Consider the following 54,404-nt stretch of genomic DNA (forward strand, 5'->3'; position numbering starts at 1 on the left):
AATCTGCCCATCAATCTAAGCTGACCCAGATCGAAGATAAATAGATTATGACTGCAGAAAACTCGAATCTAATTTTATCACGAAAATCGTTGCAGGCGCCAGAAACTAGCAAAAACTGGCGGAAATTGTCTAGGAAAGATTATGATAAATATCTTATAGAATAGTCCTGTGCCGCTTTTCGGCGCGTTACGGGAAAGAGAAAATGCATCCACACACGTGCGCACACATACACATCTCTGCATCCGTGTTTTTGTGTGTGCGTCACCTACTCCCTGCCGAGCGGCAGGCAATCGAGAATATATTATCTTGCGGTCCTGACACACAAAAAAGGCGCTCTGTTGCAAATACGTGTTCCATTGCAGAGTGAGAAAGTTGCCCCTAAACACATTCTGGAATCAGAGTTGTCTATTTATACTCAACATGCGCGATCTGCTATACATGGCCGAGGCAAAAGACAGGATCGAGTTCAAGATGCTGGAACACGAGAGCGTCGGCGACGACACGGTATCCTTCAAGCTCGAGGACGGCACTATCGTCAAGGTAAAGGTGTCGCTAGAACGCGTCGGGATTGCTACCAACTATAGAAACCCTGATGGCACGCCGCACTACGCGGTCAACTCGGCAGTCAAGGTCTACATTATACCCGCTGACAAGCGTTTCACGATGCCAAAAAATCAGGTGTCCGGCGCCGCAGCGCCGCAAGAGCGGCCCTCGCCAAGCCACATCACATAACCCGGCGGCAAATCAAAACTTTAAATCGGCTACGCAATACACGCTTTTTACCAAAAATGCAGAAACTTGCACTTGTCAAGCTGGGAGGCTCTGTCATCACCTTCAAGGACAAGGCACTTACAGCAAACACTGGCGCAATAGATGGCATATCCGGCGCACTTGTACAGCTTGACATGCCTGTCATTGTTGTCCACGGCGGGGGGTCTTTTGGCCACCACTGGTCTGTGCAGTACGACATGCACACCAAGCCTGCGCCCTACGACCCGCACGGAGTGGCCGTGGTGCACGAATCGATGATTGCGTTAAACCAGATAATCGTAAATTCCATGATAAAGGCAGGCGCAAACCCGTACGCCGTTGCACCCTGCATGTTCACGACGGGCCATAAAGCGATTGCAGCAAAGGTAAGGCAGCTGTACGAAATGGCCAAGGCAAACAACGTAATCCCTGTCACGTTTGGCGACGTGGTCCACATGGGCGGCCGGAAATACTCTATTCTTTCCGGCGACGCGCTGATGTCCATCATCGCAAAGGTGCTAAAGCCGTCAAGGGTCATATTTGCCACCAACGTCGACGGCATTTACCGGGACATGAAGACGAGGGAACTCGTACAGGAGCTAAAGTCGGCAAGGCGGAATGGTGATCCCGTGGAGTTCTCAAAGACGGCCGGCGCCGACGTGACGGGCGGCATGCAGCGCAAGGTAAGGGAAGCATTTAAGATTGCATCTATGGGTATGGATGTCGTGCTGGTAAATGGGCTTTATCCTGAGCGCATAGTCCAGGCGGCGCACGGCGAGGTTCAAACAGGCACCGTAGTAGTAAAGAAGGGGAGGAAATAACAACAGTTGCCCGACGCCGACGTGCCTTCTGACATTGAAATAATAAAGCAGCGCAAAAAAGACGGAATAGACATTCCTCTGCAAAAAGACGTGCAGGCCCGCGCGACATCGACGTATCTCGAATACGTAAAACTGGTGCACAACGCGCTCCCGGAGCTTGACTATGACGACATCGACCTTTCGACCACGTTTCTAGGCCACAGGTTTTCTGCGCCGTTGATAATCGACTCGATGACCGGCGGCACCGACGAGGCGACCGTTATAAACGGCAGGCTGGGCGAGCTGGCAGAAAAGTACGGCCTTGGCATGGGACTTGGAAGCCAGCGCGCAGGACTGAAAAGCGAGGAGCTGGCATCCACTTATTCGGTTGCAAGAAAGAACGCGCCAAACGCGTTTTTGATAGCAAACATTGGAGGCGCGCAGCTGGCCAAGGGACTGTCTGTCGATGACGCAAGAAAGATTGTCAGGATGATACGGGCAAACGCGCTCGTCGTCCACCTTAACCCGTTGCAAGAGCTGGTGCAGCCAGAGGGCGAGCCCCGCTATAGGGGCGTCTATGCAAAGATTGTAGAGCTTGTCAAGAGCATGGACGTGCCGGTGATTGTCAAGGAAGTGGGGGCAGGCATCTCGCGTGAAGTCGCAATAAAACTGGAAATGGCCGGCGTCTCTGCGATAAATGTCGCTGGATCTGGAGGGACAAGCTGGGCCGGTGTGGAAAAGCTGCGCGCAGACATGGTTAAGGATCGCAAAAAGGCGCGCCTTGGCGAGATGTTCTGGGACTGGGGCATACCAACTGCCGCAAGCCTAATTGAAGCGCGGAAAGCCGTCAAAGTTCCGCTTGTCGCGTCGGGCGGGCTCAGAAACGGCCTTGAAGTCGCAAAATGCGTCGCGCTTGGAGCGAGCATGTCTGCGATGGCGTATCCATTCCTAAAAGCCGCGGCGCAGTCGAGGGAGGCGCTTTTCGAGTTTGCAGACTCTGTTCTGGCAGAACTTCAAAGCGCGATGTTCCTTGTAGGAGCCGCAAACGTGCGCGCACTTGCCAGCTCAAGGTATATATTGACAGGAGCTTTAGCACAAGAGGTTAGCCGCGCATGAAGGCAAGCAGCATGAAAAACGAACTTGATTCGTGCGCTTTTGTCGTCAACGAGTTCCTGCTTTCACAGCTTGACGGCAAGCCAAAAGCGCTGTATCAGGCTTCGTCCCATTACATCAGGTCAGGAGGCAAGCGCCTGCGGCCGTTCATGGTAATCAAGAGTTGCGAGCTTTTAGGTGGCGTAGTAAAGCGCGCCCTTCCAGCGGCAGGCGCGGTGGAACTCGTGCACAACTTTACGCTCGTCCATGACGACATCATGGACAACGACGAGATGCGCCACGGAGTTGCGACCGTGCACCACCAGTACGGGCTCCCGCTTGCAATCCTTGGCGGAGACATACTCTTCTCAAAGGCGTTTGAGATCCTTTCCTACAGCGGAAGAAAGGTCGGAATCGGCGAAAAAGAGATAACAGAGATGGTCGGCCGCCTTGCAAACTCGTGTACCGTCATCTGCGAGGGCCAGACAATAGACATCGACTTTGCCTCAAACACAAAATTCCCAAGCGAGAGCCAGTACATTGACATGATAGGCAAAAAGACCGCCGCGCTCTTTGAGGTGTCGTGCGCAATGGGCGCCCTGTCGTCGCCAAATCCCAGCAGCAAGGACGTGGACAGCCTTGCCTCGTTTGGCAGGAACATCGGCGTGGCGTTTCAGCTGGTGGACGACCTTATCGGGGCGATAGGCGACCCCAAGGTGACGGGCAAGGCCGCCGGAAACGACATCCGCGAGGGCAAAAAGACGCTTCCGATACTGCTTGCGCTGCGCAAGGCCAAGGGCGACGAGCGTGACAAGCTGATGAAGGTGTTTGGATCAAAGGCCGCCTCCGCGCAGGAGATAAAAGATGCAGTCAAGGTCGTGTCGGACATGGGAATCGACGAAGACGTGAGAAACGCGGCGCGGCAGCACATGGCCAAGGCGCTTGGCTCCATTGAAGGCTATTCAAACGCCGACGCAAGGCGCTCGCTCCAGTTTGCCGCAGATTTTATTGTCGGCAGGAGTCTGTAGATCTGTGCCGCTTGACAGCGAGATAGAAAAACTTGCCAGGACGCTTGCGCTGAAAAACGCGCTAGAGCACGGAGGCAAGGCGGCGTTTGACGCCGTGATTTCAAAGTTCATTGGATCGCGCCCTGACAAGCGCGCCGAAATAAAATCGCTGATACCAGAGATAAAGGCAGTAGTGCAGGCGGTAAATGCCATGCCTGCCGCAGAGCAAAAGGCGCTTCTGGAGCAGCTTGCACCCGGCGAACTAGAAGCCAAAAAAACACACGCCGAGTCCGGCCCGCGCCTTCCGCCGCTTGAAGGCGCAGTAATGGGGAGCGTGGTGACGCGGTTTCCTCCAGAGCCAAACGGCTACCCGCACATAGGACACGCAAAAGCCGCGATAATCGACGAGGAGTATGCCCGCATGTACCAGGGAAAACTGGTACTGCGCTTTGACGACACCAACCCGCTCAAGGAAAAGCTGGAATACTATGGCGCAATAGCAGAAGGGCTAAAATGGCTTGGAGTAAAGCCCGACATTGTAAAGAACACTTCAGACGACATTTCAAAAATCCACGAGCTGGGAAAAAAGCTGGTGGAGGCAGGCGGCGCGTACGTGTGCACTTGCAGCCAGGACAAGATCCATGATTTGCGCGCAAAGGGCTTGCCGTGCGAATGCCGGCTGCTTGACCATTCAACCGCGCTTGACAGGATGGGCAGGATGTTTGACGGCTCGTACGAGCAGAACCAGGCCATAATCCGCTTCAAGGGCGACATGGCAGACCAAAACACCGCAATGCGCGACCCTACGCTATTTCGCATAATCGAAGGCGCGCATCCTCTGCTTGGAAACAGGGTCAGGGTGTGGCCCACGTACGACTTTGCCGCGCCCATAGAAGACAGCCTCGACGGCGTGACGCACGCCATGAGGACCAAGGAGTACGAGTTGCGCAACGCGCTGTACTATGCGATACTTGACAGGCTTGCCATGCGCACGCCGGTGATGATCGAGTTTTCCCGCCTGGAATTTGAAGGGATACCCGTGTCAAAGAGAAAGATCCGCCCGCTCATAGACAACGGCACGATATCAAGCTGGGACGACCCGCGCCTTCCGACGCTTTCTGCGTTTAGGCGCCGCGGCTTTGTGCCAGAAGCGATACGCAAGTTCGTTCTGTCGCTTGGAATCACGCTTGCAGAAACCAAGCCGCCGTTCGAGTCGCTTGAGGCATACAACCGCAAAGTAATCGACCCGACCTCCATGCGCCTTTTCTTTGTGCGCGACCCTGTTGAAGTGCAGATTGAAGGCGCAGCGCCGATGGAGGTGACGCTCAAGAACCACCCGACCGACGCGTCTTTGGGCTCCAGAAAGGTAAGGGTGTCTGACAGGGTATACATTGCAGGCGAAGATGCTGCAAACCTGAAGGCAGGCGACGAGGTGCGCCTCATCGAGCTTTACAACATCCGCATAAAGCAAATCATAAAACAAGAAGGCGGAAAGGTGGCGTCAATCGTAGCCGAGGTCGGCGGAGACGAAATCCGCCAGTCGATGCCCAAGATCCAGTGGATTGCAAAGAATGATATAGTTGAGTTTAAGGTTATGATTCCCAAGGAACTGTACATAGGTGAGGAGTACAATACGAAAAGCCTTGAAATAGCAAAAGGTGGGGCAGAGTCGTTTGCGGCCGCCCTTGCGCCCGATACCTGCGTCCAGTTCGTGAGGTTCGGGTTCTGCCGCATAGACGGCAACAACACCGCCATATTGACGCACAGGTAAGCATGCAATGAAGATAGCAAGAATAAACGATTCCAAGTTTCAGGAAACATATGCGCTGGTCTCTGACGACGGCAAGCATCTAGTCACGCGCCAAGAGATACAGGAGCAGACGGGAATACCCGTCCCGCCAAGCATCAAGGATTTCATGTTCAACGGCTGGCTCGACGAGGTCCGAAAGGCCAAGGACAGGCTGACGTACAAGCACAGGGTGGAAGAAGCGGAACTGCTCGTCCCGATACCAAACCCGCCAAAAATAGTGTGCCTTGCGTTCAACTATTACGACCACGCCCGGGACGCCGGCCTGACGCCTTCTGATGAGCCGGTGATTTTCCTAAAGCCAAGGACTGCGCTCAACAAGCCCTACGGCGAGGTCCATTGCCCGTCGTTTGTCACGAGGCTTGACTACGAGGCCGAGCTTGCAGTAGTAATTGGCAAGCAGGCAAAAAAGCTCTCCGAAGAAGATGCGCTTGACTGCGTATTTGGCTACATGATATTCCACGACGTGTCTGCACGCGACATACAGTTCAAGGACAAGCAGTTCACCCGGGGCAAGGGCATAGACACCTTTGCGCCCTGCGGCCCGTGGATAACCACCAAGGATGAGGTCCCTGACCCGCAAAACCTGATGATAACCACCAAGGTCAACAGCGAGACAAGGCAAAACTCTTCGTCAAGCAACATGGTCCTTTCGATAAGGCGCATAATCTCTGGTCTGACCCGTACGATGACGCTGGAGCCCGGCGACATCATTTCAACAGGCACGCCTGCCGGCGTCGCCATGTCGATGAAGGAGCCCCGCTACCTGAAAAACGGCGACGTCGTCGAGATAGCCATCGAAAGGCTCGGCGTAATAAGGCACAAGATAATATTCCAGTGACTCTGAGTGTCTGATATTTTTTCTCAGGCATCACATATGCTTTTTTGCCGTTTGGATAATTTCTTAAATAAACACGGTACAAACGGCTACTATGAATAAATTTACTAGAAAAAAGCTTGCGGCAACGGCCGCTGCCTTGTCGTTGGCGGCTGCAATCACTAGCATGTCCTTTTTTGTTGCAGGCAGTCCGCTGTTGCTCAAAAGCGAGCTCCAAAAGGCGTACAGCCAAGACTATGCAGCGCTGCCGTCAAGCGGAAAGCCTGCGACCATCAAGGTGACAGGCGAGGCGTCAACAACAATCAAGCCGGACCAGGCCACGATGATAATAAACACACAGACTTCGCCCGGCGACCTGTCTTCCATTCTGAGCAAGCACCAGGATAGGACGCAGCAAATAGCGCAGGCAGTAAGGGAGGCTACGGACGAAAAGACGGTGATAGCCTTCGGCCAGCAGTATCTCAATCCGTTCTATACCAACACGGGCGCGCAGGCGTCTAACAACGTGACGTTTAACGTGTACGCCTCAGTCGCCGTCCAGACCAATATCGACCATCTGCCCGGACTTGTCAACAGGCTTGCAGACGCCGGCTTTGGGTTTGACAGCGTGTACATCGATCCTGTCTACTCCGCCACGATACTTCAAAAGGCTGAAAGTGCGGCATCTGCGGGAAGCACCTTGGTCAAGGTCAATGACGGTGCGGCAAACAACCAGACGCAGACTGCAAAAGAACGCAATCCTATATCCATAGGCGTCTCCCTTGGCACAAAGCCTGATGTCCTGTCAAAAGCGATAGCCGAGTATGAGCAAAAGTACAGGAGTCTCCTTGGCGTACTGAAAGAAGCCGGGATATCGGAAGACCAAGTGAGACAGAACAACCTCAACATCTACCCGTTCTTCTACGGTCCAAACCAGAACGCCGGCTACAGCATGTCCACGCAGATAATCGTCAAGACCGATCCTGCAAACATCGGGAAAGTAACTGCCGCGCTTCAAAAGACGGGCGGCGCAAACGTCGAAAATGTCTTCCTGTCTGCATCTGATGCTGCCATAGATCAGGCCAGAAAAGAGCTTGGCAAGCAGGCGTTTGACAACGCAAGGAGCCGGGCCGAAGAGATGGCTCAGTCACTGGGGCTCCAGGTAAACGGAATCGTAAGCATAGACGCAGCCACGGACTCGCCAGCTCCGTACGGCGGCTTTATTCCGTACAGGGGTGTGCACGTAACGCAATCCTATATTCCAAACACGAACGGGGAAGTATCAAAATCAGTCACGGTCGAGTTTGAACTTGGCAAAGCCGGCGGCACGTAGCACAACAACATTCGCCCTGCTCTAACGAGCAGGCGCTGTTTTTCTTAGATGACGATATGGTTATATAACCTATAAGTTATAATATGTGCATGGATACAGAGAGAAACATGCAATCGGCAGTCAACATCCTCTGCGTGGCGGGCAGCATACGCGAAGGCTCGTACAGCACCAAGGCGCTGAAAATGGCGCTAGAGTTTGCCAAAAAGCGCGGCGCGGAGGTGCGCATACTTGATCTAAGTAAAACGGTGTTGCCGCTGCGCGACCCGGGCGCGCCGGCGTCAGAGCAAGTGGAAGAGGCGGCCAAGGCGGTAGCTTGGGCAGACGCGTTCATGCTTGCGTCGCCTGATTATCACGGCTCTATCTCTGGCGCGCTCAAGAACTTTCTTGACCACTTTTATGAAGAGTTTGCCGGCAAGGTGTTTGGCTACATCGTTGCGTCGCACGAGAAAGGGCTGACTGTAATGGACCAGATGCGCACCGCTGTGCGCCAGTGCTACGGATGGAGCCTGCCTTATGGCGTGTCCGTAAATGGCGAGCAGGATTTTGCAAACGGCCAGATCTCAAACGCAGAGCTGTCAAAGCGCCTAGAGATGATGTCACGAGACCTTGTGGTGTATGGTAGGCTGATAAAGAGGCAGTTTGCCTGTGATCTTGGCTCAAGTGATCCGGACACATTTGCGGCGCGCTACCGGTCATAGCCTAGTTTTGCCAACATAAAGACGATAGATAACCAAACAGTTATATAACTTAACAAGTATCTAATGAGTATGGATACGTTCTCGGCTGTGGCCGACCCGACCCGAAGGGCGATGCTGGACTTGCTTGTCGAACGCGAGCGGACCGCAGGCGATCTTGTCAACGCGTTTCCATCGATTAGCCAGCCTGCCGTGTCAAAGCACCTGAAAGTGCTCAGAGATGCAGGTCTTGTAAGCGTGCGAGTCCACGCCCAGCAGAGAATCTATACTCTTGAGCCAAAGGCTCTGGCCGAATTGGATGCTTGGATAGCCAAGTACAAGGTCTTCTGGCCTGAGCGCCTTGACGCGCTGGAGAAGTATCTGTCTAAAAAAGAAAAGAAGAGTGAAAAGAAATAATGAAGAATGCAAAATCAAACGATACAAGCAACAACCAAGTTGGAACAGTAACAATCGAAGGCGAGTATGCGACTCTCAGGTACGAACGACGACTTGCCTATCCTAGAGAAGTGGTTTGGAAGGCAATTACTGATCCAAAAGAACTGGCCATGTGGTTTAACACCAAAGCAATTATTGACGGGCGCAACGGCGGCACAATCGATTTTGTCAGCGCACCGGCAGGCTTCCACACAACCGGGCGCATCCTGGTCTGGGATCCACCGCGTGCTTTTGAGCATGAATGGCACATTGCTCCCCACCCCGACCTGCCAAACGGTGAGCCGGAGGCCGTCATCCGCTGGGATCTAGCACGTGATGGCGACTATGGCACCATCCTTACCGTGACGCACAGCCGCCTTACCAGATCTACGGGTCTTGGCTTCGCCCCTGGTATGCACGCCTTTTTGGACCGCCTTGCCGCCCACCTCAACCACGAGGCACTGCCGGACTGGATGGGGCGGTATGAAGCCGTCAAGGCGCTCTATCCCTCCTGGCAAGCATGATAACTTTGCCGTGACATCAAAGAAAAAAGTGATACGTGCACACACATATGCACCAGAGTTGAGGTGCATCGCCCCCTCTCTTTTTCCTTTATGATGCTCTAGCCTGTAGCTGCATTTTGCTATGCGACGCGAGAAATCTTGACGTGATTATAATTATTTATAACAAAACGTCGCAAAACATTACCGCTTGAACAAGCCAAGGATGGTTGCGGCAAAGACGTTCTTTGCCCGGATGAATGAAGGCCGGTCCCAGTGGCTTACGGAGGCGCAGATGCTAAAAGCGTGCGAGGAATTCTTTGGGCACAACGGCTACAACGACCTTGACCGCGACGTCATGTTTGCCGGCCACCAGAACTTTGTATCGCCTTTGATAGGCTCAAGCGAGCTTGAAACCATCGCCACGATATTCCGTCCAAGGCTTGACAAGTATGACATGGGCTTCTTTGGAATGCTTGAGGGCACACTCTATGACGTGATTGACAACCACGACAAGGCAACCCTGATGCTTGCGACCGACTCGCTTTCCTATGACCCAATTACGAAAATAGAGGAGATTGGGGTTGCAATCGAGAACCTGATGGATGAGGGCATGTACCTCCTCTTTGTGAACGGCAGGCTGGCGCACGCGCTATTTGACGATTTTAAGAAACTGACGATGCCGGTCCCGGTGCAGGACTGACCATTACTGTTGCTGCTTCTTTTCAACCTGCTTTGACAGGCGCACTACTTCGCCCTCCAAAAGGCGGGCATAGTGCTCCCACGAGTTGGACACCTTGGCGCGGATGTTTGCCAGCTGTATGGAGAGGTTCAGAGCATCAAGGCAGGTCTCTAGTGAACGATCGCTTGCAAAGTCGTTCATGGCCTTGCCGAATTTTGCTGCGATCTTGCGCTGCTCGTCGCTCTGTTCGTTTATCGCCTGGTTCAGCTCATCTATCTCGTCAGAGCTTCCGCCCTTTATCCATCCTCCTGCCATAAAATGGCAATGTACGATTCCAGATTAATTAATTGCGGATTACTATTCATACAGTTGGAAGCGTAACAATGTATTTATTATACAGCCAAGGAAGCTGTGAGGTATATGGTCGTTGACAACAAGGGCAAGATCACATATCTCCAAGTAATCAAGGAGGATCTTGCAGTATTTAGGATAACCCCCGAAAACGGTCAAATTCCCGACTTTAAGGCCGGGCAGTTCCTCACCATTGGCACCCACGTGCCAAGCGAGGGCAAGATAATCCGACGCGCCTACTCTATCGCGTCGCCTCCCGAGCAGAAAAAATGCTGGGAGCTTTACATCCGCTGGGTCAGAAAGCCGGTCCCCGGCAGGCTGACGACGCAGCTGTTCAACATGAAGGAAGGCGACGAGATCTCTTGGGTCAGGCCGACTGGCATTTTCACCATAAACGAAAAGATGCACGACGGAAGCCCTGACAACCGCAGGATGGTCCTCATCGGCGGCGGAACGGGCCTTGCGCCGTTTGTCTCATATTCTATGCACCTGCACGCCACGCAGAGCAAGCGCGAAATCGTGGTGCTCCACGGCGCAAGCTATGTCGACGAGCTGGGCTACCGCGAGCTGCTTACCGCGCTTGAAGACGAGAGCCTCGACAAGGGCAAGGACAAGTGGAACTTCCGCTACCGCGCTTCTGTCAGCAGGCCGCAGGAGTGGTTCAACAGGACGTGGAACGGCCAGAAGGGCAGGGTCGAGTCCTTCCTGAGGCCCAAGGCCGGCAAGGACCTGTCGCCACTTGAGGAGTTGGTCGGCGAAAAGGTGACTCCGGAGAACACGTCGTTCTACATCTGCGGATGGCAGGGAACCGTGGACGGCGCGCTGGACTACCTCATACCAAAGGGGTTCGTCACAGAGCGCAACAAGCGCAAGGACGGATCGTACGACATCAAGTTCGAGTCGTACGGCTAACTTTCTCTTTTCTCTTCTTCTTTTTCCGTTAAAGCCTTTTATTTCCGTCATAATGCACACCAAGCATGAAATTTGAGTATGAAGAATTCGGCACCATAGAGGACGTTTTTCTCTATCTCGTATCGGTAGCGCCCTATGGCAAGCAGGTCATGCCTATCAGCTCGTACAAGGGTTACGTATTCTCGCTAATCCCGCTCAGCCCGCTCACAGGCGAGCTTTTGATGATGGTCTACACAAAGGGCAACCTGGACGCGGGGCTGGTCGAGTTTGACGTATCGACCAAAAAGTTCCGCATGGTGCCGGCGGTAGAGCGCGCCGACAGGAACTACTTTATCGTGCTCACTCCAAAGACCGCCACGCTTGCCGACGAGGCAATAAACGGCCTGAAATAATAAACTCAGAGTTTCTTTGGCAGTGGCGCCGTGACGGACCTCTTGTTCGTGTAGCGGGCGACAATGTCCTCCGGCAGCTGGCCTGCAAACAGGTCCTTTGACAGTCCGCGCAGGTACTTCATTATTGCCCACGTTCCTGCCTTTATGAGGAGCGCCATGAATACCTTCATCATCGGGCCGTAGGACTTGTTCCTGATGATTATCGGGATGATGTCGTTTATCACCCGCAGGTTGTGCTGCCAGCACATCCAGAACAGCGTGAACTGCGCCTCGTTGAGGTTGCCAAAGTGCATCGAGTTCTTTTCGGAGAAGTCCTGGTAGAGCAACGGTGCAACGATGCCGCGCATGTTCGTCTGCTTGAAATCTTCGATGAGGTCGATGGTGTACTGCGTCTCGTCTGGCGTCTCATCCGGCCAGCCGATGATGAGGGTGAGAGCCGGGAACCAGTGGTTGTCGTTGAGTACCTTGCATCCTTCCCTCACGACTGCACCCCATTCTTCAGGCTGGAACGGCTTGGTCTTTACTCCAAGGTGCTTCTTGACCATCCTTGGAGCAACTGTTTCGATGCCGAGGTTGGTTGCAAGCCACCTTCCGCCTGCCACGTCCATCTCGTTTATCTGAGACAACTTCTTTATCAGGTCAGGCGACGAGGCAACCGCTGAAAGCGTCATGTGGGTTGTGCCGACAAAGCGGGCGCCCGTCGATTTCAGGCCGCTCCACAAGTGGGTGATCGCGTCTGCGTTTGGCACAAAGTCCTTGTTGTCGCAACCGTAAAGGAGCATCTCGTCTGACTGGAGCCATATCGAGTCAAAGCCATAGTCGAGGTTGAGTTTTGCTTCCTGCTGTAGGCGCTCGAGTGGAAAGTCCTTCTTGGTCCTCTTGTTCACGTCGCAAAAGTCGCATCCCCTGCCGCATCCGCGCATCGCCTCGATGAGCGAGTTGACGGTCGGGCCCTGCATCATGGGGACGTTTTCGATGTTGCGGACAAAGGTGTGAAGCAGTTCTGGCGCGTCGCCTGCTTCAAGATCGTGGAACAGGTCCAGCGCAAGTTCGTCGGCCTCGCCGATAACGACCGTGTCGATGCCGTGGATCTTCATCCTGTCCGGCTTGGCAAGTTCCCACGAGCCATTCCCGCCGACTACAACCTTGAAATTGTATTTCTTTTTTAGCTGGATAATAGAAGCGCACATTTTCTTGAACTTCATGGCGACGTACGACAGTTTCTCCGGCGACATTGTCGTGGTTACCGGCGCCATGCCAAGCGGGTCCATCACGTTTATGCCGACCACCTTGGTCTCAGGACCTATGCACTTTTCAAGCATCTCTGGGTGGGCAAGGAAAATGTCGTCGCGCCTGTACTCCTTCAGGAGGGCGCCTTCAATCCTGCGAAGGCCGCACTGCGCGACCTTGACGCCACCTGTGGCATTGTCTGTCTCGACTGACGGGCAGAATATCTTGTCAAAGACAAACTCGGGCACAAGCTCGTAGGGGCCGCAGGCGATAAAGCCGTAGAGAAAGTTGCCCCTGTAATTGGTCATAAGACTGCGGTCCGCAGTCAATACTATCCTTTTGCCACCTGATACTACCATCTTATGCGTCTACTCGTGCGTGCTCGGCTATAAATAAACCTATTACCCTTTTTTACACTCTGACAGTTAGTAAAGACCCTTCTGGTGTCCCCTGTCAAGTATCTGACGCAGCTTTGCATGGTCAAGGAGGGAGAACGCGTCCTTGAGAGTCGCCCACCGCGAGTCTGCGTGTTCCTCAGAGATTTTGATTTCCCTAGTAGGCGTGGTGGCAAAGTAGAAACTCACCTGTTTTTCAGAGCGCATGCCGTCGCCCTTGAAGTACGAGTAGGTTATCTTGCCGATATAGTTGTGGATTTCAAGCTGGCTGATTCCTGTCTCCTCTTTTACTTCGCGGACAAGCGTCTGGATGTCAGTTTCGCCCTTTTCCTTGTGGCCTTGCGGAAAACCCCAGAACCCGCGCCGGTTTCTGAGCAGCAAAAACTCTGCGACCGTATCATCGGGCAGGAATTTTATCACAGCGCCAACCGACTGCTCAAGTGCCACTTTGCGTACGACTGTGTTCAAGGCTGCTGCCAATAATAATAGTTTGTTTTTGTGTTTAAACGTATTAATATCGACTGACGAACTGAATGATAAGGTTGGGCCGGTCGTCTAGTCCGGTAGGATACGGCATTGGCATTGCTGAGGTCGTGGGTTCAAATCCCACCCGGTCCACCATTTTACATTTTTCTCAAATCAAAATGTCTTCCCTTATCTCAAACGCTGTTTTTCCCTTGTGCATTATCCTGTACACGCGATAGGGGTGATGTTTGCCGGGGCCAAGTCCAAACCGGACCAGCCTGCGGCAGGTCTCCAGCCCTGCGTTGTGTATGATGGTGCCAATCCCTCTCTTTTCTTGCATTAGTTTGTTCACGATTTCTGCCGGCAGGACCTTGCAGTAGACTTTGGACCGGGCGCGTACAAGCAACCTGCCGCTTGCGGCAGAACTGATGATGACCTCGCGCCGGATGACGCTATCGGCAAGGGTCTGTCTGACCACCTTTACTTTTACTGCCGAACCGGTAAGGATGCTGAGCACCTGCTCCACCGTGCCTGTCTCGGCAAGCAGGATCTTTTGCTCAATGCTCAAAGTTGCGCCCTTGCGCCGCTCAAGCGCCGCTATCATTTCCAGGACTGTCCTTCCAAAGTCGCCTGCTGCCTCTTCTTTTGTCATCGTCGTCACCATCATCCAATGACCGCCCTCGCAGCAACGAACAGCAGGGAAAACGCGATTGTGGCAAGGCTCAGCAGCTTTAGCCTGCGTTCAAGCCTCTTTGCGGCAACAGGATCGCCGCCCTCCCTCTTTAGCTGCTTGTAGGGCCGGGACATCCTTATCTCTGCCATGCTTGCAAGGCCCGCGCCTGCTGCAGCCGCAAGCGGCGCCAGTGCAACGACATTGCCTGTCTGGATGGTATAGCCTGCCGTGACAGGAAGGGCGCCCCATGACACTGCAAACCAAAAGTTAGTGTGAAACCTTCCTTTCCAGATCTCAAAATTGTACGCAAACAGCAAGAATCCTTCAAGGACTGCCGCTATTGCAAGTGCAGGCACGTAAAACACGATGTAATAGATGCCAATTGCGTAGGCGCCGGCAAGGGACAGGGCCAAGAGCGCCACCATCTGCCTGCGCGTAAAGTATGCTCCCCACGGCTTGGCCTTTTTCGATCCGATGGCGTCTGCCGCGTGCGCGCCGACCCCCAGTGCGAGCGCGTAGATGAAGACGATTGCGCCTACCCTGTCCCAGTGGATGTCATTAGGGGGGACGAGCATGGCGCCAATCAGCGTAAAGGCGATGCACATGCCTGTGTACGGCAGAAACAATAAACCCACAAAGGCGCGGAACCTTGGCGGGCCAAACCTGGGCACGAACCACTCGTTCATGCGGCTCTCTGTCATGGTTTTCTCGCCACCACCATTCCTGCCGTGCCAAGCGTGTAGCGCTTACATTCGATATCTGAAAACCCCCGCTCTTGCAGCGCCTCTACCAGTTTATCGGTCCAGCAAGAGTCGCATATGACCCTGTCAAGGTCGCAAAACACCTCTTTCCACGAGCGCGCAAACACGCCTGCAATCCTCAATATCGCAAAGTAGAGCTTCCACAGGCCGTACATGGCAAGATTTTCAGGGCAAGTAAAATCGTGAAAGACGGCAACGCCTCCCGGCGCAAGAACGCGCCAACATTCGCCTGCCAGCGCTCTTGCGTCGACGTACTTGGCAAGGTACGACGAAACTATCGCGTCAAATGCCCCATCTCTGTAGGGGATGGCCTCTGCAGTCGCCTGTACAGAGGCAAGCGACATTTTTTTGCGCGCCACCTGAAGGTATTCAAACGTAAGGTCGAGGCCGGTCACCCTTCTATTGACCTTCGTGTCAACCATCGCGGCAAGTATGCCCGTCCCGCAGGCAAGGTCAAGGACTTTTTTTCTGACTCCTATCTCTGCCAAGATACGGCGCTTCCAGGCCGCGTCACGGCCAAAAGTCGTCGTCCTGACTACAAGATCGTAGCTTGGCGCCGTGTAAGAGTTGAAGAATTTCCTTGCTGTTGCGTGGCCTTCTTTATGCTGGACCAGCACTCTATTCTATATCTCGCATTGCTTGCTATTTTGAATAGCGGCCACGACATCAAATAGTTAATCAATGTGCGCAGGTATGGTATCTGCGCGTTTTTAGTAGTTCTGAAAATCTCGATAGCTTTGGAAAAGAATTAGCCAAGCTATGGCAAATTTGACAGATGTGGAGAAAAGAAAAACCAATTAAATGGTTGTTGTTGTCGTCGTATTTTTTTTCTTGCTCATAACACCTACACACACGCAAGTCGCAATGATGGATTTATGTCGCCAAAGAAAGACTCCACACGTAGCAAGCAAAAAATCTGACGGAAATACATATTGGCAGATCGCATGAAATTATTAATGGTGAAAAATAGGTTTTGTCTTATTCAGAACCTGAAGTTCAATACCTAAAGTCGCAACGCCTGGCCAGGATTGCGACTGCATCGCCTGAAGGTCGTCCCGACGTTGCTCCGGTGGCGTTCGAGTTTGATGGCAAGTACTTTTACGCGGGAAGTCATAGTCAAGATATCTTTCACAAAACGCGCAAGTACAAGAACGTCAGGGACGGGAACAAGCGCGTGGCGCTTGCGATAGACGACTTGGAATCTGTGAATCCCTGGAAGCCTCGAGGCATTAAAGTATATGGGACCGCCGAGATCGTAGAGCATGACGGGATGTTTGGGCGTGGCAATTACCTGCGCATTGCTCCGAGCATCTCGTGGAGCTGGGGGATTAAAGAGGGAATCAAGACAGTCAAGACCGTTCACGGCAATAGTTCTGGTTTGTGACACACACACACACACACACACACACACACACACACACATCGTCTGGCCGTCTATGTTTTTTGTCGAATTTCAGAAATTGGCAGCGCTTTTTATAACATATAATTATGCAATCCGCGCAAACGTCATGCAAGCGTGTATTTCGTCAACTGGCAGCGCGACATTTCAGTGGAAGAGCGTGATGGCCGCAAGGTGGTGGTCAAGCGCAACAAGCCAACAAAGGGCTTCCACGAATACATCCTTCTCTGCACCTATACGTTCATCTCTATTTTTCTTGCGCACCCGTCGGCGCCTCCTGCTCCCGGCGACATTACGAGAAACGAGGGTCCGGAAACGCGAAAAACACTTGAAAGGGTTGGCATACCCACGCCACATCTTGTGTCAATGACTGGAAAAGAGCTCGTCGAAGAGTACGTGGATGGAGGCGACCTGTACAGGTCCCTTGCGGCAGGCACGCGACGATCTTCCCTTGCGCAGGAGGCAGGAAGGCTCACCGCCCTTGCACACACTGCGGGCCTCGTGTTTACCGACAACAAGGCGCAAAACTTTCTTGTGCAGGGCGAGTCTCTCTTGCGCACAGACCTTGCATTTCTGCAGAAAAGCCGTTCGACCTTTGCAAGAAGCATGGACGTCGGCTCGTTCCTTGCAAGCGTAGTCGACCTTCCAAACTACCGCGAGATAGAGCAGGCGTTTTATAGGGGCTACCGCCTGCAGTCCGGGGACAACTTTCCCTACCTGTCGCTTGTTATAAGGAACATCCTTGCCACCGGCTTTTCCGCCGACGGCAGAACCGCGCTTCGCAACATGATGCTCGACTCATCAGACGTGATAGGCTAGATGGGCGGAAGCTCTGTCTTTTTGTCAAAGCCGCCCGAGCCGAACTTGCAGTAAAAGCACTGGTCGGACTGCATGTAGGTCAGCTTTTGTATAGAGATTGCTCCTATCTTGAGTGCCACCTTGGTCATAAAGCGGTACTTGAAGGGCATGGCCGGTATGACCTCGTTAAAGTAGACGTCATAGTGGTCGGGGCAGAACTTGAGCGTGATCTTGCCCTGCTGGCGCTGCTCTGGCGGCAGGTCCTTGTTGCTTTCGCTCACCGTCTGGGCGACCCTCATCTGCTCCCTGATGTACTCGTGCTTTGGGCAGGGGCAGTCCTTGCCTCCTGGGTGCTTGTACGCCGGCGTGTTTTTCCAGTCAAAGCCGGGGTACTCTTTCTCAAAATCATCCATCGCTAAGGCTTTTTACGGCCCCATGCAATATAAAGATGTGGTGCGTACCCTCTGGCGTGCGAGAAAATGACAAAAAATATATTTTTGGAGCTAATACAACCCCCTTACGTGACGTGGGCAACCCCCTCATCGTGATGATAATGGTGCAATCTCTACATTGAGTACAGCAACAACAGCAAACAACAATCCTGAAGCGGATCCGAACATGAAGACTCTGCTTGAGTTCAAAAAGACAGTAGTCGACGAGCAAAAGCAAGGCGACAAGAAAATCGAGGAAATAAACACGCGGCTTGAAGCCGTCAAGAAGCAGATAGACGAGGAAAGAATGCAGCTTGACGAGCTGCGCGCCAAGCTCAAGGGCGTCAATGAGGAAAAGGATGCCGATTACCCCAAGTTTGTCGAATTGCGCAACAGCCTCATTGAGGCCAAGAACCAGATGAAGTCGCTAGACGACAAGGTCGGCCAGGCAAAGTCCCGCAAGGACAGAAACGAAATCCACGGCCTTACAAAGGCGCTTGAGCAGATAGAGCGCGACATACAGACCAAAAAGCTGTCCAAGGAGGAGGAGCGCAAGCTGGTCGCGCGTTCAAAGGAAATTGCGACAAAACTTCACACTCTAAAGATGATGCACAAAAAGGAGGACCAGTACCGCGAAATGTCCACCCAGTACGACGAGCTGAAAGGCCGCGTCAACAAGATCTTCCGCCAGAAAGAAGAGTTTGGCAACAAGATAGGCAAGCTCAAGGAAAGCATCGAAAGCTTGGTGAACACGCGCGAGGCACTCTACGAAGAGCGTAGGCAGGTCATCCACACCGTGCGCGAAGCGGCAGCAAAACTCGAAATGATAGAGACGCAGCTCAATGCCATTGCGTTCAAGAAGAACCGCATGGCCCAGAGCGAGACAAGGCAGAAAAAGACAAAGGAGATGGAAGAGCGCAGGGTTGCAAGGCAGGAGGCCATGCAAGAACGCGTAAGGCGCGACAAGGAGTACCAGGAGCGCTGGAACGCGCTAAAAGAAGCCGCGATGAAAAAGATGTCTTCCGGCGAGAAACTGACGTTTGACGAAATGAAGCTGATATTCGGCGATTCCGCACAGGAATAAAAGCAGACAAACATTTTTGTGCCAGCCTCATTAAACACAGTACGCTGATGTCGGAAGGAGAAGATAAACTGCAATACACGGGCAAGGTTTACCTGTACAGCTCGGGTATGCCCGAAGACCTGATCGCGATTTCAAAAGAAAAACTTGTCGAGCGGGGCGTGAGCGAGGGCGATATCGTGGTGCTCCTTGACCCCGTGGGAGTGCCGGAAGGAAGCATCATGGCAACCATCTGGCCGCACTATTTGTCAGTTGCCAAGGTAAAGCGCGTGCGAGAGGGCTCGATATACGCGCCGCAGCTGTTTAACATCCAGTTCTGATTTAAGCAAAAACATTAAATCGGCTTTTGAGCAACAGCAATTCTGGCTATATGCTAACGTTCTTTTGCAAGCGCGACAGGCACGTGGACTGCCCCGGCGAGTGGCCGGTCGGCGAGTCGTGCGGCCCTGACCACGACTGCTCATTTGACATGCGAATGATGAAATGCGCTTGCAAGTGCCATGTTGAGAAAAAGAATGTGGCGGCGCAACCCTCCACAACAACAGCAGCCGCAAAGCGCGCCACTGCTGCCTCCAAAAGAGCTGGCGCAGCAGGTAAGTAACCTTTAATTGCTCTTTGCCTCTCACCGTGCTTGTTACACAGATGCTTGACTTTTTTTCTGTCCTGTTCGGGCAACTTGGAGGGCTGACGGACCCTGGCGAATTTGACCCAGCAAACCCGCTGGTCTGGGTATACATCATCTCGCTTGCGATAATCCCGTTTTTCATGATGTACGGCCAAAAGATGCAGTCAAAGGTGATACTGGGGGAGGTGTCAAAGTCGCTGGTGAAACTGAAGGATATGAAGGATGGCGCCCGGCGCGATGCAATAGACTATGTCAAAAGCGTTATTCAGGACAAGGCTGCCGACCCGTCAGCCAAGATCGACAAATTCTTGGAATACTTCACTATAATGCCCGTCGACATGGACCCAAGCGGGGTCGTGCGCAAGGTCGAGCACGTCATTCGGACAAAGGACGAGCGTATGCGCGCGGAGGTCCGCAAGATATGCCCCGGAGTCGGCGATTACGAGCTGTCAAAGATAGAGAACATACTTGAAGCCGCGACTGCGCTCAACATGATCTACAAGGTGGTGAGGCACTATTTCCTGATGGGCAAGCGCACGACTAGCATGTTCGTGCTGGTGCAGCTGCAGATGGTGATGCCACTTTTGATTGAAGAGGCCACCGCGATGAAAAAGGCTATGGGCGCCTTTGAAAAGGGCCAGCCGATAGGCGACGGCATCGGGCCGATGGTGGTCGGCAGGATGATGCTTGGCAAGGAGAAAATGCCTGCAGCGAAGGAAACCGTCTACGCAGAAGGTGAGCACGCAGGCAGGAAATTGTACCTGCTAAAGGCGGAAGGGCCGTCAGGCACGGTCGGCAGGCCGGGCGAGGCAATTTCGCGCCTCGTGGGGGACCTTGGGATAAAAATCGACGCAATAGTTATGATAGACGCTGCGCTCAAGCTGGAAGGGGAAAAGACCGGCGACGTTGCCGAAGGAATCGGCGCGGCCATAGGGGGCATCGGCGTGGAAAAATACCAGATAGAAGAGGTCGCCACCCGGTTTGAAATACCGCTATACGCGGTCATTGTAAAACAGTCGGTGCAGGATGCCATCACTGTCATGCGAAAGGAAATTGCCGACTCGTTTGCCAAAGTCACAGACACTGTGCACGCGATAATCGAGGACAAGACAGAAGAAGGCCAGTCCGTGCTGGTAATAGGCGTCGGCAATACGATGGGAGTGGCGCAATAAAATGATACTGTTTGGCAAGAAAAAAGAAGTTCCCCCTACGATATACACGGAAGAAACCTGCAGCGTCTGCGGGGAAAAGATGCGCCGGCCTTTTGAAGAAGGCGACTATGTCTTTCGCAATGGCTCCACCTGCAAGAAATGCGGCTCGTCGTCAACGATGGTGAGTGCCGTCTATGGCGAGTACCCGCCTGACAAAGACTCTTCCTAGATTGTTATCACTGTCGAGCCGCTTTCGTTTGGTATGAGCGTGTGCTCTGCCTGCGCGACCATCCTGCCGTGGCCCTCGACCAGTATCGGGTACGCGTGGATGTTCTTTTTCTTTATCAGCACGTCTATGGTCCTGCGCAGCCTTGCTTCGTCGTCAAAAGCGTCCGTCAGCCACCTGAGCGCAAAGGGGAGCGTTTTGTAGCGGTTCCATATGATTTCCAAAAGGCTGTCTGCATCCTTGTCCTTGCTTGGCTTTCTTGAGGTTATCCCAAAGATGTTCTTGACCTTTCCTTCTCGCACAACTCCCATGCCGTCCTTTGTGGTCGCAAACGGCTCTATCGCGTATGCCTCTGTAGGCTGGAGCGCAAACGACGAGCCTATCGTCCAGACGTTTGGGATCGACTTGCCTGCGTGTATGGTGTATTGCTGCAGAGAATGCCCCGACAGGTTCTGTATGGGCTTGTACCCCATCCTGCCAATCATGGTCTCGATTGTCCGGCCGATGTCGCTTGCCTTGGTGTTGGCCCTTGCCATGCGCACCGCCTCTGCAAGCGCAGTCTCGGCCGCCTTGACAAGCGAGTCGAATTTCGGGTCGTAGCATACAGTCACGGCCGTGTCTGCGATGTAGCCGTCGACGTGGACGCCGATGTCTATCTTTAGCACGTCGCCTTCTTTTACCGTGGTCTGGTCGCCCGGCTCTGCGGTATAGTGCGCGGCAATCTCGTTGAGGCTGGCGTTTACGGGAAACGCCGGCTGTGCGCCCATCGCCCTTATCTGGGCTTCGACCTTTTCGCAGACCTCAAGGAGGGTCGAGCCGACGTGGTACTTGCGCCTTGCGTCTTCCCTTACCTGTGCCGCTATCTTGCCTGCTTTTAGATAGCTCTCAGCGTTCATTCTCTTTTTTCTCTCTCATTTCTTGAACCATCTTATCATAATATAGAGATTGTGCGCTCAAAGCCGTCTGTCCCGTACAGCCCCACCAGCGCAGATAGTTCCAATGTCGTTATTGGGAGCTGGTCGCTGTGCTCGAAATAGTCAAACACGGGCGACATCAAGTAGCCCTTTTCCGTTCCCATGTGGCCAAGGCCTAGCACATGGCCCATCTCGTGCACCGCAGAGTTGCGAAATGCATAGTTTGGCAGCTTTATCTCCGTCTTGCCGTCGCCGTGGAGCACCTGCGGCGAGAGGTAGACGTTTGCGCTTTCAGCGTCACCACCTGTGTACTGCACCGCGGTGTACGCGCCCGTCTGCCTGGGGTATTCTGGAAAGTCCTTGTAGGTGTTGTAGATGTGGACCCTGACGTTGCAGCCCCCCATCTGCAACTCGCTTGGAGAATAGCGCGCAGTCATGGTCCACCCTTGCTGGTCGCCCGTGTATTCGCGCAGAGCCTGCCTCCATTCCTGCACCGCAAGCTTTGCCCATGCGTAGTACGAGTTTGGGACGCCGGCCTGCTTGAATATGCACACGTGCAGGCTGTCGCTCCAGGTAAAGCCTGAAGTCGGGACCTTGGTCTCTGTAAAATCCGTCTGCTCTTTGTAGTATTGCACTGCAGACGCAGAAGGCAGGAAAAGGACAAGTGAAAGGAGCGTCGCAATGAAAAGAAAAGCAGGTACAAGGACGCGTAGCAATGTGTGTGCTGCTTTTCCTTGCCTGCTATCGCTTTTATCCTTTCTTTCTCTTCTTTTCCTTTTTTTCTTAAGAAATGCTCTTGTCGCCCTTGTCAAGAGTGGCGATGTTTATCGCCTGCTCGACTGTGGACACGAATATCACTCCGTCGCCGTGCTCGCCTGTACGCGAGGACTCAACTACCGCCTGTATCACCTGGTCCAGCTGCGCGTCTGGCACGAGTATCTCAAACTTGATCTTGGGCAGAAGGTCGTAGGCCACCGGCTGTCCCCTCCACTGCAGGTGGAGCTCGCGCTGCTTGCTCCATCCAGAAACGTTGTAGATGGTCATGCCGCCTATTCCAAGCTGCCTCAGCTTCTCCTTGACTACTGGCATCTTTTCTGAGCGTATGATTGCCTCGAGCTTTTTCATTCTAGAGGCCTATGCTTGAACATTCTTAAATTCTTTGTTATTATCTCTATGTACAATTTTTATGATAACAAGTCACTGTCGACAGTCTTTTTAAATCCCCAATCGGGAGAAAACCACGTGGCAAAATTTGTACTTGACACGAGCATAATAATCGACGGCGAGATAACAAAGATGCTGGAGGCCGGCGACATTGAGGACAAGAGCGAGATAATAATCCCGCTTGCAGTCCTTGACGAACTGCAGGCGCAGGCGTCCACAAACAAGGAGCACGGCTTTGTGGGCCTTGCCGAGATAAAGAAAATGCGCGAGCTTGCTTCTGCGCGCGACATAACCGTGAGGTTCTCCGGCGCAAGGCCGGACATAAACGACATCAGGCTTGCCAAGCACGGCAGGATAGACGCCATAATAAAGGACGTGGCGATGAACGAGTCAGCAACGCTCCTCACTGCAGATTATGTGCAGGCACTGGTCGCGGAGGCGCAGGGGATAAAGTCGCGCCACATACGGGCGCCTACAAAGACAGCCGACCTTGCGTTTGAAAAGTTCTTTGACGAATCGACCATGAGCGTGCACCTCAAGGAAAACGTCGTGCCAATGGCCAAGAGGGGCAAGCCGGGCAACTTTCAACTGGTGCAGGTAGGCTCTGCCAAGAGCACGTATGGGCAGCTTAACGAAATGGTAAAAGAGATATCCGAGGCAAGCAGGGTGAGCGGCACCGGAACCGTGGAGATAAGCAGAAGCGGCGCAACCGTAATCCAGTTTGGCCTGTACAGGATAGCGATAACCCGGCCGCCGTTTTCTGACGGCTTTGAAGTAACCATAGTGAGGCCAACTGTCAGGCTTGCCCTTGCAGATTACCACGCAAGCGAGAAGTTGATGGAGAGGCTGTCTGGCAAGGCCGAGGGCATCATTATAGCCGGCCCGCCCGGCTCTGGCAAGAGCACGCTTGCAAGCAGCCTGGCGGAATTTTACGCGCAAAAAGGCAAGATAGTCAAGACGTTTGAGTCGCCCCGAGACCTGCAGGTGCCAGAGGAGGTGACGCAATACGGACCCCTTGAGGGGAGTTTTGAAAAGGCAGTAGACATCTTGCTCCTTGTCCGGCCCGATTACACAATCTACGACGAGGTGCGCAGGGCGCAGGATTTTCAGGTGTTTGCAGACATGCGCCTTGCCGGCGTTGGGATGGTCGGAGTCGTGCACGCCTCAAGCCCGCTTGACGCCGTCCAGCGGTTCATGGGCAAGGTGGAACTGGGCATGATCCCACACATACTTGACACCATCATCTTTGTCAAGGAGGGCAGGATAGACAAGGTCTACGAACTGAGCCTGACGGTCAAGGTGCCAAGCGGCATGACAGAGGCCGACCTTGCAAGGCCCCTTGTTGAGGTGCGCGATTTCGAGTCAGGCGCCGTTGAATACGAAATCTACACCTACGGCGAGGAAAACGTCGTGGTTCCCGTGTCAAAGGCCAGAGGCGGCTCAGACGAGTCAGGGATAAAAAAGCTTGCGCAGTCAAAGATTATGGACGTCGTGCGCCGGTTCGACCCCCGGGCAGAAGTGAACATACTGTCTGAGAACAGGGTGCAGGTCAAAGTAAGCAAGGATGCCGCGCCCAAGATAATCGGCAGGGGCGGTTCCACGATAAACGAGCTTGAGGAAGAGCTTGGTGTCCACATCGACGTCGAGGTCAAGACGCCGACCCTTGGAAAAGAGGTCCCCTTCGAGGTGAGCGAGTCTGGCTCTGCGATAACCCTTCTTGTAGACGAGGAAGTGATAGGGCGCTCAGTCGACCTCTACATCGACGACGAATACATCATGAGCAGCCAGGTGGGCAAAAAGGCACGGGTCAAGATAGACAAACGGTCTGAAGCCGGCAAGCAGGTGTTCAACGCGGTTGTCTCGGGACAGGAAATGCGGATGTTTCTGAGCAAGCGCTAGATCTCTAGCGGAAAAGCCCCTGGTTCTTTGCCAGCTTGACAAACTCTTCCAGTTTCTTGAGGGTTTCTGGATGCAGGTGGTGCTCAATCCCTTCCGCGTCGCGGTTTGCAGTGTCCTCGTCGACTCCGATCATCATCAGAAATTCTGCAAGCACGCCGTGCCTGTCATGCATGTTCTTGGCCACTGCCACGCCGGCTTCAGTCAGAGTTATGCCGCGGTATTTCTCATAGTTGACGTGGCCGCTCTCGCTCAGGCGCTGCAGCATTTTTGTGACGCTTGGCGAGCTGACGTTAAGGTAGTTAGAGATGTCAACAGTGGTCGCATAGCCCTTGTGCTGGATAAGCTCGTATATGACTTCGAGGTAGTCCTCCATGCGGGTCGTCCTTGCCATCTTTTCGGCGTTGTGCGCGTCGCGGATGGACTCTAGGCGGTCGCCCTTTTGATCCGTCTTTTTCCTAGCCAACGTGGAGGCTCCACATAATGGAGGTCATGCCCACGGAAATAAATATTAACATTGTAAAAAAACTTTGCAGTGATGCTCGTCATATCACCAGAGGAACTGAACGCCCGCATTACCAGAAAAAAGGACAAGAGCCTGCTCATCATAGACGCAAGGCCGTTTTCCGATTATGCTGAAGGCCACGTGCCGGGCGCAGTGAACATCGACCTCATGCAGTTTCACTGGATAGACACATCAAAAGAAGGCATCCGGCAGTTTAACAAGCAGACAAGAATATTGCTGTCAAACATCGGCGTCTCAAAGGACAAGTTCGTGGTTTTCTACGACGACGTTTCGGGGCCGTCGGCGGCAAGGGGCGTGTGGCTCCTGCTCTATTTCTCGCACAGCAATGTGGCGATGCTTGACGGCGGGCTTGCGGCATGGAAGGCAAAAGGATTTCCTCTAGAAGAAAAGACAAACCCGTTTGTGCATTCCAAGTTTGAAGGCAGGCCGGACCCAAAGATCCTTGCCGGCTATGGCACGATAAAATCCGCGATAAAAAAGAAAAAGACCATAGTCCTTGATGCGCGTTCAAAGGAAGAGTTTGACGGGACAGCGGTCAGGGCCGCACGCGCAGGCCACATACCAAAGGCGATAAACATTGACTGGAACGACAACATCAAGGATTCTGCCTTCAAGGGCACAGACGATCTTGCCAAGATGTACTCGCAAATCCCAAAAGATGCAGAGGTGATAACCTACTGCCAGGGAGGCTACAGGGCGGCGAACAGCTTTGTCGTGCTAAAGATGCTTGGCTACAAAAACGTCAAGATGTACCTTGGCTCTTGGGGCGAATGGGGCAACAGGCCGGACCTGCCTGTAGTCAGTAAATGACATCTGAACTTGTCCTCAACAGTTTCTTGTTGCGTATAAAGTAGCACTCTTTTAGCTTTCTTTTCCTTGCAATTGCAAGTACAAGATGTTGGATGAAAAACATGGCGTAAAACAGCGATTCGACAGGCGCCGGCGTTGTTGTGCAGTCCACAAACAATCCTCTAATGCGTCTTGCAAGGGCTGCATCTTTGTCTTTGGTGCCAAGGACAAGGACCTGATCACTACGTTTGAGCCCAAAAAGCGGGGCGTGAAAGAATTCCTCAAGAGGGTATGCCTGCGCCCTTGAGCCAAACACTTCGTTGAACTTTAGCGCGCCATACATTGCTGCAGGATAGAGAAACGAGTCTGCAAGCATGATTGTAGAGCCTGCAATGGATATCTTGTCTGCAAGCCTGCTCGCCGCCCTTGACGCCTTGGCATAGATTTCTTTCAGGTTTGCAGGGCAGCCTATCCTGCCCTGCGTGGCAAGGTGCGTGCAGGCAAGCACGCTTGCGGCAAAGCCAATTGTACCTGACGTCCTGCCTGCCCCCTTGAAGTCAAGTTCAAAGACGCTGTCGCAGGCTCTTGCAAGCGGGCTTTTCTTGTCAGCCGTTAATGCAACAGTAGCAATGCCTGCTTTTCTTGCTGCGCTTGCAGCCTGGACGTTGGCGCGGGTCCTGCCGGATATTGAAACGAAATATGCACTGCGGCCCGCCAGCAGCAAGGGATTGAAAACAACGTCGGCAGGATGCCAGCACGTGGCCTGGCCTGATGAAAGGTGGCAGGCTGCAAGGGCTGCGGCGTACGAGTCGCCGGACCCTACAAAGGCAATATTATTCTCTACAGGAGCAGGCAGTACAAGCCGTGGAAGGTCGTCAAGCTGGCGCCTGACATCCTGCGCCATTGCCTCTATGGAGTTCAATAAAACAGAAAAGAAATCGGGAGATAATAAAAAGTTGGCCTGTTGTTGCTACTTTTTCTTCTCTCCTTGACCCTCTATCACTATCATGGTCAAAGTAGAGCGCACCTTGTCTATCTTGCGTACATGCCAGGTGATGGTCTCTCGCAGCTTTTCCATGCTGTCGGAACTGACCTTGGCGATGATGTCGTACACGCCATACACGCCGCTTACCTCTATCGTTCCTGGCATCTTTTTCAGTTCTCTTATTATCTCCTCCTCTGAACCCAGATCACAGTTGATGAGCACGTATGCAGTTGGCATATGACCGCCGTTAAAGTGACCGTGCTATTAAACAGATCGGGTCACTGTTGAGGCTTGCCGTACGTGAATGTCGAGTTTGTAACGACGTCCTTTAGTACTAGGGTATCGCCTTCTTTTGATATTGTCATGCCGTTATTCAGCCCATTTTTGAATGCATCTTCTACTTCCATCATTATCGGCCCTCTTGTTGGCGCGGTGCATAGTGCAGTGGTGAAGGCTATTTGCTGGCCCTTGATAGTTGATGAATTGACATATTGCACGCTTCCTCCAAATCCGTTGCATATTCTTCCGTCTATTTGCGTCCTGTTGACGGACAAGGCAATCTCATAATCCCTCACGTCAATAATGTCGTGTCCATCGAGGCTGAACGAACGCATCTGCCATGCATAGGCCGTCAATTCTTCATTTGTCGCATTACTATTACCCTTCATGCTAAATGCCAGCAAAGCAGCAAGTATGACAACTCCTGCAGCAGTAGTGACAATTATGTAGGATTTTTTCGTAATCCTGATCCAACTACCTTGCTATATTAGGTATTGTGAATTTTTGTCAGAACTTTTCCTTTGATCTTTTTTGTGCCTTCAAATAGTCCACAAAGTAGTAGAGGTACGCCCGCTCGTTCACCTTGAGCACCCATGGTATGTACGACTCGTTCTTGCTGCTCTTCTCAAAGATCTCAAAGCCCGAGTTTTCCACCAGTCTGCGGAAGGACTGCCCGTCGTACGATTTTTTCGGAGGCGGGTCGCGGTTATAGTCGTACGGGTCGGCAATGATTGTGCTTGCATGGGGCTTTAGCATCCTGTGTATGGATGCAAGGAGTTTTTCAGCGTCGACAAGCTCTAGCAGGTTTATCGCAAGCACGAGGTCGAACTTGTTTGGGTGAAACGGCGGGGCAAGCGAGTCTGCGACGCAAAACTCGACGTTTCCAAGCTTTTTCTCCTGCATTTTTTTGCGCGCCTCTCTTATGAACGAAAACGACAGGTCGATGCCTATTGCAAATGCGTATTTCTGTGCAAGAAGCAGCGTGCTGTAGCCCATAGAGCACGCCATGTCAAGGGCGACCCCGTCCATGTCGGGGTTTATGCCGTGCACGACGCGGTTGTACACTTCGTTTGGGCGCAGGCGCCACCTCATGTGCTGTATAAAGCGGTCTTCCTCCGTGTGCTCGTACTGGGTCCACCTGTACGGGACAAACCAGCTCCCGCCTTCCTCGTACCTGTCGTTTGCGGTGTCAGGCGACAGTTTTGACCCTTTTTCTTTCAGGAATTCCTTCATCTCCTTGGTGCCTGCGCCAAGGAGCCACCGGCCAAAAGTCTGCGACCTTGCCGCGGCGTAGGAAGCAAAATCCCTGACCGTTATTGCCACTCCCTGAATGACAGGATAGAGGGCGCCGCACTCGGGACACCTTAAAAAGCCCTCCGTACATTCGTTTTCATTCTTGCTGTCAGTGGCAAGGGGCTCTAGCACCAGCCTGATCTGCTTGTCGTTGTGCTGCAGGCAAACTAGATGGTGCGCAAACTGGACCTTCATGGATGATATGCATTCTTCCTGAAGACCCTATATAACCTAGAGCAGGGAATCATCGTGCAGCCTGTCAAGGAGGGGAGTGAGAAATTCCTTGACCTCTTTTTCGCCTAGCGTAATGTTGCCGGCGATGCCGATTGCCACAGACAGCATGTTGCGGTCTTCCCTTGCGGTGTAGACCCTTGCGCCGTAAATCGACAGCTCTTTTGCGTTTCTGGCAAGCCAGTCCTTCCAGAATCTTGTCCGGACAAGGTTTGCGTCAAGTGATGCAATTGCATGGTCGATGCCAATGCCCTCTTCGTGGTCAAGGAGGTCGAGCTTGGTCATCGGGACAAGTAGCGTGCCCTGTGACACCTGCTCGTGGTTCTTGTTCATCTTTTCTATTGCGTCATCGTTGTCAATCTCTTCATCCTCTGATTCCGTGCTTTTGTTATAATGCGGGAAAAAATAACCGGCAAGCGTCCCTTTGTTGTCGTAGACCTTGTAATACGTATAATCGTATTCTATCTTCCACTTGATTTTTTCTTTGCCCACGATACTTTTGCAGCTGTGTGTGTACACGCAAGCGCGTATTTGTACGCTATGATTATTTCTTGGACGCCATTCTCTTGTACACGATGATGGATACTACGCCGCCTGCGGCGACTACAATGTACATGACTGTCACCATTGCGTCTGACATGGGATCTGCAGGCTTTTCCGCAGTGACGACCACGACAAGGGCGTGCGAGTCGGCCTGCACGCTTGACTGACCTGAAGCAGCGGTAACGGTAAAGGGATACTCGGCGTCCTTTAGTATCTCTGGAGGCAGGGTAACTATCAGCGGCACCTCTGCCTTGAGCTTGCCAGTTGCAGGGTCAAGGGTCGCCTGCTCGGGCAGCGCGTTGCCAAGCCGGAAAAATTCTCTTCCCTTTTCAAAGGTGATATTCGTTATCTTCATGCTGTCTGCACCCGTGCCGTACACGACTATGTTCTTGACGGCGCTTTCGCCGGGCTTGACCTTGAGTATTGGCGCGTTTACTTCTATGCTCATCCCTGATTGAGCATATGCGGCCGTGTTTGCTGCCGCCGGGACTGCAAGGGCGGCAGCTCCAAGGACAAAAGCTGCGCACAAAAGCACAACTATGCTCTGCGTCGCCATCCTCCTCCTCATCATCATGTCCAGCGATGATATGCTTTGCATCGTGGGGTATTTTAACTGAAAACTTGTCCGGGGCCCATGATGCCATAGTCAAGATGGAAAGAGTTGCCCGAAAACTAGGCAGAAGGCACCGGCTACAGTTGTCTATGATGCCAAAACCCATTTTCCAGTCAAAAGTTAGGCAAATAAGTATATCTGGATGGTGTTATGTACCATAGTGGTTGAGGAAAAACACCAAAACTATCCTTACACGTGACCTGAATAACAAATCCCTGGTAAGAATAGACGAGCTAGACCTCAAGATAATCAGCCTGCTGGTATCCGGACGTGACAACAAGCAAATCTCAAAAGAGCTAAAGGTGCCGCTGAGCACGGTCCAGCGCAGGACGAGGATGATACTTGCAAAAGACATCGTTAAAAACAAGATAGAGCCCAACTACAAGAAACTTGGCTACAACAAGGGCATGATTCACGCAAGCGTCAAGAGTAGCGATGTGTCCCTGGCTGCGCAAAAGCTGGCAGAAATCGACGGGATAATCTCAGTTGCGGTCCACCTGGGCACCTCTGACATAGTGGCAGAGTTCGTCTATGGCGATAGCACTGACGTTCTTGAGACCATCTCGAAAATATGGAACATCGAGGGCATTGACCGCGTCACGTGGTCGCAAGAAGTATACGCGGTGCCTGTTCACAACAAGAACGTGATTTCCGCGCTGCCGTGAAGAACGTTGCATCTGTTGACCTGTTGTAGCTAGCCAGTTGACATATGGTATCAGATACAACAAAGATTTAATACTTATGCATTTTAAATGGTTTACTATCTGACATAAAATGTCAAACGTGGGGAAGAATCGCAATTTTGTATCTCAACAATCGGACCAAGTGGGAAAGCTTGTGCTAGATGACCTCGATATTGGCATAATCAAGGAGATGATAAAGGATGCCGAAGTCAAGAGCACATTTCTTGCAAGCAAATACGATAGCCCGCTTTCAACCATTCAGAGAAGACGTGCCAAGCTAGAACATACGATACTGAAAAAGAAATACTACATAAACATAAGCATGTTTCACTGGCGGAGGGCCGACCTGATGATCTCTGTAGACGGGGATTGCGGCGAAGCAGTATCGGAGCTTTTGCGCAACTTTGGCAAGAACATTATCAGCACGTCGTTGAGAATCGGCGACCCTCAGGCAAATATCGTGGCTACCGTGTTCTACAGGGACTCGCGGGAGCTGCTCAACCTGATGGACGGGATAAGATCCATTTCTTCCGCAAGGTGCGTGAAATGGTCTGAAGTCGTAAGAGACTTTGGACCAACCGATGCCGGCATCGAAACCATTCTTTCGTCCCAGACCTGAGTATGTGCGTATACTGCCCTACGTGGAAAAAATCGATCATGAGGAGCGGTCATAGCTTAAATTAGCCCTACGACCACTCCGCTCCATGTCTGAAGCACAACCAAGCACACCGCAGGATTCAAGCGCTCCACAGGGTTCGAGAGATGGACCACATGACACAATCTACATCGGCAAAAAACCGCTCATGGCATACGTCACCTCGACGCTCATCCAGCTGGCAAACCAGCCGAAGGTGACGATAAAAGCAAGGGGATTGAGCATCGGCAGGGCTGTAGACGTGTCGCAGATCACGATCAAGAGGATGGAAAGCGCAGGCTACAAGATAGGCGACGTAAGGATAGGCTCCGAGACTGTCAAGTCGGAGGACGGAAGGACGCGCAACGTTTCAACGATTGAAATCGAGATCAGAAAGGCCTGAGCCGGCCGTACGAGTTCTTTTTCCACTTTTTATATGGGCATTAATCTAACGTGAGCGGCAGAGCATGGGAAGAACCGCCGTCCTGTACCTTGCACACCTAAACCCTGTGACAAAGGCACACGAGTCGATAATATCCTCTCTGCTAGAGCGCGACTACTCTGTCTATGTCTTTCCCGTGCGCTTTATCAAAGACAACAGGGAAATAAACACCAAGAGCTTTCCGTTTTCGTTTGAGCAGCGCAAGGAAATGGTCGAGGCGTTGTTTGGCAACTCTGTCACGGTCCTGCCAGACTATACCTTCTACGCTCCTTTTGCGAAATACCTGCCTCCTCTTCTTTCCTCAAAATCGTGGGAACTACGCAACCAGATAGTGTCGCACGTAAAGGAGGGCAAGTTTGTGTCCTACACAGGCGACAAGGCCGAGCGCCTTATGCTCAAGATCTACAGGCTAAACCCGCTGAAGGCCGACAGGCTTGAAATATCGGCAACATCGGTCAAGGAGATGCTCTACAGGGAAGCACGTGAGGGCGACCGTGGAGAGTGGCGCCAAATGGTGCCCCCACAGGTGGTTGACGCGATAGAGCGCAACTGGTCCGTGGTGGAAAAGTTTGCAAGAGAACAAGACGATGCAACGATGCGCGTCATGGGCATGAAGTTTCCACGGGAAGGCTACAAGTAAGTAGGATTTTTATAAGCCACCAAGAAATCGCCAAGTAAGAAATGAAGGAAAAGGGCGGCGAGTTCATATGGTTTGACGGCAAGTTTGTCAAGTGGGAAGACGCCAAGGTCCCAGTCTTTACGCACGCGTTGCACTATGGCACGGCCGTCTTTGAGGGCATCCGCGGCTACAGCTCCAATGACAACGTGTTTGTCTTTCGCCTGCAGGAGCACATGGAGCGCCTCCACCGCTCGGCAAACGTCTACTCCCTTACCCTCAAGCACTCGGCAGAAGAGTTGAGCGATGCAACTGTCGAGCTGTTGAAAAAGAACAGGATGAGAGAATCTGTATACATACGGCCGCTTACGTTCGTGGGTCTGCACGGAATCGACCTCAACGTCACCAAAGACTCGCCCACCCATACCATCATAGTCGCATTCCCGTTTGCAAAATACTTCAAGGGCGATGGCCTCAAGGTCCGCGTCTCGTCGTGGAGGCGCATAAGCGACCAGACGACGCCCCCGCTTGCCAAGGCGGCAGGCAACTACCTGAACTCGGTGCTTGCCACGCAGGAATGCAGGCGTGATGGCTACGACGAGTCGATACTGCTTGACATCGCCGGCAACGTAAGCGAAGCTTCCGGCGAAAACATCTTTGTCGTACGAAAAGACAAGATCTATACGCCGTACTTTGCAGATTCTGCCCTTGAAGGCATCACGCGCGAGTCTGCCATCACCATCGCCAGGGGCATGGGATACTCTGTCATCGAGCGCCCCATACCGAGGGCAGAGCTTTACATGGCCGACGAGATCTTTCTCACCGGGACTGCAGCCGAAATTGTTCCCGTCACAAGCGTTGACGGCCACGCAATAGGCACGGGCAAGGAAGGGCCCGTGTCAAAGAGCATAAGACAAACATATGAGAAGGTTGTAACCGGTGGCGTTAAAGAGTACGCGGGCTGGTTAACACCTGTATGGTAGAGAACAATAGTAGCAATTCAAAAATCGCAGTAATAGGCGTTGGGGGGTGGGGCAAGAACCACGCCCGCGTCCTTGGGGAGCTTGGAGTCCTTGGCGCCGTGTGCGATTTTGACGCTGCCAGGGCTAAGGAGATAGCTTCCAAGCACAATGCGGCGCCGTATTCGTCGGTGGACGAGATGCTTGAGAAGGAGCGCCTTGACGCCTGCCTCGTCTGCACGCCGACCAGGACGCACTCGGCAGTCGCCAAGAAGGTCATCGACCAGGGCCTGCACGCGTTCGTGGAAAAGCCCCTCTCGTTTTCATCGCAAGAATGCGACGAGATGACGGAACTAGCCAGGAAAAAGCGCGTCACGCTTACGTGCGGCTATATCGAGCGCTTTAACCCTGCGGTGAGCGAGACAAAAAAGATGATAGCTGACAAAAAGTGCGGCGACCTTCTCATGCTAGAGTTCCACCGCGAAAACCGTATGCCTCCAAAGATAAAGGACGTGGGCATCATATTTGACACCGCGGTCCACGACATCGACACGGCGATGTTCCTCTTTGACGCAAGGCCAAACGTCGTCTTTGCGAGGGCTGGCAGGCACGTGCACGAGTTTGAAGACTTTGCCACCCTCATGCTGGGCTTTGCAAACCAGAGAGTCGCAATCATCTCTGTGAACTGGCTCACGCCAAAGAAGGTGCGCACGTTCAGCGCGGTCTGCACAGACGGGATAATCTCGGGCAACTTTATCTCTCAGGAGATCAAGATAGACAACGCCGGCGAGACGGTCGCGCCAAGGTTGCCGTTTCAAGAGCCGCTGACGCTTGAACTGAAGAGCTTTATCGCGGCAGTGCAGGGCAAAGAGAACTCGGCCGTCTCTGCAAGGGACGCCACAAACGTCACCAAGGTGGCAGAAGCAGCGCTTTTATCAAGCGAGACTGGCTCTCCAATATACCTGGATCTGAAATAAGAAAAATGAAGCGCTCGATGCTTGACATACTGCAGTGCCCGATAGACAGGCACTATCCTCTGGAGCTTTTCGAGATCGAGGTCGCCGGCGACGGCGAAATAAGGGAAGGCGTGCTTGCCTGCGCCAAGTGCGGGCGGTACTACCCCATAATGGAAGAGATACCCGTCATGCTGCCGGACGAGTTGCGCAACAAAGAGCGCGATGTGGGCTTTTTGCAGAGGTGGCAGGCCAAGATCCCCGAGAAAATTTTAAGGCAAGGAAACCCGTGGCATCTATAGAAATATGGCCAAGGCCAAGAAAAAAATCTACAGAAACGTCGCTGGCGTGAGAAACCAGGTTGACAAGAGTGCGAAAATAGGCAAGAACACCAGGATATGGCACTTTGCGTACGTTGGCGCCAAGACAGTCGTAGGCGACAACGTCAAGATAGGCTCCCTTGCCCACGTCGACTATGGAGTAAAGATTGGAAACAACGTCAAGATTGAAGGCATGGTATACATCCCACCGCTTACCGTGATTGGAAACGACGTCTTTATTGGCCCCGGCGCGACCTTTACAAACGACCCTTACCCCATGAGCCCCAAGATGATTGGCGTGATAGTGGAGGATGGCGCAATAATCGGCGCCCGCTCTGTCGTGAGGCCGGGCGTGCGAATAGGCAAGAACAGCGTGGTGGCGATGGGCTCTGTAGTGACAAGGGACGTGCCTGCCGAGACGGTGGTGATGGGCGTTCCTGCAAGAATAGCGTACACGCGGCAGGATTACGACCACAAAAAGAAAGAATGGGAAGAAGGGTCTCCTTCTCCTTCTTCCTAGCGCCGCTTGGCCGGCGGGTTCACCAAAAATTTTGGGTCCGGCTCTTTTCCTTCCGCAAGGACGTCAAGGATGCTCTTTGCGGCAACTTCGGCCATCTTGGACCTTGTCATGCGGTCGGCGCTTCCAATGTGCGGTAAAAGCACGACGTTTTTCATGGCAAGGAGCGGGCTTTTTCCTCCCAGCGGCTCTTTTTCAAACACGTCAAGGCCCGCGCCGGCTATGATGCCTTTTTTCAAGGCGGCGGCAAGGTCTCGCTCGTTTACCACTGCGCCCCTTGCTGTGTTTATAAAAAATGCGGTCCTCTTCATCTTTTGCAGGCGCTCGCTGTTGACAAGGTGTCTGCTTGCGTCGTTTAAAGTGGTGTGTATAGTGACAAAGTCGCTTTGCGCCAGCAAATAGTCAAGGTCGGCGTACCTGGCGCCAAGCTCTTGCTCGGCCGCTTCGTTGCGCCTGCGGCTATGGTACAGTATCTCCATGCCAAAGCCTCTTGCGCGCCGCGCTACTGCAGAGCCTATCTTGCCAAGGCCGACGATGCCGATGGTGGCACCGTGCACGTTCTGGCCGAGGAGCAGGTCAGGCATCCACCCTACCTTCCACTTTTTCTGCCTGACCATCCTGTCGCCTGCAACGACATTGCGCGCGCAGGCAAGAATGAGCGCAAAGGTGATGTCGGCAGTCGCTTCTGCAAGGATGTCTGATGTGTACGTGACATAGATGCCCCGCTTTGTAGCCTCTGCTACGTCGATGTGCTCAAAGCCGGTGCTGTACGAGCTGATTATCTTTAGCTGCGGACCCGCTGCGTCCATGACCTCTTTGTCTATCTTGTCTGAAAGCATACAGAGAATGGCATCCTTGCCGGCGACGTTTTTCAAGATCTCTTTTCTTGTGGGCGGTTCTTGTCTCTTGTGCAGCGTCACGTCAAATTCCTGAAGCATTTCCAGAGCGGGTCCGGGAAGCTTCCTTGTGATGTAAACCTTGTTGTTTCCCACGTGTGCCATTGCGGCCAATATGTTATGAATTTTAGGGTGAAAGCACACGCTAACTGTGTTAGTTATATTATCTATTGGCGCGGGACTGTATGCACGTCACTATCTGAAGGCGAATACTTGGCGCACATAAATCATTTATTTCTTGAATGTGACATTTAGTCTAAGAATTTATGCCAAAATCAAGCAAGGCAGACACCATCGCTGCTGTTCTTGAAGCGCATATGCACTCGATGCGCCTTATGCACGATGTCATTGTAGAAAACAACAAAATACTCAAGGACATATCCAAAAAACTGGACGCTGTAAACGACGACCTTCATGCGCTCGTACGTAATTTAGAGACAAAAGGGATATAGGATGTACGCCTAGTTTTTCTGCAAGTCTCTTTGCCTATCTTGCAGCGATTTTTTCTTGTACGCGTTGATTTCGGTCTTTACACAAAGGATGTGAAAAGTAGTAGCCCGGCCCAGATTCGAACTGGGGTCAAGGGCTCCAAAGGCCCCTATGCTTGGCCACTACATTCGGCGGGAGCGTGTATATGTTCCCTCCACCGGGCTTCCGGGCGTAGTTCCATTTTCTTTTGGGTCCTTATAATTTATGATGATCATTATTTTGCTTCAGCAGTATTGCCGCAAGCATCTTTTTGGTCGGGTTTTCCATCGAAGCAAGGGCGCGCTCTGCTCTTTTCTTTTGCGCCTTGCGGAATTTCTCGCCTGCAAGCATCCTGCTGGCAAGCTTTGCAAGCGCACCGGGGTTTCGGGTCCTTGCCACCAAGCCTGACCTTACAAGATAGTCCTCTACGTGGTACCTGACTGGCGCTATGGATATCGTCGGGACACCCAAGAGCGCGGCTTCGGCGCTCATGGTCCCGCCGGCTCCTATGAACAAGTCTGTAGACTTTATTAGCGAGACGCCGTCAACTACGCTTTCGATTATCCTTGCGCTGTTTCCGTACCTTGCCTTTGCCTCTTCTATCTGGTCGCTGTACCTGCACAGCATCACAATGTCTGCGCGTTGTGCCAGCTCGTCTACAACAGCATCCACAAGGGCCGTGCTTGCCAGCTTTTTATCGGCAATGTATGACGCCTTGCTCTCCTCAAGCCTGATGAGCACCACCGTCTTGTTCCCTTCTTTTTTGTCAGGCTCGACCATGTGCGCAGAACTGCTACTGTCATCATTATCATCTTTGAGCCAGGCCGCCGGGTCCAGAGCATGGTAGCGCGAAATGTCTTTCCTTGAAATGCCAAAGCCGGTCCACGACGAGTACGGTATCACCCACGGACACAAGAGCCTGCTCATGAGAGGCACGGTCAGCTTTGCCACCGCCTCCGCGTGCGGCGAATCGTTAAAGCCAATATGCCGGACGCCAAGGCCGAACGCGACCCTTGCGCCTTCGGGTGACGAAAACGTGACTGCGGCATCGGGCGCAAACCCGCTGATGACGTCTGCAAGTGCGCGCATGCGCTCCGCGCTTGCCGCCAGCTTGCCGTACCTTTCGGGCCCGCCGTGCCTTCCAACCAGTTTCAGGTCCAATCCCTTTATCCTTGCAAGCTCGACTGCCTCACGGTAGTCGCGTGACGTGCAAAGGACTTCGTGCCCTTTTTCTTGCAGGGACTTTACTGCGTCTTTGAAGAACATCACCTGCTTTGGAGTCAGGACATCAAACCAGATCCTCAAGCGCTGCAAGTTGCAGCCTGTGCCGGTGAAAAACCTTTTCTTTAACTGATGGCAACGCGTATATGGCGCGTTGCTCGGGGGAGCTCAGTCTATAGCTTGAGTGCGGGATCGGTGTTGCCGACGGTGGCCGTGTACGGCCTTAGTACAGAGGGGTACAGGATAGCCTCTGCCATGGCGATAAAAGGCGCCAAGGTCTCGCTGATTGATGAGTCGCTTCGCAACGCCATATCGCTCAAGGCAGACATTGCCCGCACGTACCCAAACGTCAGCTCGCTTGTCGAAGACGAGCCGCTCCTTGGGCTTGAGCCGATGGACGTGGCGATAGGAAACGCGTCGTACCTGTTCTTTGCGCCCCGGGTACGCAAGATAGGCACAGACGTCAAGGCCGACGTGGCGACAAAATTCAAAGACGCAGTCAAGGCGCTCAAGAAAGGCTCGTCAGTGGTCTACATGCTGCCGTCCGGGATCGGGGGCAACAACGAAAACATTGCGCTCATAGAGCACGTGACGGGGATGGCCGCCGACCAGGACGTTTCGTACTATTACATGCCTTCAAGCCCCATTGCATCCGGCGCTGAGGTGCTGGTTGGCTCTGCCAAGTCAAAGCAGGACAACAACCTCGCCAAGATGCTGTACGACACGGACGGCAAAAAGAAGGTAAGTTTTGTCGACATTTACTCTGCAGAACTCTCTCACATCATACGCGCGCTTTCACACTATTCCGGCATGGCAAGCATCCTTGAAGTGTGCAAAAAGGCCACGGACGGCAGCCTGCCCGCCAACGAATTGATGCACGGCACGTTTTCAGACCTGTACATCGACGACGTGACTTCCGGCCTGTACGACCTGCGCATCATCGGCTCATCGCTTGACGGCGCCGGCCCGCTCATGTACCTTGTCAATGGCAGCATCCGCGGGATAGAAGGCTACACAAAGCACCTGATAGACCAGGTGCGTGGCACCCTGAAAAAGCGCGACTTGAAGGCAAGCAGGACCAAGGTCGCAATAGCCTGGACTCTTGACCCGCACGAGATGAGGGGCGACAAAATAGACCTGCTGTCGTCACTTGAAACCAAGGTGCGCGACTACATCGGAGACGTGGAGCGCCACCAGGGGCCCACGTTTGACCTCTACCACACAGACAAGACCACGGTCGTCATCACGTGCTCCAAGGCCGACTTTGACAAGGTCGTTTCAAAGAACCGTCAGAGCGACGACTTTATCGTGATAAAGGCAAACCCGCTCTGCGAGACCCTGACGCAGGAATAAATACTTCGGCTTGTATCGCGAAAAATGGGGAAAAGAGGGAAAGAGAAATGAGCAAGGCCAAGGCAGTAATCGTCATTTCGACGTTTTCAACAGAAGAGTCGGCCGCCGAGATCGGAAAAAAGCTGGTCGAAAAGGGCCTGTGCGCCTGCGTCAACTTTGCCAAGATCCGCTCCATCTACTCCTGGAAGGGCAAGTTGGAAGACCAGCCCGAGTACATCGCCTTTTTCAAGGTCGCCAAGGGTTCCGCAAAGGCGCTCAAGCAAGAGCTTGCCCGGGTGCACCCGTACGACGTGCCAGAGATAGTGGAGATAAAGATGAGCGACGTGTCCAAGCCGTACCTCTCATGGCTTGCCGATGCAGGGTCAGCGCATCGCGTAGCGAAGAAGCGCAACCATTCCGCCAAGCAATGAGACGCGCAGGCCAATGTCCGTTGACGAGTCGACCGCGTACGTCCTTGCGCCATAGCTTTCAACAGAGTTGAGCAGTTTTACCACCGCATCCTCCTCCGCAGTCTTGAAGACCGAGTCTGAAAATATGATGGCCTCTATCGCCTTGATGTTTGCGGCTTCTGTGATGTCCTTGAGGCCGACTGCATACTTGTTTTCGCCCCTGTTGACCATGAGCATCACTTGGTCAAGCATTGCCGACACGGTGGCAAGCTTGCTTGCGCTCATGGCGTCCTTCATGGCCGGCGACCGCAAAAACACGAAAACGCCGTCCTCGCCGGCAACGTCGACGCCGTCTACCACCTGCGCGCGCTCTTTTGGCAGGCCGTTTCTGTCAAGGGCGTTGTAAAAGCGCCTGCGGGTCTCGCCGGGCCCAAAGACGATTATCCTGTCGCCTTCTGAAAGAACGGAACCGACAGTCTTGGCGGTATCTGCAAAAAACGAGTCGAGGCTTGGATTTTTTGTCGGGTAGCGCTTGCCCTGCTGGCCAGAATAGATGTTTGGTATTATCTTCACATGCGTTCCCGTGACCTTTGCGACTGCCGCCTCCTGCGTGTCGATTGCCACCAGTATAAACGACGAGCCGTCGCCCGACCTCTTTAGCAGTTTCAGCTCCACGTCCTGCCACTTGCGGCCCTTGTCTATGGTCAAAATGTCGCCGGCCTGCACCGAAAGCGCGTGGTGCACCCCCTTTGATACGAGCTCGTTGCTGGTGTGAGTTATCGTGCCAGAGATGCGCAGCCGGTCCACCGACGCGTCCAGCTCTATTCTGTCGACCCGTATCGTTAGCCGAACCTTGATGCGCTCGCCCCTGTCTGGCCTGCCATAGTCGCTTTCCTGCTTGACGACCCGCGTCGTGTCTGCAATTGCATAGTCGCCGGGCGCAATCACGCGCCTGAGCGTAAAGAGGTCGTCAGCGTCCTCCGGGATGACTAGGAGCGCGTTTGCAGAATGGTCGCTCTGCTTTACAATCATGCTGGCGGCGCAGTAGTATTTTCCTGTCCTTCTTCTTCTGTTGTTGTCGCTGCTGTTGCGGCAGCGGTAGTTGTTTTATCGCCACTTGGAGCCTGCGCGTGGATGTACTGGTCAACCCATTCCTGCGTAAGGACGCCTGCTTCAACCAGGTTGACTAGCGCGTTTGGCGATGCGTTGCCCTGCACCTTGCCCGTGCGCCTGCGCGTCTGCCTCCACTTTAGCTGTGTGTTGCCTGACTTTGACGAATATATGATGCCGAGGATCTCTTTTGCGTTGACAAAGGTCATCTCGCGGATCTTTTTCAGCGTGACCTTGTCGGCCGCCTCGATGTATATTGCGCCGGGTCCCTCCTCGCGTTCTGGGAATACTTCAAAGTCGCGCATATAGCTTTCTGGTATGAACGATCGGCAGGTACTTATTATGATGAATTTCCGGAAACTCTCTAGAGAACACGTAGTTTCTATCTGGACCAATGCAATTATGAAATCTATCTAGTCATTTATCAAGCTTGTGAGAAATTTTAAGGTGGATGGGCAGCAGGCTCCTTACTCAAGATCCTCCTCACTTTTTATAGTAAAATCAGTAGGGCTAGTCCTGTCACTGCCTGCGTCTGTCCATCCGCACAATTGTTGTAACAGAGGGCATAAAAACGATCTAGGAAGAAGAACAGCAGCGGCCCCTTGGTATGTTGTGGCCGTGGGGGCACTTTCTGGGGTGCTTCAAAAGCGTGCACAGGGCGTCGGTAAAGATGTTCTTCATGTGATGTTCTATCCCGCAGACCATCTCTTCGTCTATCTCTATTTTCAGTGCGTCCTTCATGAGGACTTCAAGCAGGCGCGTGTTGCGTATCATCTGCTTGCCGATCCTGTCGCCTTCGCTTGTCAATTCGACGCTGCCCTTGGTGTAGTGCACGAGGTCTAGGTCATTGAGCTTGCGCAGCATCTGGACCACAGAAGGCTGGGTGACGTTGAGCAGTTTTGCAATAGAACTTACCTTGACTTCCTCGCCCTTTTCCCTGATGTACCATATTGCTTTCAGGTACATCTCGACGTGCTCTGACTCGGCAGTGCCGATAAAGAGCTCTTCGTCGTCGGATTTGCGCGACTTTAGGGACTCCACGGGTGCGGCTAGCTTGGCTCAAGATGACTATTAACTTATCTGTTACTGTTAGCTTTTTTCTGCTGCGCCTTGGCGTCGGCCCACAGGTAGTGGAAGTAGTCCTTGGCAAAGCCCGCAAGCGCCGCGTGGTCAGCCCATATCGCTATCGGGTCTATCATGCCGTTTTCTATCATGCCTTCGCCAAGCAGTATCATGACGTGCTTGCCGTCGCCGATAACCCCTCCGCCAAACATGCCGTTCTTTAGCTTTACCTCTGCCACCCTTGACAGCGCCCTTACAATGTCGGCGCTCGTGTCTTCAGACGCAAGCACGTTTATCTTTACGCCCCGCTCGTAAAGCGTGCGGAGCACCGGCTGCATGGGCTTGGCGACGTCCTGCGCGACGCTTGGCAGCGCCACGAGCAACTCCTGCTGGCAGTTTTCCACTATCTCGCTTACCTTGGCAGCGATGTTGTATACGCCCCTTACGACCCAGATCTCGGGCTTCTCCTTGATGCCGCTTTTCGTGTAGATGGGCATCAGTTCGTTTACAATAGCTGCCTGACTCTCGCGAAAACTGTTCTCGCTCCTCATCCTCATGGCCTCAAGGGCTGTGGATGGCGACTTGGGGAAGAACTTTTGCGGACGCGAGCTGTCTGATTCGAGCCAGCCCTTGTCTTCAAGGCTGTTCAATACCTCGTAGATCTTGGAATATGGGACTCCTGACTTTTTGCTGATGTCGGCCGCAGTCATGGCGCCGGCTTCAAGCAGCGAAGTGTAGACGCGTATTTCGTAGCCGGTCATGCCAAGGTCCTCCATCGCTTTCCGCGACCTGTCGGAAATGCTCAAATCCAGATCGCTTTATTACGCCGTTATATATTTACGTTCCAGCAGCGGCAACAATCGTTGAGATTGGCAGGCAAAAACGGCGATTTTGGCTATACACCATTCACCTTAGTAATCAGCACGTTATCTTTATATATTAAATCTGGAGCTTTTCCGCTAAGAAAGTAGTATGGAGCTAATTCACATTAGCAATATGTCCAGCAAGAATGTTGCTGCGAGAAAAACGATCAGGTTTACACAGAGCATCTGCCCGGACTGCAATATGATTCTGGACGCAGAAGTCTTTGAAAGGGAAGGCAAGGTTTTCATGAGCAAGACCTGCCCAACGCACGGCGAAACGGAGGAACTGTACTTTGGCTCTTATGAAATGTACAAGAAGTTCAGCACCTACTGGATGGACGGCAAGGGTGCACACGCTCCTAACGTCATGATTGACAAATGCGCTTGCCCGAACAACTGCGGCCTTTGCACAAACCACCTTTCACACTCTGGCCTTTCCAACATGATAATCACCAACAGGTGCGACCTGACATGCTGGTACTGCTTCTTTTACGTCAAAAAGGGCCTCGAAGGAGCCTACCTCTATGAGCCAAACCACGAGCAGGTGAGGGCCATGATGAAGACGCTCAAGGCTGAAAAGCCAATCGCAGGCAACTCTATCCAGATCACAGGCGGAGAGCCGATGCTCCGTGACGATATCACTGAACTTATCAAGATAATGAAGGAAGAGGGCGTCGACCACGTGCAACTCAACACCAACGGCATCAAGCTGGCCATGTCTCCAGAGACGATGCGCCAGGTGAGAAACTCGGGTGTGAGCAACCTATACCTCTCGTTCGACGGCGTGACGCCGAGGACCAACCCCAAGAACCACTGGGAGATCCCCTACACTCTGGAATCCGCACGCAAGTGCGGCATGACAGTCGTATTCGTTCCTACAGTGATAAAGTCGATCAACGACCACGAGCTGGGCGGAATCATCCGCTACGCGCAAAAGCACATGGATGTCGTGCACGCAGTGAACTTCCAGCCGGTGTCGCTGACAGGCAGGATGGGCAAGAAAGAGCGCGAGAAATACCGCATCACGATTCCTGACTGCATTGAAAGGATCGAGGAGCAGACAAACGGCGAGATAAGCAAGGACGCATGGTTCCCTGTCCCGTCGTGCATGCCAATGACAAACATCATCGAGGCGTTCAGCAAGAAGCCCAAGTACGAACTGTCGATACACTTTGCATGCGGAGCAGGCACCTATGTCTTTGAAGACACACAGACAAGGAAGCTTACGCCACTGACCGCGTTTGTCGACATCAAGGGCGTCCTCGAATACTTTGAAGAAAAGGCCGACGAGATCAGGTCCGGCGCAAACCGCTACTGGACAATGCTCGAAGTCGTCCGCAAGCTCAAGACGTTCGTCGACAAGGACAAGCAGCCGCACGGCCTCGACCTGGCCAAGATGTTCTCCAGCATACTGCTAAAGCGCAACTTTGACTCGGTCGGCAACTGGCACGTAAGGTCGCTCTTCCTTGGCATGATGCACTTCCAGGACAAGTACAACGAGGACCTTGAAAGGCTCCAGAGGTGCGACATACACTACCTGACACCCGACCTGAGAATCATCCCATTCTGCGCCTTTAACGTCATCCCAGAATGGTACAGGGACAGAATACAGAAGAAATACTCCATCCCTGTGGAAGAATGGGAGCAGGCGCACGGCCAGACGCTCGAAGCAGGCCTTTACCGCGGACTGATGAGGCGCGGCAAGCCAGAGGCACAGATGGGCTGCGCCCTCTCTGAGATGCACAGGGAAGCTGCGATGGCAAACGACGACCACAAGGGCGTCGAGCTGCGCAACAACATGGCCGGCGCGTAAGCGCACCTTTCTCTTCTTTTCTCTCTTTTTACTTTCTTTCTATCTATCTAATCTTTAAAACAACTATTGCTGCAGTCTACAAGCGCCAGCGCACGCGAGCCTTTTTCCGTGATTGCATACATCGTGCAAGTGCCTGCAGTCGCGACAGCCTGTACAAGTCCAAATTCAAGCATTCTTTCGACATGCCTGTCTACCGCCTTCCAGTCAATTCCTGACTCGTTTGCAAGCTGGAGCTTGTTCTTTGGCACTGCCGCAAGGAGCGCAAGCAACCTGGCCCTGGTCGGCCCGCCCTTCATCCTGACAAGCAACTCGTACACGCCGCAGCACAGTCCGCATTCGGTCCACTTTTGGCGCACCTGCCCGCGCCACGAATCCCGTCCAAACGAGAGCGACGACATTTCCACGCCAAACTTGCGGTTCTGCAGGTATGGCATCTGCCCAAGTGACTTGTCGCCACCGCCTGCGGAGGTGCGATAGTCAACAAACGCAGCATGGGTGAGAGTGAGGGCGGTAAAAAGAACTATGGTGACGCTTGCGGCCTTTGCGATGTTTGTAGACATCTCTCTGCTAGCGCCTGATGATCTATGTATGTCGTTCTGAGAATAAAAGGATTGGCGGGTGGCAAAACCGTGCGAACCGTGTTTTGCGAGAATGTTACTCGCACCTCCGACTCTTTCTAGTCTTGAGCGACGCTAACATGGGTAATATTCCTATATCTTTGTTATATGCTTATGTCCGAACGGCTGAAAGAAAAGTATTTTCAAGCGTAAAAATAGCTATTGTTTCTACTAGTATTTTCGTATAGGCAGTATATATATATATACGGCCAGGTTCGGCATAGACAGGAAAAGGCAAGCAGGGGCACGAGCAAATTCGCTAGTTTAAATTTTGAACATAAATAGACAGAATTATGAAATTACTCAAAGATCGATAGCTGTTATAAGATAAAAAATACAATTAGAGAGCCAACTTCCAGAGAATTAAAATAAATCTGCGCATCAACAAAAACTCGTCATGCATGACCACAGGACACGTGACCGTCTCTATGCGTATCTCTGGTCGTTTGGCGTCAATGTATCTGCAATCCGACATTCTGACCCTTCGGATGAGGATCTTTCTGATTTTGTAGACCGGTTAGCACTTCTTATGAAAAAGTATCGAGTACAGGTAGTTCCAAGTTTGGTACTCTTGTCCTCCTCGCCTCTGATGAATGAATGTGCAGTTATCTGATCCCGCTAGCTCTTTTGCAGAAATAAAAAAATAATCTGACGTATTGTGGACGCATATATTCATCCGCTGACTGCTGTCTCTTCCATTCCAAGCCTAGACAGTGCCAACCTGCTTGATTTTGGCGAGAGCAGCCGTCCTATCTCTTTGTAACCTAACAAGAAGCTTCTGCCTCTCGGTGTGGTGTAGTATTTGTTTTCGTCTGGGGCGTATTCTAATGCGCCATTTGCTTGCAAAAGTCCAAGGTATTCCTTTACCTGCGGAAAAGACAGGAACGCTTCGTACATTATTCTAGTTTTTATTGCGCCGTCTTGGGCAATGTCTAAAATTGTTGCAGCTATGTCCAATCTGCTTCTATTTTTCATAAAAGTTATAGGGAATAATATTTTAAAAGGGTCGCGAAATTATGCGATAACGTGCAGGGCTTGGCCTTAATTCGCTACCTTGGTACAGTCAATGGCAGACTCTATATTATTATTTTTAACTTGTGTGCGCGTGTGTAGCATTTGCCTAGCTTGGGCTGCTGTGTGTTGTTATTATCATCTTAATGTCTCGGAATTAAGCAGCCTCTCTACTATCCTGGCACCCCCGTGACCCCTGCTGCTTGCATTTGCCCTCGCTCGTTCAGCCTTGTCTTTGGAATCAAATACTCCAAAGATTTCAGTCGCTTTGCCATACGGCGTTGTCAAGTATATCACCCAGAGTTTCATGGTTTTTTCCATTGTGTGTCTTCTGCCCGCCTCTCGTTAAAGCTTGCTTTGATTGATAAATTGGCAAGATTATTAGTCTGAACGTTTTTTGGATGAAAAATCTTGTACGCGGATCTCACCCTGCGACTGCCCTTTTCACCATTTCTGCAACCCTTTCCTTGTCATCCACTTGCACGATTATCTCATCGTATTTTGCGCCTTCCAGCCTGAGTGTGACGCACTTGTCCCTGTCTGAAAGCGCGTAAAAGATCCTGCCCGTCTTGAAATCGTAAAAGCGGCCTGCAAAGTGCGGCGGTAGCGCGGTGCCGCCCGTCTTCAAGCCCTTTATCTCTGCTCTTTCGATGCTTACCTCTTTTATGCAGGCAAGTGGGACCTCTACATTTCTTGCAAGCGACGCAAATTTCGACAGCCTGCCCGCTGGCTCTATCACCAGCATGTCTTCTTCCACCCTGACGGTTACAGAAACCAAGTAAACGCGCGTCTATCATCGGCTGGACCAAGTTATAACATTTTTAAAATCAAAAGCCTGACTGTTAGCAGCATGAACCTTGAGCAATGGTGCCAGCTTGACGAGCGGATCTATGTCGCCGAGTCCGACGAGCGCTACAGGCAGTACGCCGGCCTAAAGCACAGCATAAAGGCAATAGAGCGGCTCGCAGAGATGAAGTCGCTTGCCGCAAGGCTGTTCCTTGAGAATTTCGAAGAGCCCCGGGAACTTTACCTGTCGTCGATTGAAAGCATGGCCGACTCGTCCACCAAAAAGCTCGAGCTGAAACTCTACGACCTGCGCAACACCCGGGTTGTTTCAAGGCAGGCCAGGTTCAACGGGAGACCCGTGAACTGGAGCTCGTGGCGCCAGTACAACAGCGCCGAAAAAGACTCAAAAAAGCGCAAGGCAGTCTTTGACGAGTTTGTAAAAAAGACGCGGTTTGTCGCGCCGGTGGTAAAGGCGCGCTTTGACGCAATAGCCGACGTGTACGCCAAGCAATCGTCAAGCAAAAAGAAGCTTGACCCGCTTGCAGGCTACCTTGAAAACGAGAAATTCACGTACTCGCAGCTGATGGACTTTGTCAAGTCGATGGGCCGGCAGGCCAAAAAGCCGTTCCGGGAGGCCCTCTTGGGCGTTTCAAATAAAGTGCTTGGCCGGCCTGCCGAATACTATGACGATTTCTACTTTTTTAGAAACCGCGTCTACTCCGACCTTGAAAAGCACTTTTCCGGAATTGACCCTACCGCGCAAGTCAAAAGGACGCTTGAAGGCCTCGGCTTTGACCTGTCGCGCATAAAGATTGACGCGGAGAACCGCAAGGACAAGTACCCCTCGCCCATCTGCTTTTTTGTTCAGGTGCCAAACGACATTCGGGTCCTGTACAAGAGCGAAAGCCCGTACTTTGACTTGCAGGGGTGCTACCACGAGATGGGCCATGCGGCACACGCAACGTCTATCGACCCTGCCTTGGACTACTGGGACCGCTATGGGTTTTCGATGGGGATTGCGGAGATATTCTCGATATTTCTGGAGCGCCTGACAAAGAACCGGCGCTACTTGAAATCACTTGGCGTGACTGATGAGCGAGTGCTTGACGAGCTTGCACAGAGAAACAACTTCATGGAGCTCTTTTTCGTCACGTTTTACACTGCAAACTCGATAATGAAGGCCGAGTTCTGGCGCAAAAAGCTCTCTACAAGGCAGGCAAGCGACCTGTATGGGAAATTGCTGAGCGAGTATGTCGGGCTTGACGTTCCCGGCGAATACTGGATGCTCCACCACATACTGCCTGACGCCATAATGTACGTGCCAAGCTACATAATCGCGGCAGTCCGCGCGGCAGAGCTTGAAAAGCACTTGCAAGACAGGTTTGGCGAGGAGTGGTGGACGGTGAAGGAAGCCGGCGAGGAGATACGCCGGTTCATGAGGCCCGGCGCAAAAATCGAGCTGCCTGCGTTTTCAAAGATGGATGCAAGCCTGTTCGTGAACGAAATAATAACGTCGTCATCATCATCAGGCAAGGGCTGATAAGAAAAGAAGCAGTGGAGAGCCGTCTAAAAGACGACGCCCACTGCGGCCTTTTGTTCCTTTGACAGCTCTCGGTAGCCGTCCTTGTCGATGATGGCCACGTTGATGTTGTCGCCGGTTCCGGCGTTCCTGCGGATTGCCGCAGCGATCGCCTGCATCGCCACCTTGTAGGCATCGTTTACGCTCATGCCTTCCTTGTACTCGGGTTCAAGGTAGCCGTACGCAACAGGCGAGCCAGAGCCGGTGGAAATGAACTTTTCCGTGGTGAGCGAGCCAAACAGGTCGATGTTGTATATCCTGCCGCCCTCCTCGTTGGTGTATCCTGCCATGATTATCTGGACATAGTAGGGGAAGTAGCGGTTGTTGAACAGTATGTTTGAGCAGAGCCTTGCGGCGGATTTGACAGGTATGTTCTCCTTGTTTTCAAGCCTGAATATGTTGGCGTTGTAGCGCATCGTGTCTACCAAGTTCTGCGCGTCGGCTACTCCGCCGGCAATCGTCATTGCAAGGTGGTTGTCGACCTTTTGTATCTTCATGACGTGCCTGTCGGCGATAAAGAAGCCGGCGCTTGCCCTGGTGTCTGCCGCCAGTACCACGCCGTCCTTGCATGTCAGGGCGCACGTGGTCGTACCCTTCTTTATTTGCTCAGCGATATACTCCGGGTAACGGTTATCCTTAGGATGCATATAGTATGGCTGCAAGTGTAGCCTAACCTGATTTAAAACTATCTCTGCTCACTTGTTGTTTTATATTTCCCTGCCGCCAATTCCTCTCTCGCTTGGCCCGCCAACCAAGGACCATATTTGAAAAGATCTGGGACAGCCACGTAGTGCACCAAGAGAAGGAAGGGGGACCGTCCTTGCTCTACATTGACCGCCACCTCGTACACGAAGTTACGTCGCCTCAGGCCTTTGACGGCCTCCGGATGAACCACCGCAAGGTGCGCCGGCCAGACCTCACGTACGCGACTATGGACCACAACGTACCCACAACTGCGCGCTCTTTGCCCATAGTCGACCAGGTATCTGCAACGCAGATACGCACGCTTGCAGACAACTGCAGGGAATTTGGGATTACATTATTTGACATGCACAGCCCCGACCAGGGCATCGTACACGTGATAGGGCCAGAGCTTGGGCTTACGATCCCCGGAACTACAATCGTGTGCGGCGACAGCCACACGTCTACGCACGGCGCATTTGGCGCGTTTGCGCTTGGCATCGGGACAAGCGAGGTCGAGCACGTGCTTGCCACGCAGACGATGTGGATGGACAAGCCCAAGACCTTTGCAGTCAATTTTGAAGGCAGGCGAAAGAACAAGCACGCCGTGACTGCAAAAGACATGGTGCTCTACCTCATACGGACAATCGGCACCGCTGGCGGCACCGGCTCCGTTCTTGAATACCGGGGCGACGCAATATCGGAACTTTCCATGGAAAACAGGATGACGATATGCAACATGTCAATCGAAGGCGGCGCGCGGGCTGGCCTTGTCGCGCCCGACGAAACGACTTTTGACTACGTAAGGGACAGGCGCTATGCGCCAAAGGGCGAGCAGTACGAGCGCGCAGTGGAATACTGGAAGGAGTTGCGAACAGACGAGAACGCAAAATTCGATAGATCTATTACAATAGACACTGCCTCGCTTGCGCCGCAGGTCAGCTGGGGCACAAACCCCGGGATGGTGTTGAGCGTGAACGAAAGCGTGCCCTCTCCAGACGAGTTTGCCAAGGGAAACGAAAACGAGCGCAAGGCGGCCGTCCGCGCGCTGGAGTACATGGCACTTGTTCCCGGAACGCCGGTGACCGACATCAAGCTTGACCGCGTCTTTGTCGGCTCGTGCACCAACTCGCGCCTTGAGGACCTCGTCGAAGCGTCCGTCGTGGTCAAGGGCCGCAAGGTATCGCCAAGCGTGAGGGCGATGGTGGTGCCCGGCTCGCAGCAGGTAAAGGCATCGGCAGAGAAGCTCGGCCTTGACAGAATATTCAAGGATGCCGGCTTTGAGTGGCGCGAGTCAGGATGCAGCATGTGCCTTGGGATGAACCCCGACATCCTTGCACCCGGCGAGCGCTGCGCAAGCACCTCAAACCGCAACTTTGAGGGCAGGCAGGGGGCAGGAGGACGGACGCACCTTGTAAGCCCAGTGATGGCCGCAGCGGCTGCAATTGCAGGTCATTTCGTAGATGTCAGGGAGTGGCTATAGCAGCATGGAACCATTTACCGTATTGAAGAGCAAGGCGACGCCCCTTGACAGGGTAAACGTCGACACCGACCAGATAGTGCCAAAGCAGTTCTTGAAGCTTGTAAGCCGCTCGGGGTTTGGCCAGTACCTCTTTTACGACTGGCGATTCGACGCAGAAGGCAGGCCCCGGCCGGATTTCGTGCTAAACGACCCCAAGTACAAGGGAAGGCAGATACTGCTTGCCCGTGACAATTTTGGCAGCGGCAGTTCACGCGAGCACGCTGCATGGGCTATACTTGACTATGGCTTTAGGGCAGTGGTAGCGCCGTCTTTTGCAGACATTTTCTACAACAACTGCTTCAAAAACGGCGTCCTGCCGGTCAGGCTTGCAGCGCAAGAGGTCGACTACCTCTTTCAGGACGACGGCTTGGAAATAGAAATAGACCTTGCCAAGCAGACGGTGAGGGCAGGCCAAAAGGAGATGCACTTTGAAATAGATGACTTCCGAAAGAAACTCTTGCTTGAAGGCCTTGACAGCATCGGCCTTACGCTCAAGCTTGACAGCGAGATATCAAAGTACGAGCGGCAAAGGCAGACTTTTGCGCCTTCTCTCTGACAAGATTTTTATCTAAACTCCTCCAGAACTGCAGCGTACAAATGGCCGGCATAGTCGCCATCTACAACCACGGCACGGAGCCAAGGCAGGCCGTGGTCTATTACCTTGCGCACGCCATGCGCATGCTGCAGCACCGCGGCAAGGCGTACTGGCGTATGATGGTCGGAAGCGGGTCTGCCGGCGCAGAAGGCTCGCTTCCTGCAGACGACGCGATACTAAAGGTGGCGCACAGGGAAAAGCTGGCCGGCGTATGCGGCATCGGCTATTTGCTAAAGAGGTCGCCTCCCTTTGCAAGCATGCAGTCTGCCCAGGTGGCGTTTGACGGGTTTTTCGTGGACACTGAAAAACTGCATCTGCATCCATACATCGGGCCGGCAAAGCACTCTGACTCGCTCTTCAAGATCTACCATATCTTTGTGACGCTCTTGAAAAAAGACCCTGACAGGGCAGTCGAGTTCCTCGACAGGCACCTGCGCGGAAACCTGCTGGTAAAACTTGAAGATGAGGTGTACGCGTACCGGGACAGCACCGGCTTTAAGCCCCTTGTCACGGCGTCGCGAAAGGACAGGACGCTAAACATTGTCGCCTCTGAGAACTCGCTCCGGGCGTCGCTTATCGACATGGAGTTTTCCGAGATAAAGCCCGGCCAGCTGCTAAAGCTGAGCAAGCGCGCAGGCCTTGAGGTTATTGCCACAAGCCACGACTCGAAACTCATGATGGACCCGTTTGAGTTTATACGCGAGTCAAACGTGGTGGCAACCCTTGGCGGCAAGAGCATCTACGAGATACGAAAGAGCATCGGAAAAGAGCAGGCCAACATGCTCTCGCTTGACCTGAAGGTGGCAGACCTTGACTCCGCTTATGCGGAGCCTGACTATACCCGCCCGATGGCGCTTGGCTTTGGCCTTGCGTACAGGAAGCACTTTCCGCCCTTTGACATTGCAGAGGGCGTCATAAAAGACAGGTACGACGACTCGGACAACATGATTGACTTTTCAGAGCAGGACAGCAAGAACAAGCTGCTCACGACGGGCAGGTCGCTCAAGTTCGTGATGCAGCCGCTGGTCAAGGGCAAGAACATTGCGACCGTGCAGGGCACGATACAGACAAGCGCCACTGCCCGGGAAACCATCTACTATTTGAAAAATGCCGGCGCAAGGAGGATAGACGTTGTCGTTAGTTACGTGCCGACCGTGGACGGCAGGCAGGTTGGCCTGTACACGCACAACCGCGACCTTGTGGCCAACAAGTACGTAGGCGAAGTGTCATCGATAAACGAGTTGAACCAGAACATCGCAAAGGAGCTTGGCGCAGACTCTGTCTATTACAATTCGCCATCAGTCCTTGCAAAGGGCATCGGCGTGCCGGAGCACAACCTATGGTTCCCAGAGTGGGTCAGGTTCCTCGACTACAAATGACGATAACAAAAAGCGACGTCGAGCCGGGCCGGATAAGGGGCCCGCCTGCAAAATCAAAGGTCCTGATGTCAGACATGGCGATGCAGAATCAGGGCTTTGTAATTACAAAGGTAGAGATGTGCCAGTACGTCGAGCGCACAGACGAAAAGCTGGGCGACTACTCTCTCTTGATCGCAATCGTCCATACTGACAGGGGCACGGTGGAGATGAAGTACGACGAGGGCTTTCGCGGGCCGGACGCGTTTGACTCTGCCGTCACGATGCTCCTGCAGTACGTCGGCCTGTCCGCCCTTATCAACCGCGCCCTGATTGCGCTTTCAGAGTAGCTTTTCTTCTGCCTCCGACAGGCTGCTGACGCGGATGGGCCAGTCAAAGTCGCGGTTCCACGGCTGGTTGAACAGTATCGCCGATTTTGGCTTGACGACATCGATTATGTTCTTTGGCGCGTCGTCGATGAGCACGTCAAACGGGTAGTTTGCCTTCGGGACTGCGTCGTAGATGAACAACAGGTCGTCGGCAAATACCTTGTGCATGTCCAGCCACTTTGCCACGTACGCCACCGTCGGCCTCTCCCTTTTCGTGATTATCGATATCCTGTAGCCTTTGCGGTGGATGCGCTTGGTGACGGCGCCGATGCCCGGCTCTGTCGGCGGGATCTCGCGCCAGCGACTCTTCCAGACGTGGCTGAAATATTTGTAGACGTCTTCAGGGGTTATCGGCAGGACCGTTGGTATGTCCCATCTTATGATGTCCTGCTTGGTTATCTTGGCGTTTCTGCGCATGTTGTACTCGTCTGCCCAGACGAGCATCACGTCTGCAAGCACCGAGTCGACGTCAATTGCGACCGTCTTGACTGCGCGTGAAAAAGTGTTATTGTCGCCGGACATGATGGAAACGCAGCCGAGTTATCCCATTGCTTATTTATAGAAATGCCAGCTGCATGCGCACATACATATGCTGCTTTTTATAACTCTCTGTATCATTTCTATATATGAATCCGCAGGCGGTGCTGTTGAAATGCGCGTGGGAGGCACTTTCAACGCTTGGCGAGCCGACAATGCAGTCGATCGTGTGGCACCTAAGCAACGCCGGCGTGGAGATGGTTCCTGAGACATTTGACATACGCAAGTTCTATCCAGCCCTTGCAGACATGATAGGTGACAGCGGGGCAGACATCATCATGGAGATTGCCGCCCGCTCGATGGTCCTTGAGCTCCAGCTGGACGTACCCACTGACCCGCGCGATCCTGCCCTTGAAAAGGTGTTAAAGGTGCTTGAAGTCGCGCAAAAGGTGGCGCACTAGTTGCACGGGCGGGGCGCTTTTGACCCTGCGTCTGTGCGCAGGCGGCTTGCGGGGACCATCGCGCTGGCGACTGTCGTCGCGACCTTGCTCATAGTGTTTTCAGGCGACGACTTGCGGCCATTTTTCACAAACTGGACCATAAACATCGCCGCAGGCGCGGCCCTTGGCATGGCGCTTGTCGCATCATTCCGGCAGGGCGCAGGCGGCCTGTACGGCAAGACCACTGCCGCATTTGCCTTCGGGCTGGCGCTTTGGTTTGCCGCAGAGCTTTTGTGGACGTACTATCAGCTTGGCGCAGGGATAGAAGTGCCCTACCCGTCGCCTGCCGACGCGCTGTGGATGGCTGGCTACGGGCCGATGGCCTACCACCTGCTCAAGACGTACCGGTTCTTTTCTGCAGGCAAGAAAACGCTTGCCTTGGTGGTGGCCGTCACGTCTGCGTTTGTGGCGTACACCTGCATGGCAGTAGTCGGTGCGTCCGTGCAAGTAGGAGGAGGGGGCGAGGAGCCGCTTGCACTTGCGTTAAGTCTTGCGTACGTGGTGCTTGACGGGCTGCTGCTTGCCCCTGCCGTCATGCTCCTTGCAAACTTTCGCCGCGGCAAGCTCACTTCT

General features: G+C 53.1%; 71 protein-coding genes and 2 tRNA genes (2 of these 73 cut by a window edge). 42 read left to right on the top strand and 31 right to left on the bottom strand.

The features are described 5' to 3' along the window. Window positions 1–11 carry the 5' end (the start) of a tetratricopeptide repeat protein gene (locus NTE_RS10110; RefSeq protein WP_226987272.1) on the bottom strand. The gene continues 1,120 nt to the left of window position 1, outside the view, so the window shows 11 of its 1,131 coding nt (coding positions 1–11); the start codon lies at window positions 9–11; its stop codon lies off the left edge, out of view. A 427-nt stretch (window positions 12–438) separates the two neighbouring features. Here NTE_RS10110 and NTE_RS10115 point away from each other — a divergent pair, with 427 nt between their 5' ends. From NTE_RS10115 to NTE_RS10165, 11 genes are all read left to right on the top strand, one after another. Next, window positions 439–732: a hypothetical protein gene (locus tag NTE_RS10115; protein ID WP_148700913.1), complete on the top strand. Its 294-nt coding sequence runs from the start codon at window positions 439–441 to the stop codon at window positions 730–732. A 56-nt stretch (window positions 733–788) separates the two neighbouring features. Further along, window positions 789–1,571 (top strand): isopentenyl phosphate kinase, encoded by a 783-nt coding sequence (locus NTE_RS10120; RefSeq protein WP_148700914.1) that lies wholly within the window; start codon window positions 789–791, stop codon window positions 1,569–1,571. 6 nt (window positions 1,572–1,577) lie between these two features. Further along, window positions 1,578–2,666, top strand: a complete 1,089-nt coding sequence (fni, locus tag NTE_RS10125) for a type 2 isopentenyl-diphosphate Delta-isomerase (RefSeq protein WP_226986951.1) — start codon at window positions 1,578–1,580, stop codon at window positions 2,664–2,666. Continuing rightward, window positions 2,663–3,670 (top strand): polyprenyl synthetase family protein, encoded by a 1,008-nt coding sequence (locus tag NTE_RS10130; protein ID WP_226986952.1) that lies wholly within the window; start codon window positions 2,663–2,665, stop codon window positions 3,668–3,670. Before fni ends, NTE_RS10130 begins: the two co-directional genes overlap by 4 nt. Window positions 3,671–3,674: 4 nt before the next feature. Then, complete coding sequence (locus NTE_RS10135; protein WP_148700915.1) at window positions 3,675–5,420, top strand: glutamate--tRNA ligase; 1,746 nt, start codon at window positions 3,675–3,677, stop codon at window positions 5,418–5,420. A gap of 7 nt (window positions 5,421–5,427) precedes the next feature. After that, a complete protein-coding gene (locus tag NTE_RS10140) occupies window positions 5,428–6,297 on the top strand; it encodes a fumarylacetoacetate hydrolase family protein (RefSeq protein WP_148700916.1) in 870 nt (289 codons plus the stop codon). Window positions 6,298–6,388: 91 nt separating this feature from the next. Beyond that, complete coding sequence (locus tag NTE_RS10145; protein ID WP_148700917.1) at window positions 6,389–7,606, top strand: SIMPL domain-containing protein; 1,218 nt, start codon at window positions 6,389–6,391, stop codon at window positions 7,604–7,606. Window positions 7,607–7,695: 89 nt separating this feature from the next. Beyond that, on the top strand, window positions 7,696–8,304 hold the full coding sequence (locus NTE_RS10150) for an NADPH-dependent FMN reductase (protein WP_158385416.1): 609 nt from the start codon (window positions 7,696–7,698) through the stop codon (window positions 8,302–8,304). A 69-nt stretch (window positions 8,305–8,373) separates the two neighbouring features. Further along, entirely contained in the window at window positions 8,374–8,697 is a 324-nt protein-coding gene (locus NTE_RS10155) for an ArsR/SmtB family transcription factor (RefSeq protein WP_148700919.1), read from the top strand. After that, window positions 8,697–9,239 (top strand): SRPBCC family protein, encoded by a 543-nt coding sequence (locus NTE_RS10160; protein ID WP_148700920.1) that lies wholly within the window; start codon window positions 8,697–8,699, stop codon window positions 9,237–9,239. The genes NTE_RS10155 and NTE_RS10160 overlap by 1 nt, the downstream gene beginning before the upstream one ends. Before the next feature lie 187 nt (window positions 9,240–9,426). Next, the gene (locus NTE_RS10165; RefSeq protein ID WP_148700921.1) at window positions 9,427–9,918 is read left to right on the top strand and encodes a hypothetical protein; all 492 of its coding nucleotides are present in this window, start codon (window positions 9,427–9,429) and stop codon (window positions 9,916–9,918) included. A 3-nt stretch (window positions 9,919–9,921) separates the two neighbouring features. On the opposite strand, the gene NTE_RS10170 is transcribed toward NTE_RS10165, so the two are convergent. Further along, window positions 9,922–10,212 carry a hypothetical protein gene (locus NTE_RS10170; RefSeq protein ID WP_148700922.1) on the bottom strand — a complete coding sequence of 97 codons (291 nt, stop codon included), beginning with the start codon at window positions 10,210–10,212 and terminating at the stop codon, window positions 9,922–9,924. Window positions 10,213–10,317: 105 nt separating this feature from the next. Between NTE_RS10170 and NTE_RS10175 the strand changes: the two genes are divergently transcribed. Next, entirely contained in the window at window positions 10,318–11,160 is an 843-nt protein-coding gene (locus NTE_RS10175; protein WP_148700923.1) for a ferredoxin--NADP reductase, read from the top strand. Between the two features lie 65 nt (window positions 11,161–11,225). After that, the gene (locus NTE_RS10180; RefSeq protein ID WP_148700924.1) at window positions 11,226–11,552 is read left to right on the top strand and encodes a hypothetical protein; all 327 of its coding nucleotides are present in this window, start codon (window positions 11,226–11,228) and stop codon (window positions 11,550–11,552) included. A gap of 5 nt (window positions 11,553–11,557) precedes the next feature. Here NTE_RS10180 and NTE_RS10185 read toward each other — a convergent pair whose 3' ends face one another. Both NTE_RS10185 and NTE_RS10190 read right to left on the bottom strand, forming a co-directional pair. After that, window positions 11,558–13,090, bottom strand: a complete 1,533-nt coding sequence (locus NTE_RS10185) for a B12-binding domain-containing radical SAM protein (protein ID WP_148702125.1) — start codon at window positions 13,088–13,090, stop codon at window positions 11,558–11,560. 117 nt (window positions 13,091–13,207) lie between these two features. Beyond that, window positions 13,208–13,645, bottom strand: a complete 438-nt coding sequence (locus NTE_RS10190; protein ID WP_158385419.1) for a bis(5'-nucleosyl)-tetraphosphatase — start codon at window positions 13,643–13,645, stop codon at window positions 13,208–13,210. 76 nt (window positions 13,646–13,721) lie between these two features. Between NTE_RS10190 and NTE_RS10195 the strand changes: the two genes are divergently transcribed. Further along, window positions 13,722–13,798, top strand: a tRNA-Ala gene (locus NTE_RS10195). A 13-nt stretch (window positions 13,799–13,811) separates the two neighbouring features. Here NTE_RS10195 and NTE_RS10200 read toward each other — a convergent pair. From NTE_RS10200 to NTE_RS10210, 3 genes are read right to left on the bottom strand one after another with little or no spacing between them, the layout of a single operon-like run. Further along, a complete protein-coding gene (locus tag NTE_RS10200) occupies window positions 13,812–14,309 on the bottom strand; it encodes a hypothetical protein (RefSeq protein WP_148700926.1) in 498 nt (165 codons plus the stop codon). Further along, window positions 14,306–15,016, bottom strand: a complete 711-nt coding sequence (locus tag NTE_RS10205; protein WP_148700927.1) for a hypothetical protein — start codon at window positions 15,014–15,016, stop codon at window positions 14,306–14,308. Before NTE_RS10205 ends, NTE_RS10200 begins: the two co-directional genes overlap by 4 nt. After that, window positions 15,013–15,693, bottom strand: a complete 681-nt coding sequence (locus NTE_RS10210; protein ID WP_148700928.1) for a class I SAM-dependent methyltransferase — start codon at window positions 15,691–15,693, stop codon at window positions 15,013–15,015. The genes NTE_RS10205 and NTE_RS10210 overlap by 4 nt, the downstream gene beginning before the upstream one ends. Before the next feature lie 356 nt (window positions 15,694–16,049). Here NTE_RS10210 and NTE_RS10215 point away from each other — a divergent pair, with 356 nt between their 5' ends. Both NTE_RS10215 and NTE_RS10220 read left to right on the top strand, forming a co-directional pair. Next, entirely contained in the window at window positions 16,050–16,460 is a 411-nt protein-coding gene (locus NTE_RS10215; RefSeq protein WP_148700929.1) for a PPOX class F420-dependent oxidoreductase, read from the top strand. A 132-nt stretch (window positions 16,461–16,592) separates the two neighbouring features. After that, window positions 16,593–17,294 (top strand): BUD32 family EKC/KEOPS complex subunit, encoded by a 702-nt coding sequence (locus NTE_RS10220; protein ID WP_148700930.1) that lies wholly within the window; start codon window positions 16,593–16,595, stop codon window positions 17,292–17,294. On the opposite strand, the gene NTE_RS10225 is transcribed toward NTE_RS10220, so the two are convergent. Beyond that, on the bottom strand, window positions 17,291–17,686 hold the full coding sequence (locus tag NTE_RS10225) for a hypothetical protein (RefSeq protein WP_148700931.1): 396 nt from the start codon (window positions 17,684–17,686) through the stop codon (window positions 17,291–17,293). The genes NTE_RS10220 and NTE_RS10225 overlap by 4 nt on opposite strands. Before the next feature lie 157 nt (window positions 17,687–17,843). On the opposite strand from NTE_RS10225, the gene NTE_RS10230 reads away from it, so the two are divergent. The 5 genes from NTE_RS10230 to NTE_RS10250 are packed head-to-tail and all read left to right on the top strand — an operon-like array spanning window position 17,844 to window position 20,790. Beyond that, on the top strand, window positions 17,844–18,788 hold the full coding sequence (locus NTE_RS10230; RefSeq protein WP_148700932.1) for a coiled-coil protein: 945 nt from the start codon (window positions 17,844–17,846) through the stop codon (window positions 18,786–18,788). A 47-nt stretch (window positions 18,789–18,835) separates the two neighbouring features. Continuing rightward, window positions 18,836–19,105 (top strand): hypothetical protein, encoded by a 270-nt coding sequence (locus tag NTE_RS10235; RefSeq protein WP_075054103.1) that lies wholly within the window; start codon window positions 18,836–18,838, stop codon window positions 19,103–19,105. A gap of 50 nt (window positions 19,106–19,155) precedes the next feature. Then, complete coding sequence (locus tag NTE_RS10240) at window positions 19,156–19,386, top strand: hypothetical protein (RefSeq protein WP_144239470.1); 231 nt, start codon at window positions 19,156–19,158, stop codon at window positions 19,384–19,386. Between the two features lie 41 nt (window positions 19,387–19,427). Beyond that, window positions 19,428–20,582 (top strand): DUF1512 domain-containing protein, encoded by a 1,155-nt coding sequence (locus tag NTE_RS10245; protein ID WP_075055977.1) that lies wholly within the window; start codon window positions 19,428–19,430, stop codon window positions 20,580–20,582. Between the two features lies 1 nt (window position 20,583). After that, complete coding sequence (locus NTE_RS10250; protein ID WP_075054101.1) at window positions 20,584–20,790, top strand: hypothetical protein; 207 nt, start codon at window positions 20,584–20,586, stop codon at window positions 20,788–20,790. Here the strand turns inward: NTE_RS10250 and map are convergent. From map to NTE_RS10265, 3 genes are all read right to left on the bottom strand, one after another. Next, a complete protein-coding gene (gene map / locus NTE_RS10255) occupies window positions 20,787–21,683 on the bottom strand; it encodes a type II methionyl aminopeptidase (RefSeq protein WP_075054100.1) in 897 nt (298 codons plus the stop codon). The two genes, NTE_RS10250 and map, sit on opposite strands and share 4 nt — an antisense overlap. 35 nt (window positions 21,684–21,718) lie before the next feature. After that, window positions 21,719–22,417: a matrixin family metalloprotease gene (locus NTE_RS10260; RefSeq protein WP_075054099.1), complete on the bottom strand. Its 699-nt coding sequence runs from the start codon at window positions 22,415–22,417 to the stop codon at window positions 21,719–21,721. A 67-nt stretch (window positions 22,418–22,484) separates the two neighbouring features. After that, window positions 22,485–22,826, bottom strand: a complete 342-nt coding sequence (locus tag NTE_RS10265) for a P-II family nitrogen regulator (RefSeq protein ID WP_075054098.1) — start codon at window positions 22,824–22,826, stop codon at window positions 22,485–22,487. A 117-nt stretch (window positions 22,827–22,943) separates the two neighbouring features. Here NTE_RS10265 and NTE_RS10270 point away from each other — a divergent pair, with 117 nt between their 5' ends. Beyond that, a complete protein-coding gene (locus tag NTE_RS10270) occupies window positions 22,944–24,764 on the top strand; it encodes a PINc/VapC family ATPase (RefSeq protein WP_226986954.1) in 1,821 nt (606 codons plus the stop codon). A 4-nt stretch (window positions 24,765–24,768) separates the two neighbouring features. On the opposite strand, the gene mntR is transcribed toward NTE_RS10270, so the two are convergent. Next, complete coding sequence (mntR, locus tag NTE_RS10275; protein WP_148702127.1) at window positions 24,769–25,155, bottom strand: transcriptional regulator MntR; 387 nt, start codon at window positions 25,153–25,155, stop codon at window positions 24,769–24,771. A gap of 144 nt (window positions 25,156–25,299) precedes the next feature. On the opposite strand from mntR, the gene NTE_RS10280 reads away from it, so the two are divergent. Then, window positions 25,300–26,097 carry a sulfurtransferase gene (locus NTE_RS10280; protein ID WP_148702128.1) on the top strand — a complete coding sequence of 266 codons (798 nt, stop codon included), beginning with the start codon at window positions 25,300–25,302 and terminating at the stop codon, window positions 26,095–26,097. Here NTE_RS10280 and NTE_RS10285 read toward each other — a convergent pair. From NTE_RS10285 to NTE_RS10310, 6 genes are all read right to left on the bottom strand, one after another. Beyond that, a complete protein-coding gene (locus NTE_RS10285) occupies window positions 26,087–26,998 on the bottom strand; it encodes an SIS domain-containing protein (protein WP_148700933.1) in 912 nt (303 codons plus the stop codon). The two genes, NTE_RS10280 and NTE_RS10285, sit on opposite strands and share 11 nt — an antisense overlap. Window positions 26,999–27,046: 48 nt before the next feature. After that, window positions 27,047–27,298: an Lrp/AsnC family transcriptional regulator gene (locus NTE_RS10290; protein ID WP_148700934.1), complete on the bottom strand. Its 252-nt coding sequence runs from the start codon at window positions 27,296–27,298 to the stop codon at window positions 27,047–27,049. Between the two features lie 41 nt (window positions 27,299–27,339). Further along, complete coding sequence (locus NTE_RS10295) at window positions 27,340–27,729, bottom strand: META domain-containing protein (protein WP_148700935.1); 390 nt, start codon at window positions 27,727–27,729, stop codon at window positions 27,340–27,342. Window positions 27,730–27,847: 118 nt separating this feature from the next. Next, complete coding sequence (locus tag NTE_RS10300; protein ID WP_148700936.1) at window positions 27,848–28,828, bottom strand: class I SAM-dependent methyltransferase; 981 nt, start codon at window positions 28,826–28,828, stop codon at window positions 27,848–27,850. Window positions 28,829–28,864: 36 nt separating this feature from the next. Beyond that, the gene (locus NTE_RS10305; RefSeq protein WP_148700937.1) at window positions 28,865–29,356 is read right to left on the bottom strand and encodes a hypothetical protein; all 492 of its coding nucleotides are present in this window, start codon (window positions 29,354–29,356) and stop codon (window positions 28,865–28,867) included. Window positions 29,357–29,408: 52 nt separating this feature from the next. Next, complete coding sequence (locus tag NTE_RS10310; protein ID WP_148700938.1) at window positions 29,409–29,981, bottom strand: hypothetical protein; 573 nt, start codon at window positions 29,979–29,981, stop codon at window positions 29,409–29,411. 203 nt (window positions 29,982–30,184) lie between these two features. Between NTE_RS10310 and NTE_RS10315 the strand changes: the two genes are divergently transcribed. From NTE_RS10315 to NTE_RS10350, 8 genes are all read left to right on the top strand, one after another. Then, window positions 30,185–30,685: an Lrp/AsnC family transcriptional regulator gene (locus NTE_RS10315; RefSeq protein ID WP_148700939.1), complete on the top strand. Its 501-nt coding sequence runs from the start codon at window positions 30,185–30,187 to the stop codon at window positions 30,683–30,685. 160 nt (window positions 30,686–30,845) lie between these two features. Then, the gene (locus NTE_RS10320) at window positions 30,846–31,322 is read left to right on the top strand and encodes an Lrp/AsnC family transcriptional regulator (protein ID WP_148700940.1); all 477 of its coding nucleotides are present in this window, start codon (window positions 30,846–30,848) and stop codon (window positions 31,320–31,322) included. Window positions 31,323–31,407: 85 nt separating this feature from the next. Then, window positions 31,408–31,740, top strand: coding sequence for an AlbA family DNA/RNA-binding protein (locus NTE_RS10325; RefSeq protein WP_148700941.1), 333 nt, complete (start codon window positions 31,408–31,410; stop codon window positions 31,738–31,740). 64 nt (window positions 31,741–31,804) lie between these two features. Further along, entirely contained in the window at window positions 31,805–32,419 is a 615-nt protein-coding gene (locus NTE_RS10330; RefSeq protein ID WP_148700942.1) for a nucleotidyl transferase family protein, read from the top strand. 41 nt (window positions 32,420–32,460) lie between these two features. Further along, the gene (locus tag NTE_RS10335) at window positions 32,461–33,378 is read left to right on the top strand and encodes a branched-chain amino acid transaminase (RefSeq protein ID WP_148700943.1); all 918 of its coding nucleotides are present in this window, start codon (window positions 32,461–32,463) and stop codon (window positions 33,376–33,378) included. Beyond that, the gene (locus NTE_RS10340; RefSeq protein WP_148700944.1) at window positions 33,372–34,331 is read left to right on the top strand and encodes a Gfo/Idh/MocA family protein; all 960 of its coding nucleotides are present in this window, start codon (window positions 33,372–33,374) and stop codon (window positions 34,329–34,331) included. Before NTE_RS10335 ends, NTE_RS10340 begins: the two co-directional genes overlap by 7 nt. A 5-nt stretch (window positions 34,332–34,336) precedes the next feature. After that, window positions 34,337–34,609 carry a Trm112 family protein gene (locus tag NTE_RS10345; protein WP_148700945.1) on the top strand — a complete coding sequence of 91 codons (273 nt, stop codon included), beginning with the start codon at window positions 34,337–34,339 and terminating at the stop codon, window positions 34,607–34,609. A 4-nt stretch (window positions 34,610–34,613) separates the two neighbouring features. Then, complete coding sequence (locus tag NTE_RS10350) at window positions 34,614–35,147, top strand: acyltransferase (protein WP_148700946.1); 534 nt, start codon at window positions 34,614–34,616, stop codon at window positions 35,145–35,147. On the opposite strand, the gene NTE_RS10355 is transcribed toward NTE_RS10350, so the two are convergent. After that, entirely contained in the window at window positions 35,144–36,145 is a 1,002-nt protein-coding gene (locus NTE_RS10355; protein WP_148702129.1) for a 2-hydroxyacid dehydrogenase, read from the bottom strand. The genes NTE_RS10350 and NTE_RS10355 overlap by 4 nt on opposite strands. A gap of 161 nt (window positions 36,146–36,306) precedes the next feature. On the opposite strand from NTE_RS10355, the gene NTE_RS10360 reads away from it, so the two are divergent. After that, window positions 36,307–36,492, top strand: coding sequence for a hypothetical protein (locus tag NTE_RS10360; RefSeq protein WP_148700947.1), 186 nt, complete (start codon window positions 36,307–36,309; stop codon window positions 36,490–36,492). A 101-nt stretch (window positions 36,493–36,593) separates the two neighbouring features. Here the strand turns inward: NTE_RS10360 and NTE_RS10365 are convergent. Next, window positions 36,594–36,693 (bottom strand) — tRNA-Gln (locus tag NTE_RS10365). Window positions 36,694–36,724: 31 nt separating this feature from the next. Beyond that, the gene (locus NTE_RS10370; RefSeq protein ID WP_148700948.1) at window positions 36,725–37,813 is read right to left on the bottom strand and encodes a DUF354 domain-containing protein; all 1,089 of its coding nucleotides are present in this window, start codon (window positions 37,811–37,813) and stop codon (window positions 36,725–36,727) included. Between the two features lie 96 nt (window positions 37,814–37,909). On the opposite strand from NTE_RS10370, the gene NTE_RS10375 reads away from it, so the two are divergent. Continuing rightward, window positions 37,910–39,082 (top strand): hypothetical protein, encoded by a 1,173-nt coding sequence (locus NTE_RS10375; protein ID WP_148700949.1) that lies wholly within the window; start codon window positions 37,910–37,912, stop codon window positions 39,080–39,082. Between the two features lie 47 nt (window positions 39,083–39,129). Then, a complete protein-coding gene (cutA, locus tag NTE_RS10380) occupies window positions 39,130–39,492 on the top strand; it encodes a divalent-cation tolerance protein CutA (RefSeq protein ID WP_148700950.1) in 363 nt (120 codons plus the stop codon). Here cutA and NTE_RS10385 read toward each other — a convergent pair. The 4 genes from NTE_RS10385 to NTE_RS10400 form a co-directional block, all read right to left on the bottom strand. Then, window positions 39,445–40,503 (bottom strand): mRNA surveillance protein pelota, encoded by a 1,059-nt coding sequence (locus NTE_RS10385; protein WP_148700951.1) that lies wholly within the window; start codon window positions 40,501–40,503, stop codon window positions 39,445–39,447. The genes cutA and NTE_RS10385 overlap by 48 nt on opposite strands. Then, the gene (locus tag NTE_RS10390) at window positions 40,500–40,976 is read right to left on the bottom strand and encodes a hypothetical protein (protein WP_420835295.1); all 477 of its coding nucleotides are present in this window, start codon (window positions 40,974–40,976) and stop codon (window positions 40,500–40,502) included. Before NTE_RS10390 ends, NTE_RS10385 begins: the two co-directional genes overlap by 4 nt. 181 nt (window positions 40,977–41,157) lie before the next feature. After that, window positions 41,158–41,547, bottom strand: coding sequence for a metal-dependent transcriptional regulator (locus NTE_RS10395; RefSeq protein WP_148702130.1), 390 nt, complete (start codon window positions 41,545–41,547; stop codon window positions 41,158–41,160). Window positions 41,548–41,657: 110 nt separating this feature from the next. Continuing rightward, window positions 41,658–42,449, bottom strand: a complete 792-nt coding sequence (locus NTE_RS10400; protein WP_148700952.1) for a TrmB family transcriptional regulator — start codon at window positions 42,447–42,449, stop codon at window positions 41,658–41,660. A 166-nt stretch (window positions 42,450–42,615) separates the two neighbouring features. On the opposite strand from NTE_RS10400, the gene tes reads away from it, so the two are divergent. Further along, window positions 42,616–44,319: a tetraether lipid synthase Tes gene (tes, locus tag NTE_RS10405; protein ID WP_193354069.1), complete on the top strand. Its 1,704-nt coding sequence runs from the start codon at window positions 42,616–42,618 to the stop codon at window positions 44,317–44,319. Between the two features lie 47 nt (window positions 44,320–44,366). On the opposite strand, the gene NTE_RS10410 is transcribed toward tes, so the two are convergent. From NTE_RS10410 to NTE_RS10425, 4 genes are all read right to left on the bottom strand, one after another. Beyond that, window positions 44,367–44,879: a hypothetical protein gene (locus NTE_RS10410; RefSeq protein WP_148700954.1), complete on the bottom strand. Its 513-nt coding sequence runs from the start codon at window positions 44,877–44,879 to the stop codon at window positions 44,367–44,369. Between the two features lie 729 nt (window positions 44,880–45,608). After that, window positions 45,609–45,911, bottom strand: a complete 303-nt coding sequence (locus NTE_RS10415) for an Sso10a family chromatin protein (protein ID WP_148700955.1) — start codon at window positions 45,909–45,911, stop codon at window positions 45,609–45,611. Window positions 45,912–46,085: 174 nt separating this feature from the next. Further along, on the bottom strand, window positions 46,086–46,268 hold the full coding sequence (locus NTE_RS10420; RefSeq protein WP_148700956.1) for a DUF7336 domain-containing protein: 183 nt from the start codon (window positions 46,266–46,268) through the stop codon (window positions 46,086–46,088). A 103-nt stretch (window positions 46,269–46,371) separates the two neighbouring features. Continuing rightward, window positions 46,372–46,725 (bottom strand): PH domain-containing protein, encoded by a 354-nt coding sequence (locus tag NTE_RS10425; protein WP_148700957.1) that lies wholly within the window; start codon window positions 46,723–46,725, stop codon window positions 46,372–46,374. Between the two features lie 72 nt (window positions 46,726–46,797). Between NTE_RS10425 and NTE_RS10430 the strand changes: the two genes are divergently transcribed. Then, window positions 46,798–48,273 carry a gluzincin family metallopeptidase gene (locus NTE_RS10430; RefSeq protein WP_148700958.1) on the top strand — a complete coding sequence of 492 codons (1,476 nt, stop codon included), beginning with the start codon at window positions 46,798–46,800 and terminating at the stop codon, window positions 48,271–48,273. A 26-nt stretch (window positions 48,274–48,299) separates the two neighbouring features. Here the strand turns inward: NTE_RS10430 and psmB are convergent, their stop codons facing one another. Next, window positions 48,300–48,959, bottom strand: coding sequence for an archaeal proteasome endopeptidase complex subunit beta (gene psmB, locus NTE_RS10435; protein WP_148700959.1), 660 nt, complete (start codon window positions 48,957–48,959; stop codon window positions 48,300–48,302). Between the two features lie 92 nt (window positions 48,960–49,051). Here psmB and leuC point away from each other — a divergent pair, with 92 nt between their 5' ends. Genes leuC through NTE_RS10455 form a run of 4 tightly spaced genes read left to right on the top strand, consistent with a single transcriptional unit; the run spans window position 49,052 to window position 52,815 of the window. Then, window positions 49,052–50,476 (top strand): 3-isopropylmalate dehydratase large subunit, encoded by a 1,425-nt coding sequence (leuC, locus tag NTE_RS10440; RefSeq protein WP_148700960.1) that lies wholly within the window; start codon window positions 49,052–49,054, stop codon window positions 50,474–50,476. 4 nt (window positions 50,477–50,480) lie between these two features. Then, window positions 50,481–51,071, top strand: a complete 591-nt coding sequence (gene leuD / locus NTE_RS10445) for a 3-isopropylmalate dehydratase small subunit (RefSeq protein ID WP_148700961.1) — start codon at window positions 50,481–50,483, stop codon at window positions 51,069–51,071. Between the two features lie 41 nt (window positions 51,072–51,112). Continuing rightward, window positions 51,113–52,489, top strand: coding sequence for an amidophosphoribosyltransferase (locus tag NTE_RS10450; protein WP_148700962.1), 1,377 nt, complete (start codon window positions 51,113–51,115; stop codon window positions 52,487–52,489). Then, window positions 52,486–52,815 (top strand): hypothetical protein, encoded by a 330-nt coding sequence (locus tag NTE_RS10455; RefSeq protein ID WP_148700963.1) that lies wholly within the window; start codon window positions 52,486–52,488, stop codon window positions 52,813–52,815. Before NTE_RS10450 ends, NTE_RS10455 begins: the two co-directional genes overlap by 4 nt. Here the strand turns inward: NTE_RS10455 and NTE_RS10460 are convergent. Beyond that, window positions 52,807–53,376 carry a 5' nucleotidase, NT5C type gene (locus NTE_RS10460; protein WP_148700964.1) on the bottom strand — a complete coding sequence of 190 codons (570 nt, stop codon included), beginning with the start codon at window positions 53,374–53,376 and terminating at the stop codon, window positions 52,807–52,809. The two genes, NTE_RS10455 and NTE_RS10460, sit on opposite strands and share 9 nt — an antisense overlap. 104 nt (window positions 53,377–53,480) lie before the next feature. On the opposite strand from NTE_RS10460, the gene NTE_RS10465 reads away from it, so the two are divergent. Beyond that, complete coding sequence (locus NTE_RS10465) at window positions 53,481–53,792, top strand: hypothetical protein (RefSeq protein ID WP_148700965.1); 312 nt, start codon at window positions 53,481–53,483, stop codon at window positions 53,790–53,792. After that, window positions 53,793–54,404: the 5' portion of a hypothetical protein gene (locus tag NTE_RS10470; RefSeq protein WP_148700966.1), read on the top strand. It continues 222 nt past the right edge of the window; only the first 612 of its 834 coding nucleotides appear in the window; it begins with the start codon at window positions 53,793–53,795; its stop codon lies beyond the right edge, outside the window.

It is taken from the genome of Candidatus Nitrososphaera evergladensis SR1 (assembly GCF_000730285.1).
In the GTDB taxonomy this organism is placed as follows: Archaea; Thermoproteota; Nitrososphaeria; order Nitrososphaerales; family Nitrososphaeraceae; genus Nitrososphaera; species Nitrososphaera evergladensis.

Coding starts and splice junctions, on each gene's coding strand:
- NTE_RS10150 (WP_158385416.1), top strand. CDS start 7,696: ATGGATACAGAGAGAAACATGCAATCGGCAGTCAACATCCTCTGCGTG.
- leuD (WP_148700961.1), top strand. CDS start 50,481: ATGGAACCATTTACCGTATTGAAGAGCAAGGCGACGCCCCTTGACAGG.
- NTE_RS10385 (WP_148700951.1), bottom strand. CDS start 40,503: ATGATTGTAAAGCAGAGCGACCATTCTGCAAACGCGCTCCTAGTCATC.
- NTE_RS10415 (WP_148700955.1), bottom strand. CDS start 45,911: ATGAAAAATAGAAGCAGATTGGACATAGCTGCAACAATTTTAGACATT.
- NTE_RS10300 (WP_148700936.1), bottom strand. CDS start 28,828: ATGAAGGTCCAGTTTGCGCACCATCTAGTTTGCCTGCAGCACAACGAC.
- NTE_RS10160 (WP_148700920.1), top strand. CDS start 8,697: ATGAAGAATGCAAAATCAAACGATACAAGCAACAACCAAGTTGGAACA.
- NTE_RS10330 (WP_148700942.1), top strand. CDS start 31,805: ATGGGAAGAACCGCCGTCCTGTACCTTGCACACCTAAACCCTGTGACA.
- NTE_RS10115 (WP_148700913.1), top strand. CDS start 439: ATGGCCGAGGCAAAAGACAGGATCGAGTTCAAGATGCTGGAACACGAG.
- NTE_RS10410 (WP_148700954.1), bottom strand. CDS start 44,879: ATGTCTACAAACATCGCAAAGGCCGCAAGCGTCACCATAGTTCTTTTT.
- NTE_RS10450 (WP_148700962.1), top strand. CDS start 51,113: ATGGCCGGCATAGTCGCCATCTACAACCACGGCACGGAGCCAAGGCAG.
- NTE_RS10235 (WP_075054103.1), top strand. CDS start 18,836: ATGTCGGAAGGAGAAGATAAACTGCAATACACGGGCAAGGTTTACCTG.
- NTE_RS10130 (WP_226986952.1), top strand. CDS start 2,663: ATGAAGGCAAGCAGCATGAAAAACGAACTTGATTCGTGCGCTTTTGTC.
- NTE_RS10360 (WP_148700947.1), top strand. CDS start 36,307: ATGCCAAAATCAAGCAAGGCAGACACCATCGCTGCTGTTCTTGAAGCG.
- NTE_RS10345 (WP_148700945.1), top strand. CDS start 34,337: ATGAAGCGCTCGATGCTTGACATACTGCAGTGCCCGATAGACAGGCAC.
- mntR (WP_148702127.1), bottom strand. CDS start 25,155: ATGGCAAGGACGACCCGCATGGAGGACTACCTCGAAGTCATATACGAG.
- NTE_RS10145 (WP_148700917.1), top strand. CDS start 6,389: ATGAATAAATTTACTAGAAAAAAGCTTGCGGCAACGGCCGCTGCCTTG.
- NTE_RS10245 (WP_075055977.1), top strand. CDS start 19,428: ATGCTTGACTTTTTTTCTGTCCTGTTCGGGCAACTTGGAGGGCTGACG.
- NTE_RS10170 (WP_148700922.1), bottom strand. CDS start 10,212: ATGGCAGGAGGATGGATAAAGGGCGGAAGCTCTGACGAGATAGATGAG.
- NTE_RS10185 (WP_148702125.1), bottom strand. CDS start 13,090: ATGACCAATTACAGGGGCAACTTTCTCTACGGCTTTATCGCCTGCGGC.
- NTE_RS10295 (WP_148700935.1), bottom strand. CDS start 27,729: ATGAAGGGTAATAGTAATGCGACAAATGAAGAATTGACGGCCTATGCA.
- NTE_RS10420 (WP_148700956.1), bottom strand. CDS start 46,268: ATGGAAAAAACCATGAAACTCTGGGTGATATACTTGACAACGCCGTAT.
- NTE_RS10155 (WP_148700919.1), top strand. CDS start 8,374: ATGGATACGTTCTCGGCTGTGGCCGACCCGACCCGAAGGGCGATGCTG.
- NTE_RS10265 (WP_075054098.1), bottom strand. CDS start 22,826: ATGAAAAAGCTCGAGGCAATCATACGCTCAGAAAAGATGCCAGTAGTC.
- NTE_RS10240 (WP_144239470.1), top strand. CDS start 19,156: ATGCTAACGTTCTTTTGCAAGCGCGACAGGCACGTGGACTGCCCCGGC.
- NTE_RS10200 (WP_148700926.1), bottom strand. CDS start 14,309: ATGATGGTGACGACGATGACAAAAGAAGAGGCAGCAGGCGACTTTGGA.
- NTE_RS10465 (WP_148700965.1), top strand. CDS start 53,481: ATGAATCCGCAGGCGGTGCTGTTGAAATGCGCGTGGGAGGCACTTTCA.
- cutA (WP_148700950.1), top strand. CDS start 39,130: ATGAGCAAGGCCAAGGCAGTAATCGTCATTTCGACGTTTTCAACAGAA.
- NTE_RS10335 (WP_148700943.1), top strand. CDS start 32,461: ATGAAGGAAAAGGGCGGCGAGTTCATATGGTTTGACGGCAAGTTTGTC.
- NTE_RS10205 (WP_148700927.1), bottom strand. CDS start 15,016: ATGACAGAGAGCCGCATGAACGAGTGGTTCGTGCCCAGGTTTGGCCCG.
- NTE_RS10460 (WP_148700964.1), bottom strand. CDS start 53,376: ATGTCCGGCGACAATAACACTTTTTCACGCGCAGTCAAGACGGTCGCA.
- NTE_RS10140 (WP_148700916.1), top strand. CDS start 5,428: ATGAAGATAGCAAGAATAAACGATTCCAAGTTTCAGGAAACATATGCG.
- NTE_RS10355 (WP_148702129.1), bottom strand. CDS start 36,145: ATGGCACACGTGGGAAACAACAAGGTTTACATCACAAGGAAGCTTCCC.
- NTE_RS10290 (WP_148700934.1), bottom strand. CDS start 27,298: ATGCCAACTGCATACGTGCTCATCAACTGTGATCTGGGTTCAGAGGAG.
- NTE_RS10180 (WP_148700924.1), top strand. CDS start 11,226: ATGAAATTTGAGTATGAAGAATTCGGCACCATAGAGGACGTTTTTCTC.
- NTE_RS10395 (WP_148702130.1), bottom strand. CDS start 41,547: ATGTACCTGAAAGCAATATGGTACATCAGGGAAAAGGGCGAGGAAGTC.
- NTE_RS10455 (WP_148700963.1), top strand. CDS start 52,486: ATGACGATAACAAAAAGCGACGTCGAGCCGGGCCGGATAAGGGGCCCG.
- NTE_RS10175 (WP_148700923.1), top strand. CDS start 10,318: ATGGTCGTTGACAACAAGGGCAAGATCACATATCTCCAAGTAATCAAG.
- NTE_RS10350 (WP_148700946.1), top strand. CDS start 34,614: ATGGCCAAGGCCAAGAAAAAAATCTACAGAAACGTCGCTGGCGTGAGA.
- NTE_RS10310 (WP_148700938.1), bottom strand. CDS start 29,981: ATGATGATGAGGAGGAGGATGGCGACGCAGAGCATAGTTGTGCTTTTG.
- NTE_RS10250 (WP_075054101.1), top strand. CDS start 20,584: ATGATACTGTTTGGCAAGAAAAAAGAAGTTCCCCCTACGATATACACG.
- NTE_RS10340 (WP_148700944.1), top strand. CDS start 33,372: ATGGTAGAGAACAATAGTAGCAATTCAAAAATCGCAGTAATAGGCGTT.
- NTE_RS10430 (WP_148700958.1), top strand. CDS start 46,798: ATGAACCTTGAGCAATGGTGCCAGCTTGACGAGCGGATCTATGTCGCC.
- map (WP_075054100.1), bottom strand. CDS start 21,683: ATGAACGCTGAGAGCTATCTAAAAGCAGGCAAGATAGCGGCACAGGTA.
- tes (WP_193354069.1), top strand. CDS start 42,616: ATGGAGCTAATTCACATTAGCAATATGTCCAGCAAGAATGTTGCTGCG.
- NTE_RS10280 (WP_148702128.1), top strand. CDS start 25,300: ATGCTCGTCATATCACCAGAGGAACTGAACGCCCGCATTACCAGAAAA.
- psmB (WP_148700959.1), bottom strand. CDS start 48,959: ATGCATCCTAAGGATAACCGTTACCCGGAGTATATCGCTGAGCAAATA.
- NTE_RS10225 (WP_148700931.1), bottom strand. CDS start 17,686: ATGGATGATTTTGAGAAAGAGTACCCCGGCTTTGACTGGAAAAACACG.
- NTE_RS10325 (WP_148700941.1), top strand. CDS start 31,408: ATGTCTGAAGCACAACCAAGCACACCGCAGGATTCAAGCGCTCCACAG.
- NTE_RS10120 (WP_148700914.1), top strand. CDS start 789: ATGCAGAAACTTGCACTTGTCAAGCTGGGAGGCTCTGTCATCACCTTC.